The sequence below is a fragment of the Pseudomonas viridiflava genome, from assembly GCF_003702045.1.
GTDB lineage: Bacteria > Pseudomonadota > Gammaproteobacteria > Pseudomonadales > Pseudomonadaceae > Aquipseudomonas > Aquipseudomonas viridiflava_C.
The window spans coordinates 114,713-172,383 of the sequence record NZ_RBTP01000022.1 but is presented as its reverse complement, the minus strand read 5'-3'; the positions used below and the strand labels follow the sequence as shown (position 1 = coordinate 172,383).

At 59.5% G+C, this 57,671-nt stretch carries 46 protein-coding genes and 1 pseudogene (1 of these 47 cut by a window edge); 35 read left to right on the top strand and 12 right to left on the bottom strand.

Annotated features, from left to right (window positions below; translation table 11 throughout):
• Window positions 1-61: 61 nt before the first annotated feature.
• Both ALP40_RS08810 and ALP40_RS08805 read right to left on the bottom strand, forming a co-directional pair.
• Window positions 62-484 (bottom strand): annotated as a pseudogene (locus ALP40_RS08810) (murein L,D-transpeptidase family protein); the annotation flags it as partial.
• Between the two features lie 191 nt (window positions 485-675).
• Entirely contained in the window at window positions 676-1,227 is a 552-nt protein-coding gene (locus ALP40_RS08805; RefSeq protein ID WP_122207905.1) for an NUDIX hydrolase, read from the bottom strand.
• A 151-nt stretch (window positions 1,228-1,378) separates the two neighbouring features.
• On the opposite strand from ALP40_RS08805, the gene ALP40_RS08800 reads away from it, so the two are divergent.
• The 5 genes from ALP40_RS08800 (at window position 1,379) to purT (ending at window position 4,858) form a co-directional block, all read left to right on the top strand.
• Window positions 1,379-1,975: a CoA pyrophosphatase gene (locus tag ALP40_RS08800; protein WP_122207904.1), complete on the top strand. Its 597-nt coding sequence runs from the start codon at window positions 1,379-1,381 to the stop codon at window positions 1,973-1,975.
• Between the two features lie 57 nt (window positions 1,976-2,032).
• Window positions 2,033-2,560 carry a gamma carbonic anhydrase family protein gene (locus ALP40_RS08795; RefSeq protein WP_122207903.1) on the top strand — a complete coding sequence of 176 codons (528 nt, stop codon included), beginning with the start codon at window positions 2,033-2,035 and terminating at the stop codon, window positions 2,558-2,560.
• Complete coding sequence (locus ALP40_RS08790; RefSeq protein ID WP_122207902.1) at window positions 2,557-2,769, top strand: DUF1289 domain-containing protein; 213 nt, start codon at window positions 2,557-2,559, stop codon at window positions 2,767-2,769. Before ALP40_RS08795 ends, ALP40_RS08790 begins: the two co-directional genes overlap by 4 nt.
• A 336-nt stretch (window positions 2,770-3,105) precedes the next feature.
• The gene (locus ALP40_RS08785; RefSeq protein ID WP_122207901.1) at window positions 3,106-3,573 is read left to right on the top strand and encodes a VUT family protein; all 468 of its coding nucleotides are present in this window, start codon (window positions 3,106-3,108) and stop codon (window positions 3,571-3,573) included.
• Window positions 3,574-3,676: 103 nt separating this feature from the next.
• Entirely contained in the window at window positions 3,677-4,858 is a 1,182-nt protein-coding gene (gene purT / locus ALP40_RS08780) for a formate-dependent phosphoribosylglycinamide formyltransferase (RefSeq protein ID WP_122207900.1), read from the top strand.
• A gap of 122 nt (window positions 4,859-4,980) precedes the next feature.
• Here purT and ALP40_RS08775 read toward each other — a convergent pair whose 3' ends face one another.
• The 3 genes from ALP40_RS08775 to ALP40_RS08765 all read right to left on the bottom strand — a co-directional run bounded on the left by ALP40_RS08775 (window position 4,981) and on the right by ALP40_RS08765 (window position 8,667).
• On the bottom strand, window positions 4,981-6,300 hold the full coding sequence (locus ALP40_RS08775; RefSeq protein WP_122207899.1) for an MFS transporter: 1,320 nt from the start codon (window positions 6,298-6,300) through the stop codon (window positions 4,981-4,983).
• A 297-nt stretch (window positions 6,301-6,597) separates the two neighbouring features.
• On the bottom strand, window positions 6,598-7,842 hold the full coding sequence (locus ALP40_RS08770) for a transporter associated domain-containing protein (protein ID WP_122207898.1): 1,245 nt from the start codon (window positions 7,840-7,842) through the stop codon (window positions 6,598-6,600).
• Between the two features lie 12 nt (window positions 7,843-7,854).
• Window positions 7,855-8,667 carry an inner membrane protein YpjD gene (locus ALP40_RS08765; protein WP_122207897.1) on the bottom strand — a complete coding sequence of 271 codons (813 nt, stop codon included), beginning with the start codon at window positions 8,665-8,667 and terminating at the stop codon, window positions 7,855-7,857.
• A 213-nt stretch (window positions 8,668-8,880) separates the two neighbouring features.
• Here ALP40_RS08765 and ffh point away from each other — a divergent pair, with 213 nt between their 5' ends.
• The 11 genes from ffh (at window position 8,881) to ALP40_RS08710 (ending at window position 22,378) form a co-directional block, all read left to right on the top strand.
• Window positions 8,881-10,257: a signal recognition particle protein gene (ffh, locus tag ALP40_RS08760; protein WP_004878868.1), complete on the top strand. Its 1,377-nt coding sequence runs from the start codon at window positions 8,881-8,883 to the stop codon at window positions 10,255-10,257.
• Window positions 10,258-10,504: 247 nt separating this feature from the next.
• On the top strand, window positions 10,505-10,762 hold the full coding sequence (gene rpsP / locus ALP40_RS08755; RefSeq protein ID WP_004878869.1) for a 30S ribosomal protein S16: 258 nt from the start codon (window positions 10,505-10,507) through the stop codon (window positions 10,760-10,762).
• A 5-nt stretch (window positions 10,763-10,767) separates the two neighbouring features.
• Window positions 10,768-11,307, top strand: a complete 540-nt coding sequence (rimM, locus tag ALP40_RS08750; RefSeq protein ID WP_122207896.1) for a ribosome maturation factor RimM — start codon at window positions 10,768-10,770, stop codon at window positions 11,305-11,307.
• 5 nt (window positions 11,308-11,312) lie between these two features.
• Window positions 11,313-12,065 (top strand): tRNA (guanosine(37)-N1)-methyltransferase TrmD, encoded by a 753-nt coding sequence (gene trmD / locus ALP40_RS08745; protein WP_122207895.1) that lies wholly within the window; start codon window positions 11,313-11,315, stop codon window positions 12,063-12,065.
• A gap of 44 nt (window positions 12,066-12,109) precedes the next feature.
• A complete protein-coding gene (gene rplS / locus ALP40_RS08740) occupies window positions 12,110-12,460 on the top strand; it encodes a 50S ribosomal protein L19 (RefSeq protein WP_002552524.1) in 351 nt (116 codons plus the stop codon).
• Between the two features lie 102 nt (window positions 12,461-12,562).
• Window positions 12,563-13,459 carry a site-specific tyrosine recombinase XerD gene (xerD, locus tag ALP40_RS08735; RefSeq protein ID WP_122207927.1) on the top strand — a complete coding sequence of 299 codons (897 nt, stop codon included), beginning with the start codon at window positions 12,563-12,565 and terminating at the stop codon, window positions 13,457-13,459.
• A gap of 145 nt (window positions 13,460-13,604) precedes the next feature.
• Window positions 13,605-14,345: a bifunctional protein-disulfide isomerase/oxidoreductase DsbC gene (gene dsbC / locus ALP40_RS08730; protein ID WP_122207894.1), complete on the top strand. Its 741-nt coding sequence runs from the start codon at window positions 13,605-13,607 to the stop codon at window positions 14,343-14,345.
• 135 nt (window positions 14,346-14,480) lie between these two features.
• Window positions 14,481-15,785: a homoserine dehydrogenase gene (locus ALP40_RS08725; RefSeq protein WP_122207893.1), complete on the top strand. Its 1,305-nt coding sequence runs from the start codon at window positions 14,481-14,483 to the stop codon at window positions 15,783-15,785.
• A 63-nt stretch (window positions 15,786-15,848) separates the two neighbouring features.
• Window positions 15,849-17,258: a threonine synthase gene (gene thrC, locus ALP40_RS08720; RefSeq protein ID WP_122207892.1), complete on the top strand. Its 1,410-nt coding sequence runs from the start codon at window positions 15,849-15,851 to the stop codon at window positions 17,256-17,258.
• A 152-nt stretch (window positions 17,259-17,410) separates the two neighbouring features.
• Window positions 17,411-21,028: an ATP-binding protein gene (locus ALP40_RS08715; RefSeq protein WP_183136021.1), complete on the top strand. Its 3,618-nt coding sequence runs from the start codon at window positions 17,411-17,413 to the stop codon at window positions 21,026-21,028.
• A gap of 120 nt (window positions 21,029-21,148) precedes the next feature.
• Window positions 21,149-22,378 (top strand): EAL domain-containing protein, encoded by a 1,230-nt coding sequence (locus tag ALP40_RS08710; protein ID WP_122207891.1) that lies wholly within the window; start codon window positions 21,149-21,151, stop codon window positions 22,376-22,378.
• A gap of 9 nt (window positions 22,379-22,387) precedes the next feature.
• Here the strand turns inward: ALP40_RS08710 and ALP40_RS08705 are convergent, their stop codons facing one another.
• Window positions 22,388-23,050 carry a response regulator transcription factor gene (locus ALP40_RS08705; RefSeq protein ID WP_122207890.1) on the bottom strand — a complete coding sequence of 221 codons (663 nt, stop codon included), beginning with the start codon at window positions 23,048-23,050 and terminating at the stop codon, window positions 22,388-22,390.
• A gap of 334 nt (window positions 23,051-23,384) precedes the next feature.
• Between ALP40_RS08705 and ALP40_RS08700 the strand changes: the two genes are divergently transcribed.
• Entirely contained in the window at window positions 23,385-23,681 is a 297-nt protein-coding gene (locus tag ALP40_RS08700; RefSeq protein ID WP_122207889.1) for a DUF3509 domain-containing protein, read from the top strand.
• 112 nt (window positions 23,682-23,793) lie between these two features.
• Here the strand turns inward: ALP40_RS08700 and ALP40_RS08695 are convergent, their stop codons facing one another.
• Window positions 23,794-24,672, bottom strand: a complete 879-nt coding sequence (locus ALP40_RS08695; RefSeq protein WP_122207888.1) for a TIGR02285 family protein — start codon at window positions 24,670-24,672, stop codon at window positions 23,794-23,796.
• 253 nt (window positions 24,673-24,925) lie between these two features.
• On the opposite strand from ALP40_RS08695, the gene ALP40_RS08690 reads away from it, so the two are divergent.
• The 3 genes from ALP40_RS08690 to ALP40_RS08680 all read left to right on the top strand — a co-directional run bounded on the left by ALP40_RS08690 (window position 24,926) and on the right by ALP40_RS08680 (window position 28,462).
• Complete coding sequence (locus ALP40_RS08690; protein ID WP_122207887.1) at window positions 24,926-25,468, top strand: YaeQ family protein; 543 nt, start codon at window positions 24,926-24,928, stop codon at window positions 25,466-25,468.
• Window positions 25,469-25,530: 62 nt separating this feature from the next.
• Window positions 25,531-27,246 carry a single-stranded-DNA-specific exonuclease RecJ gene (gene recJ, locus ALP40_RS08685; RefSeq protein ID WP_122207886.1) on the top strand — a complete coding sequence of 572 codons (1,716 nt, stop codon included), beginning with the start codon at window positions 25,531-25,533 and terminating at the stop codon, window positions 27,244-27,246.
• Between the two features lie 109 nt (window positions 27,247-27,355).
• The gene (locus ALP40_RS08680) at window positions 27,356-28,462 is read left to right on the top strand and encodes an NADH:flavin oxidoreductase/NADH oxidase (RefSeq protein WP_122207885.1); all 1,107 of its coding nucleotides are present in this window, start codon (window positions 27,356-27,358) and stop codon (window positions 28,460-28,462) included.
• Window positions 28,463-28,614: 152 nt separating this feature from the next.
• Here ALP40_RS08680 and ALP40_RS08675 read toward each other — a convergent pair whose 3' ends face one another.
• Window positions 28,615-30,714 (bottom strand): response regulator, encoded by a 2,100-nt coding sequence (locus ALP40_RS08675; RefSeq protein WP_122207925.1) that lies wholly within the window; start codon window positions 30,712-30,714, stop codon window positions 28,615-28,617.
• Between the two features lie 288 nt (window positions 30,715-31,002).
• Between ALP40_RS08675 and ALP40_RS08670 the strand changes: the two genes are divergently transcribed.
• On the top strand, window positions 31,003-31,743 hold the full coding sequence (locus ALP40_RS08670) for a tellurite resistance TerB family protein (protein WP_122207884.1): 741 nt from the start codon (window positions 31,003-31,005) through the stop codon (window positions 31,741-31,743).
• 48 nt (window positions 31,744-31,791) lie between these two features.
• Here ALP40_RS08670 and ALP40_RS08665 read toward each other — a convergent pair whose 3' ends face one another.
• Entirely contained in the window at window positions 31,792-37,752 is a 5,961-nt protein-coding gene (locus ALP40_RS08665) for an NEL-type E3 ubiquitin ligase domain-containing protein (RefSeq protein WP_122207883.1), read from the bottom strand.
• Between the two features lie 369 nt (window positions 37,753-38,121).
• Here ALP40_RS08665 and ALP40_RS08660 point away from each other — a divergent pair, with 369 nt between their 5' ends.
• The 13 genes from ALP40_RS08660 to ALP40_RS08600 all read left to right on the top strand — a co-directional run bounded on the left by ALP40_RS08660 (window position 38,122) and on the right by ALP40_RS08600 (window position 53,257).
• Complete coding sequence (locus ALP40_RS08660) at window positions 38,122-39,744, top strand: methyl-accepting chemotaxis protein (protein ID WP_122207882.1); 1,623 nt, start codon at window positions 38,122-38,124, stop codon at window positions 39,742-39,744.
• 9 nt (window positions 39,745-39,753) lie between these two features.
• On the top strand, window positions 39,754-40,290 hold the full coding sequence (locus ALP40_RS08655) for a chemotaxis protein CheW (protein WP_122207881.1): 537 nt from the start codon (window positions 39,754-39,756) through the stop codon (window positions 40,288-40,290).
• Window positions 40,287-41,570 carry a protein-glutamate O-methyltransferase CheR gene (locus tag ALP40_RS08650; RefSeq protein WP_122207880.1) on the top strand — a complete coding sequence of 428 codons (1,284 nt, stop codon included), beginning with the start codon at window positions 40,287-40,289 and terminating at the stop codon, window positions 41,568-41,570. Before ALP40_RS08655 ends, ALP40_RS08650 begins: the two co-directional genes overlap by 4 nt.
• Window positions 41,570-42,259, top strand: coding sequence for a chemotaxis protein CheW (locus ALP40_RS08645; protein WP_122207879.1), 690 nt, complete (start codon window positions 41,570-41,572; stop codon window positions 42,257-42,259). The genes ALP40_RS08650 and ALP40_RS08645 overlap by 1 nt, the downstream gene beginning before the upstream one ends.
• Window positions 42,256-44,607, top strand: coding sequence for a hybrid sensor histidine kinase/response regulator (locus tag ALP40_RS08640; RefSeq protein ID WP_122207878.1), 2,352 nt, complete (start codon window positions 42,256-42,258; stop codon window positions 44,605-44,607). Before ALP40_RS08645 ends, ALP40_RS08640 begins: the two co-directional genes overlap by 4 nt.
• On the top strand, window positions 44,604-45,611 hold the full coding sequence (locus ALP40_RS08635; protein ID WP_122207877.1) for a chemotaxis response regulator protein-glutamate methylesterase: 1,008 nt from the start codon (window positions 44,604-44,606) through the stop codon (window positions 45,609-45,611). Before ALP40_RS08640 ends, ALP40_RS08635 begins: the two co-directional genes overlap by 4 nt.
• A 48-nt stretch (window positions 45,612-45,659) precedes the next feature.
• A complete protein-coding gene (locus ALP40_RS08630) occupies window positions 45,660-46,664 on the top strand; it encodes a PleD family two-component system response regulator (RefSeq protein ID WP_122207876.1) in 1,005 nt (334 codons plus the stop codon).
• Between the two features lie 156 nt (window positions 46,665-46,820).
• A protein-coding gene (gene prfB, locus ALP40_RS08625; protein WP_122207875.1) for a peptide chain release factor 2 occupies window positions 46,821-47,916 on the top strand; the annotation gives its coding sequence in 2 pieces (ribosomal slippage) (window positions 46,821-46,892 and window positions 46,894-47,916; 1,095 coding nt in all).
• 123 nt (window positions 47,917-48,039) lie between these two features.
• On the top strand, window positions 48,040-49,542 hold the full coding sequence (lysS, locus tag ALP40_RS08620; protein WP_122207874.1) for a lysine--tRNA ligase: 1,503 nt from the start codon (window positions 48,040-48,042) through the stop codon (window positions 49,540-49,542).
• A gap of 78 nt (window positions 49,543-49,620) precedes the next feature.
• Window positions 49,621-50,346: a TetR/AcrR family transcriptional regulator gene (locus ALP40_RS08615; RefSeq protein ID WP_122207873.1), complete on the top strand. Its 726-nt coding sequence runs from the start codon at window positions 49,621-49,623 to the stop codon at window positions 50,344-50,346.
• Window positions 50,347-50,550: 204 nt separating this feature from the next.
• Complete coding sequence (locus tag ALP40_RS08610) at window positions 50,551-51,828, top strand: flavohemoglobin expression-modulating QEGLA motif protein (RefSeq protein ID WP_122207872.1); 1,278 nt, start codon at window positions 50,551-50,553, stop codon at window positions 51,826-51,828.
• Window positions 51,829-52,028: 200 nt separating this feature from the next.
• Window positions 52,029-52,931: an alpha/beta hydrolase gene (locus ALP40_RS08605; RefSeq protein ID WP_122207871.1), complete on the top strand. Its 903-nt coding sequence runs from the start codon at window positions 52,029-52,031 to the stop codon at window positions 52,929-52,931.
• Entirely contained in the window at window positions 52,928-53,257 is a 330-nt protein-coding gene (locus ALP40_RS08600; protein ID WP_122207870.1) for a hypothetical protein, read from the top strand. The genes ALP40_RS08605 and ALP40_RS08600 overlap by 4 nt, the downstream gene beginning before the upstream one ends.
• A 91-nt stretch (window positions 53,258-53,348) precedes the next feature.
• On the opposite strand, the gene ALP40_RS08595 is transcribed toward ALP40_RS08600, so the two are convergent.
• The 3 genes from ALP40_RS08595 to ALP40_RS08585 form a co-directional block, all read right to left on the bottom strand.
• Window positions 53,349-54,131, bottom strand: a complete 783-nt coding sequence (locus ALP40_RS08595) for an OmpA family protein (RefSeq protein ID WP_122207869.1) — start codon at window positions 54,129-54,131, stop codon at window positions 53,349-53,351.
• Between the two features lie 60 nt (window positions 54,132-54,191).
• The gene (locus tag ALP40_RS08590) at window positions 54,192-54,605 is read right to left on the bottom strand and encodes a DUF4398 domain-containing protein (RefSeq protein WP_122207868.1); all 414 of its coding nucleotides are present in this window, start codon (window positions 54,603-54,605) and stop codon (window positions 54,192-54,194) included.
• A gap of 253 nt (window positions 54,606-54,858) precedes the next feature.
• Window positions 54,859-55,218 carry a pilin assembly protein gene (locus tag ALP40_RS08585; RefSeq protein WP_122207867.1) on the bottom strand — a complete coding sequence of 120 codons (360 nt, stop codon included), beginning with the start codon at window positions 55,216-55,218 and terminating at the stop codon, window positions 54,859-54,861.
• Window positions 55,219-55,455: 237 nt separating this feature from the next.
• Here ALP40_RS08585 and ppc point away from each other — a divergent pair, with 237 nt between their 5' ends.
• On the top strand, window positions 55,456-57,671 hold the 5' portion of the coding sequence (gene ppc, locus ALP40_RS08580) for a phosphoenolpyruvate carboxylase (protein WP_122207866.1). Its footprint extends 421 nt past the window's final position; 2,216 of the gene's 2,637 nt are visible here — the first part of the coding sequence; it begins with the start codon at window positions 55,456-55,458; the stop codon falls past the right edge of the window.

Here is a 57,671-nt window from a genome sequence, read left to right as displayed (position 1 = left end):
CCACCGTGGTAACGCCTCTCAGGACGCTCCGCATCCGGTTCCGAGGCGATAGCTGATATGGCTAAGGCCTGATCTCGATCATCGTGCCGTCTTTCACCAGATCCCATATCTCGCGCATGTCGTTGTTCTTCAGCGCGATGCAACCGTTGGTCCAGTCCAGGGTGTGGAAATACCATTCCGGGTACTCTTCATCCACTGGCGTGCCGTGAATCATGATCATGCTGCCCGGTTTCACCCCTTCACGACGTGCGCGTGCCGCATCGGAGATGTTCGGGTAGGAGATGTGCATCGACAGGTTGTAGTTGCCGCTTGGCTGGCGCCAGTCGAGCCAGTAGAAACCTTCGGGTGTGCGCTGGTCGCCTTCCTGAAGCTTGGTGCCCTTGGGGTTCTTGCCCAGTGAAATGCGATAGGTCTTCAGCGCTTCGCCGCCACTGATCAATTGCAACTGACGCACCGATTTGAGCACCAGCACCTTGTCGATTTTCTTGTCGGCAATGCTTTCGGTGTTGATCACCTTATTGTTGATGATCTTCTGTTCACTGCCCTTGGGCACGATGGTCTGAGTGAAAGCAGCCTGGGACAGCGGGACGAACAACATGCAGACGAAAGCGAGCAACCAGCGCATTACCATTTCCCTGAGAGCTCACTAGAGCCAATCTCGATTGCGAAGCTGAATTAAGAAACCTGCATTGGGCGGGACGGGGGGAGTGCACTGGTATGAACCGGGTAAACCTGCCGACGCCGATCCGCGAAGAAGCATTCTAGGGTACGCCTGACCGTCATGAAAGCCAGTTCGTGCCACGGAATGTCGGCTTCTTCGAATAATTGCACTTCAAGGCTCTCGATACCGGCAGCAAAATCTTCCGTGGCCATTTCTGCGCGGTAGAACACATGCACCTGATTGATGTGCGGCACGTCGATTATCGAATACAGATGCAGTTCACTCAGGGTCGCGCAGGCTTCTTCGACCGTTTCGCGCCGTGCGGCCTGTTCGATGGTTTCGCCGTTTTCCATGAAGCCGGCGGGCAGCGTCCAGAACCCCCGGCGAGGTTCAATGGCGCGACGACACAGCAGCACCTTGTCGCCCAGCGTCACCAGGCAGCCAGCGACGATGTTGGGGTTCTGATAATGGATGGTGTGGCACTGCTCGCAGACATACCTCAGGCGACTGTCGCCTTCAGGGATGCGCTGGATAACGGGATTGCCACACTGGCTGCAAAAATTCATGGTGTCGGTCGTTAGTGAATGCAGGCGCTATCTTGGCCCGTCCCGTCGTCGATGAGCAAGGGTCTATGTGGGACGACTTGTCCTACAAGGGGGTTGGGCGCATCGCTGCTTTGGTGCATGATGCCAGACAAGCAACAGATCGAGATTTCCCATGCTGGATGAGCTACTTCGCCGTGTAGTCAGTCATACGCCAGAGACCCTTGAGACGGATCGCGCCTTCCCCGAGGCCGCAGTGCTGGTGCCTGTCACGCGCAGTGACGAGCCGGAGTTGATCCTGACGCTGCGCGCCAGTGGGCTTTCAACGCATGGCGGCGAAGTTGCTTTCCCAGGTGGGCGCAGAGACCCTGAAGATCCGGACCTTGTTTTCACGGCGCTGCGCGAGGCTGAGGAGGAAATTGGCTTGCCGCCGGGGCTGGTGGAAATCGTTGGTCCGTTGAGCCCGCTTATTTCCAAGCACGGCATCAAGGTCACGCCCTACGTGGGCGTAATCCCCGATTTTGTCGAGTACCGGCCCAACGATGGCGAGATCGCTGCCGTGTTCAGTGTGCCGCTGGAGTTCTTTCGTCAGGACACCCGTGAACACACCCATCGCATTGATTACGAAGGCCGCAGTTGGTACGTCCCGAGCTATCGTTATGGCGAGTACAAGATCTGGGGGCTGACCGCGATCATGATTGTCGAATTGGTCAACGTGATGTACGGCACGGGCATCAGCCTGCACCATCCGCCCGAACGATCGGCACGCTGAGCGCACTGTCATTCTAGAGAGCCCTGCCCATTAGCACGGCCAGCCTGAGGAAATCTTATGAAATACCGCTTGGCAGACGCCCGTGTCCACACCGACTCGCAAAGCTGGGTTGCGCCCAATGCGGTCTTGATTGGCAAGGTCAGGCTGGAAGCAGGGTCCAGCGTCTGGTTCAACGCCGTGCTGCGCGGCGACAACGAGCTGATTCATATTGGTGAGAACAGCAACGTGCAGGACGGGACGGTCATGCACACCGACATGGGCTCGCCGCTTAACATCGGCAAAGGCGTGACCATAGGGCATAACGCCATGCTGCATGGCTGCAGCGTTGACGATTACAGCCTGATCGGCATCAATGCGGTTATTCTCAATGGGGCGAAGATCGGGAAATACTGCATCATTGGCGCCAACTCGCTGATTGGCGAAGGCAAAGTCATCCCTGATGGGTCGCTGGTAATGGGCTCACCTGGCAAAGTGGTTCGCGAATTGACTGATGTGCAAAAAAAGATGCTGGAAGCTGGCGCTGCGCACTACGTGCACAACGCCCAGCGTTATGCACGTGACCTGGCGGTGCAGGAACAGTCATGAGTAGTGAGTCGATCGTTGAAAAGCCGGTTCGGTCCCCATGCGTCAGCATTTGCGCACTGGACGAGGATGACGTCTGTACCGGCTGCCAGCGCACCGTCAGCGAAATTACTCGCTGGAGTCGCATGAGCAATGACGAGCGTCGCGTTGTGCTGGGTCTGTGCGATGACCGGGCCAGGGCCAGCGGGATGATGTGGACGGTGAAGGGGTGAAATAGTACGGGTAGACGCACCTGCTGGAAGACCCGTTGCGTTCTGGCGCCATACGTAGGAACGTGCTTGTCCGCAGCCTGCCTGGAACCGGCAGCAAGACCTCCAGCTGCGGTGCTTCAGACCAAACCCAGGGCCGCTGCGTGCTCCATTGCTGCCGTTGTAATCCCCGAAAGCTCCATGCCCTGCGGGTAGAAGCATGCTCGAAACCTTAGGTGTGTGATGTGCCCTCCAGCGGATCCGCTTCTTATCATGAGCCTGCAGCGCTACTACCGCTCCCACCCCAGCTTTCCCTGCTGCTACCATAACCCCCCCATTTTTCCAGGCAGCCGTACCGCCATGCTTTTTCTGATTGCCTACATCGGCAGCGTCGTGCTGATCAACTTCGCGTTTTCCAGTGCGCCGCATCTGGACATCATCTGGTCGGCTTGGGGCGGGCTGGTGTTTGTGCTGCGCGACATGGTGCAGATTCGTTTCGGCCACGGCGCGATTCTCGCCATGCTGGCTGCGCTGGTGCTGTCCTATGTCACCAGCGATCCCACCATTGCGCTTGCCAGCGCCACGGCGTTCGCGGTGTCCGAGTGCATCGACTGGCTGGTGTTCAGCATTACAAAGCGTCCGCTGCGCGACCGTTTGTGGATCAGCTCGGCGCTGAGTATCCCGCTGGACACCTTCATCTTCTTCGGCATGATCGACGCCCTGACAACCCCCGTGATTCTGACCGCGTTGCTCTCCAAGTTTGCCGGTGTGACCGCCGTCTGGATGATCATGGCCTGGCGTGCGAGCAATAACGCTTGTCCGGGTTGAGCCCCCATTTGCCGGGGCTTCATGGTAAATTGCGCGCCTTTCTCCACAGCGGTCGCTCGCACACGGCGGGCTGACCTCGATATCTGCTCCACGAGGACCTGAGATGACTCAAATCGGAACTCCACTGTCGCCCACCGCGACGCGTGTACTCTTCTGCGGCAGCGGCGAGCTGGGCAAGGAAGTCGTGATCGAGCTGCAACGCCTGGGCGTCGAAGTGATCGCTGTTGACCGTTATGCGAACGCGCCCGCCATGCAGGTGGCTCACCGCAGCCACGTGGTCAACATGCTCGATGGTGATGCCTTGCGCGCGATTATCGAGGCAGAAAAGCCACACTTCATCGTTCCGGAAATCGAAGCCATCGCCACCGCCACGCTGGTCGAACTGGAGGCCGAAGGCTTCACTGTCATTCCGACCGCCCGCGCTGCCCAATTGACCATGAACCGTGAAGGCATCCGTCGTCTGGCTGCCGAAGAGTTGAAGCTGCCAACCTCGCCTTACCACTTTGCCGACACCTTCGAGGCGTACAGCAAAGCGGTCGAGGATCTGGGTTTTCCGTGCGTGGTGAAGCCGGTCATGAGTTCGTCGGGCAAGGGCCAAAGCCTGCTCAAGAGCAACGATGACGTCCAGAAGGCTTGGGATTACGCTCAAGAAGGCGGCCGTGCCGGTAAAGGCCGGGTCATCGTCGAGGGCTTCATAGACTTCGATTACGAAATCACCCTGCTGACCGTGCGCCATGTGGGCGGCACAACATTCTGCGCACCGGTTGGCCATCGTCAGGAGAAAGGCGATTACCAGGAATCCTGGCAGCCACAGGCCATGAGCCCGGCAGCGCTGGCAGAGTCCGAGCGCGTGGCCAAGGCTGTGACCGAGGCATTGGGTGGTCGCGGGATATTTGGCGTCGAGCTGTTCATCAAGGGCGATCAAGTGTGGTTCAGCGAAGTCTCGCCACGTCCGCATGACACCGGTCTGGTGACGCTGATTTCTCAGGATCTGTCGCAATTCGCCTTGCACGCCCGCGCCATTCTGGGCCTGCCGGTTCCGCTGATTCGCCAGTTTGGCCCATCGGCGTCGGCGGTTATTCTGGTTGAAGGTCAGTCGACCCAAACCGCGTTCTCCAACCTTGGTGCCGCTCTGGCTGAGCCGGACACTGCCTTGCGTCTGTTCGGTAAGCCCGAAGTCAATGGCCAGCGTCGCATGGGTGTTGCCCTGGCGCGTGACGAGTCCATCGAAACCGCCCGGGCCAAAGCCACCCGCGCCTCCCAGGCGGTCAAAGTCCAGTTGTAAGAAAGCGCAAGTCCAGCGCTCCTGTGGGCGCGGGCTTGCTTGCGGAGGCCAGGTAACAGACGCCATTACGTTAGCGAATGTACCGGCCTATCGTGAGCAAGCTCACTCCCGCAGTGTTGCGCTCACGCGACTCTATTCAAATCCTCGTTGCGCGTCTCTTTCAGGCACAGCACCGCCAGCACGCTGATCAGCGCCGCAGCCGACACATATCCGCCCACCCAGCTCAAGCCGCCCATCGCTACCAGTTTCTGCGCGAAGAAGGGGGCAACCGAAGCACCGACGATTCCCCCCAGGTTATAGGCGGCCGATGCGCCGGTATAACGCACTTGCGTAGGAAACAGCTCAGGCAGCAATGCGCCCATCGGTGCAAAGGTGATGCCCATCAGGAACAGCTCGATACACAGGAACAAAGCCACTCCCCACGTCGTGCCGTGGGTCAGCAGCGGCTCCATTGCGAAACCCGATAGAATCGCCAGCACGCCACCGACCAGCAAGACCGGCTTGCGTCCGTAACGATCACTCGCCAGCGCCGCCAGTGGCGTGGCTGCCGCCATGAATAGGACAGCAAAGCACAGCAGCCCCAGAAAGGTTTCTCGCGTGTAGCCCAGCGTCGACACGCCATAGCTCAGTGAAAATACGGTCGAGATATAGAACAGCGCATAGCACACCACCATCGACGCAGCGCCCAGCAGCATGGGTTTCCAGTGATCGCGGAAGGTTTCGACGATCGGCATTCTCACCCGCTCATGGCGCGCCATTGCCTTGGCGAAAACCGGGGTTTCTTCCAGTTTCAGGCGCACATACAGCCCTACCATGACCAGCAAGGCGCTAAGCAGAAACGGAATTCGCCATCCCCAGGCGCGGAACTGATCATCGCTCAGCGTCATGGCCAGTGTCAGGAACAGGCCGTTGGCCGCCAGAAAGCCAATGGAGGGGCCTAACTGCGGGAACATGCCAAACCAGGCGCGCTTGCCTTTGGGTGCGTTCTCGGTCGCCAGCAGCGCAGCGCCACCCCATTCACCTCCCAGTCCGAGCCCCTGTCCGAATCGCAGCACGCAGAGCAGGATCGGTGCCCATGCGCCTATGGTTGCGTAGCCGGGCAACACGCCAATCAACGTGGTGCAGATGCCCATCAGCAGCAGCGAGGCAACGAGTGTCGATTTACGGCCGATGCGGTCGCCAAAGTGGCCGAACAGCGCCGAGCCCAGCGGGCGTGCCAGGAAGGCGATGCCGAAGGTCAGAAAAGACGACAGCATCTGTGCGGTGCCGGATGTCTGGGGAAAAAACACCGGGCCGATCACCAGCGCTGCGGCGGTGGCATAGACGTAAAAATCGTAGAACTCGATAGCGGTGCCTATGAAACTGGCCGTCGCGACGCGGGTCGCAGAGTTCGCTGGCGGTGCTTGGGCGACGTCTTCATGAGCGGTAGAGGTGCTGGTCATGCGGTTATCCCCGACGGTCGTCCTGCCTGTCCGCATGGCCTGCGTGACGGCAAGTCTTCGTTATTGTGGTGGTTACGTCATTACGGCGCAGCGCTGAGCAGCTTAGCCCGGTAGGGCGGGAGGGCAATGGCGGCACTCATGGGTAAGAATGCGCGCCAAAAAGACTGAGGCGTTCAGGCTACAGGCCACTCGTCTTGCGTGCGGGTAGCACAACGAGGGTCGGGCTGGATAAGCGTCTCGATTATAGGAAGCGGATCGGCTCAGAAACAAGTGCTTACAGAGCGCCGGGGTCGATCCTTACTTGAACACCAGTGTCGGTGCGTTCTGCCACATGGCGACGCGAGTGACGCGGTTGTCTTCGGTTTCCAGAATTTCCAGTCGGTATGGGCCGATCTTCAGGCAGACCGGCGCTTCAGGAATGGTTTCCAGTGCTTCCGTCACCAGGCCGTTCAGGGTTTTCGGACCGTCCGACGGCAGGTGCCAGCCCAGGCTCTTGTTGAGGTCGCGGATGGAGGCGGCGCCTTCTACCTCAAGACGTCCGTCTTCCTGGCGTTTCACATGCGGATTGTCGAGCGCCTGTTCGCTTTCGAACTCGCCGACGATTTCTTCCAGAATGTCCTCAAGCGTCACAATGCCCAGCACTTCGCCGTACTCATCGACCACCACGCCCAAGCGACGTTGCTGCTTGTGGAAGTTGAGCAGTTGCAGTTGCAGGGGGGTGCTTTCAGGCACGAAGTAGGGTTCGTAGCAGACCGACAGCAATTGCTCCTTTGTCAGCGTGCCTTTGGGCAGCAAATGGCTGATGTCCCGGGTGTTGATCACGCCCTGCACCTGATTGATGTCGTTGTGAAACACCGGCAGTCGCGTATGGCGGGAAATGATCAGGCGCTCGATGATCAGCTCGATAGAGTCGTCGAGGTTCACCCCGTCCACTTCGCTGCGCGGAATCAGGATGTCATTGACGGTAATGCTTTCCAGCGCATGGATACCCGACAGTACGTTGGCGCGTGGGTAATGTTCCTGAACACCATCGTGGCGTGCGGATTTTTGCGCTTCTTCATCGAACACCCGACCAGGATCCTGAACGTTGCCTTTGAGGAACGGGCGCAGCAGGGTTTTGGCGATGACATTAAACACCCAGGTCAGCGGCCAGACGATTTTCATCGGTATGCGCAGAATCCCGTTACCCAGGTGCAATGTCGAAACGGGGTAGCGTCCAGCCAGGCGGCGGGGCATGAACTCTGCAAACACCAGCATTACACCAGCCGTGCCCAGCCACGCCACGGTCGGGCCGTTGTAGAACCAATAATCGGCGGCGATCAGCGTGGCGATGACGGTGATCAACACCTTGATCAGCGTGTTGCTGAGGATCAGGTTATTGAGATTGAAGGCCAGTTCAGGAAAGGCCTTGTCGCCAGGACGGCTGCCGGCGCGCAGAATCTTGAGCTGCTGGTGGGCGGTTTCAACGGCTGTAAACAGCCCGGACCAGAGTATCAATAGCGCCAGAACGCCAAGCAGCGGGGCGATGGGCAGGTTATCCATGATCGTCGCCCGTCAGATATGCAGGATGAATTCGCGTACCAGCTTGCTGCCGAAATAGGCCAGCATCAGCAGCCAGAAGCCACCCAGCGTCCAGCGGATGGCTTTGTGTCCGCGCCAGCCGAGACGGGTGCGGCCCCACAGCAGCACACTGAACACGATCCAGGCCAGGCAGGCCAGCAACGTCTTGTGCGCCAAATGCTGAGCGAACAGGTTCTCGACAAACAGCCACCCGGAAATCAACGAAAGCGACAGCAGCGTCCAGCCCGCCCACAGAAAACCGAACAGCAGGCTTTCCATTGTTTGCAGGGGTGGGAAATTCTTGATCAGCCCCATTGGCTGCTTATGCTTGAGCTGGTAGTCCTGCAGCAACAGCAGCAGAGACTGAAAGGCGGCGATGGTGAACATCCCGTAGGCCAGCAGCGACAACAGGATGTGACTGAGGATGCCCGGCTCTTCCTCGATCGGTTGCACGGTGCCGCTGGGGGCGAACTGAGCGAGCAGGACAGTGACCATTCCCAAGGGAAACAGCAGCACCAGCAGGTTTTCCACGGGGATGCGTGTTGTGGCGATCAAGGTCACCACGATGACTGAGGCGGCGATCAGGCTGGCAGAATTGAAAAAGTCCAGGCCAAGGCCGGCAGGGCGCGCCAGTTGCGAGAAAAGGCCGATAGCGTGGGCAATGACGGCCAGCGTGCCGAGCAGGCAGAGCAGCCGCTTGTCGGGGCGGGTGGTCTGACTCAGGCGAAGACCCTGATAGACGGTCGCAGCGGCGTAAAGACTGGCGGCGGCGAGGCTTGGGAGCAGGCTGGGTGGCAAAGGGGACATAGATCCTGATGGACGGGCCTGAAAAGACGCTGAGTTTGGCATAGAACCGGCAAATCACGAAAGACCAGAGAAGCAGTCTGCGTGGTGTCCGTGCAGCGGAGTCTTCGCTATAATCCGCCACCTGCTAAAGCCGCAGGCTTGCCGAGCGCCATTTCTGCGCCACGGGCCGGGCTGCACCAACCGGGGTTCGACGAGAGCCTGAAAGGATCGCGCATGTTTGAAAATCTGACAGACCGCCTCTCGCAGACGCTTCGCCATGTAACTGGCAAGGCCAAGCTGAACGAGGACAATATCAAGGACACCCTGCGCGAAGTGCGTATGGCCTTGCTCGAAGCCGACGTCGCGTTGCCAGTGGTGAAGGACTTCGTCAACAACGTCAAGGAACGTGCAGTCGGCACCGAAGTGTCGCGCAGCCTGACGCCGGGCCAGGCGTTCGTGAAGATCGTTCAGGCCGAACTCGAAAGCCTCATGGGCGCTGCCAACGAGGACCTGGTCCTCAACGTCACGCCGCCAGCCGTCGTCCTGATGGCCGGTCTGCAGGGTGCGGGCAAGACCACCACGGCCGGCAAGCTGGCGCGCTTCCTTAAAGAGCGCAAGAAGAAAACCGTGATGGTGGTGTCGGTCGACGTGTACCGTCCCGCCGCCATCAAGCAGCTTGAAACCCTGGCCAACGACATCGGCGTGACCTTCTTTGCGTCCGACATCAGCCAGAAGCCTGTGGACATTGCGCAGGCCGCTATTAAAGAAGCGAAGCTGAAGTTCATCGACGTGGTGATCGTCGACACCGCTGGCCGTCTGCACATCGACGCCGAAATGATGGGCGAGATCCAGTCGCTGCACGCGGCGGTCAAGCCGGCCGAGACGCTGTTCGTCGTCGACGCCATGACCGGCCAGGATGCGGCCAATACCGCCAAGGCCTTCGGCGATGCGCTGCCATTGACCGGCGTGATCCTCACCAAGGTCGACGGTGACGCGCGTGGTGGTGCTGCACTGTCGGTGCGTGCCATCACCGGCAAGCCGATCAAGTTCATCGGTATGGGCGAAAAGAGCGACGCGCTCGAGCCGTTCCACCCTGACCGTATCGCATCGCGCATCCTGGGCATGGGCGACGTGCTCAGCCTGATCGAGCAGGCCGAACAGACCCTCGACAAGGACAAGGCCGACAAACTGGCCAAGAAACTGAAGAAGGGCAAGGGCTTCGACCTCGAAGACTTCCGTGATCAGTTGCAACAGATGAAGAACATGGGCGGCCTTGGCGGCCTGATGGACAAGCTGCCGAGCATCGGTGGCGTCAATCTGTCGCAAATGGGCAATGCCCAGGGCGCAGCGGAGAAACAGTTCAAGCAGATGGAAGCCATCATCAACTCGATGACCCCGGCCGAGCGTCGCGATCCCGATCTGATCAGTGGCTCGCGCAAGCGCCGCATTTCGATGGGGTCAGGGACTCAGGTTCAGGACATCGGGCGTCTGATCAAGCAGCACAAGCAGATGCAGAAGATGATGAAGAAGTTCTCCGCCAAGGGCGGAATGGCAAAAATGATGCGCGGCATGGGTGGAATGTTCCCCGGCGGCGGCATGCCAAAGATGTGATTGTGTCGCGCGCGTGGTGTCTTGCGCGCGTCCCGCATGGGGGGGAAACCCCGCTCAGCCCGCGTTTTGCGGGCTTCTACCCGCTGTCACACCGACAGCGCTCCGGCAAATCTGAACCGCACGCCTATAGGCGCCGGAAAAAGACATTTGCAAAAGTCGGGATATTCCTTAGAATATGCGGCCTTTCGGGCACCTATGCCCGCTGTGCATCTTAGATTTGCAGCACCGACTACAGGAACGATGTTCAATGCTAACCATCCGTCTTGCCCTTGGCGGCTCCAAAAAGCGCCCGTTTTACCACTTGACCGTAACCGACAGCCGCAACGCTCGTGACGGTTCCCACAAGGAACAAATTGGTTTCTTCAACCCGGTTGCCCGTGGTCAGGAAATCCGTTTGTCCGTTAACGAAGAGCGCGTCAACTACTGGTTGAGCGTAGGTGCACAAACTTCTGAGCGCGTTGCACAGCTGCTCAAAGAGCACAACAAGGCAAAGGCTGCGGCCTGAGTCTTATGAACGCGACGCCTGCACCTGCCGACGATCTGATCGTCATTGGCAAGATTTACTCAGTTCATGGCGTTCGCGGCGAAGTGAAGGTTTTTTCCTTTACTGATCCGATTGGAAACCTGTTGGACTACAAAACCTGGACGCTTCGGCGCGAAGGCAGCGTTGATAAGCAGGTTGAGCTGGTCAGCGGACGCTTGCAGAGCAAGTTTCTGGTCGCAAAGCTCAAAGGTCTCGACGATCGCGAAGAAGCCCGTCTTCTTTCCGGTTACGAAATCTGCGTGCCGCGTAACCTGTTCCCTGATCTGGACGATGGCGAGTACTACTGGTACCAGCTTGAAGGCCTCAAGGTCATTGACCAACTCGGGCAATTGCTCGGGAAGATCGATCACCTGCTCGAAACCGGTTCGAACGATGTAATGGTTGTAAAGCCCTGCGCGGGCAGCCTGGATGATCGTGAGCGCCTGTTGCCCTATACAGAGCAATGCGTGTTGGCAGTCGACCTGGGTGCTGGCGAGATGAAGGTGGATTGGGATGCGGACTTCTGAATGCCATGGCTAGCCTACGCATAGAAGTCATCAGTTTGTTTCCCGAGATGTTTTCCGCCATCAGCGAATACGGCATTACCAGCCGTGCGGTGAAACAGGGGCTCTTGCAGCTGACCTGTTGGAATCCGCGGGATTACACCTCTGATCGCCATCACACTGTGGATGATCGCCCATTTGGCGGTGGTCCGGGCATGGTGATGAAGATCAAGCCCCTCGAAGATGCTCTGGTTCAGGCCAGGCAAGCGGCAGGGGGTGCGGCGAAGGTGATTTACCTGTCGCCACAAGGCCGCAAGCTGGATCAGTCTGCGGTACGCGAACTGGCGCAGGAGGAAGCGATTATCCTCATCGCCGGTCGTTATGAAGGCATTGACGAGCGCTTTATTGAGGCTCATGTCGATGAAGAGTGGTCGATTGGTGACTATGTTCTTTCCGGTGGCGAGCTACCGGCGATGGTCCTGATTGACGCGGTTACGCGACTGCTGCCTGGAGCTTTAGGGCATGTGGACTCCGCGGAGGAAGATTCCTTCACGGACGGTCTGCTGGATTGCCCGCATTACACCCGACCTGAGGTGTATGCGGATCAGCGTGTTCCCGACGTGTTGCTAAGTGGCAATCACGCGCACATCCGGCGTTGGCGTTTACAGCAGTCCCTCGGGCGGACCTATGAACGACGCGCTGATCTTCTGGAAAGCCGCTCGCTTTCTGGAGAAGAGAAGAAGCTGCTGGCGGAATACATCCGCGAGCGGGACGATAGTTAACGTATCGATGGTCGATCCAGACGGATTACCTTAGGAGCACCAGCATGACTAACAAAATCATTCTTGCCCTCGAAGCAGAGCAGATGACCAAAGAGATCCCTACCTTTGCCCCGGGCGACACCATTGTCGTTCAGGTGAAAGTGAAGGAAGGCGACCGCGCTCGTCTGCAGGCCTTTGAAGGCGTTGTAATTGCCAAGCGTAACCGTGGCGTGAACAGTGCTTTCACTGTTCGTAAAATCTCCAACGGTGTTGGCGTTGAGCGTACTTTCCAGACCTACAGCCCGCAAATCGACAGCATGGCTGTGAAACGTCGCGGTGACGTTCGCAAGGCCAAACTGTACTACCTGCGTGACCTGTCCGGTAAAGCAGCTCGCATCAAAGAAAAACTGTCCTGATACCGTTTTTCGATGCATAAAAAAAGCAGCCTTCGGGCTGCTTTTTTGTTGTCTGGTGTTTAATGATCCACCTTTACGTATCCGCACAAATTTCGAGTGACCATGCCTGCGATCGACCACCCGCTTATCGACCAGTTTCTAGATGCCCTCTGGCTTGAAAAGGGCCTGTCCGATAACACGCGCGACGCCTATCGCAGCGACCTTGCCCTGTTCCACGGCTGGCTGCAGGAGCGCGGTATCGATCTACCCAGTGCCGGGCGTGAGGCGATTCTCGATCACCTGGCATGGCGCGTGGATCAGGCCTACAAACCTCGCTCTACCGCGCGCTTCCTGTCAGGTGCCCGTGGCTTCTATCGTTACCTGCTGCGTGAAAAATTGATCGCGGTCGATCCTACTCTGCAAATCGACATGCCACAGCTGGGCAAGCCTTTGCCCAAATCGTTGTCCGAGGCCGACGTTGAAGCGTTACTGGCCGCCCCTGACCTGAGTGAGCCTATTGGCGAGCGTGATCGCGCCATGCTTGAGGTGCTGTATGCGTGTGGTTTACGGGTAACCGAATTGATCAGCCTGACCTTGGAGCAGGTCAATCTGCGGCAGGGCGTGTTGCGTGTGATGGGCAAGGGCAGCAAGGAGCGTCTTGTGCCTATGGGAGAGGAAGCCATTGTCTGGGTCGAGCGCTACATGCGCGGTGCCCGCGACGAGTTGCTGGGCGGCCGGCCCAGCGATGTACTGTTCCCCAGCCAGCGAGGCGAGCAGATGACCCGACAGACGTTCTGGCATCGTATCAAGCATCAGGCGACCGTTGCCGGTATCGGTAAATCCCTGTCGCCACATACCCTTAGGCATGCGTTCGCCACTCATTTGCTCAACCACGGGGCCGATCTTCGCGTGGTACAGATGCTCTTGGGCCACAGCGATCTCTCCACCACACAGATTTACACCCATGTAGCCCGTGCACGGCTGCAGGAAATGCATGCCAGGCACCATCCTCGCGGATAGTTTCGGTTGCAAATTACCCTGCGTCTGGCGGTCGTCCGGGTCGGTGTTACAGGGCTTATGTGATAGGCTTTGCCGGTTTCGCAGAACCAGACCGAGTGTCATTGTTTGCGCAGTGTTCCGTCTGTCCGCCGTCATAGGAGTTTTCATGCGCTTGCCCCAGATTTTTGTTGCTGCCGTCGTTGCACTGGCCGGCACGTTCAGTACCTTTGCCCAAGCCGATGCAACCGCTGATCAGGCTATCCGCAAGACCCTTGATACGCTTCAGCTTGAGCTGCCGGTCGAAAGCATCGCGCCAAGCCCGCTGAATGGCCTGTACGAGGTCAAGCTCAAAGGCGGCCGCGTTCTGTACGCCAGTGCAGACGGCCAGTTCGTGGTTCAGGGCTACCTGTTCCAGGTCCAGAACGGCAAACCGGTCAACCTCACCGAGAAGACCGAGCGTCTGGCCATTTCCAAAACGATCAATGCCATTCCGGCCAACGAGATGGTGATTTACCCGGCGGTGGGTGAAACCAAATCGCACATCACTGTGTTCACGGACACCACCTGCCCCTATTGCCACAAGCTGCACGAAGAAGTGGGCGAGTTGAACAAGATGGGCGTCGAAGTTCGCTATCTGGCGTTCCCGCGTCAGGGTCTGGGCTCGCCGGGTGACCAGCAGCTGCAGGCGGTCTGGTGCTCCAAAGACCGTAAAGGCGCGATGGACCGCATGGTCGATGGCAAGGACATCAAGGCCGCCAAGTGCGACAACCCGGTCACCAGGCAGTACGAACTCGGCCAGTCAATAGGTGTAAATGGTACGCCGGCAATTGTTTTAGCCGATGGTCAGGTAATTCCGGGCTACCAGCCTGCCGCTCAGGTTGCCAAACTGGCACTTGGCGCCAAGTAATTTCGAGTCGGCGCGCAAGCCCTGCACGCTGACGCGGCGGCCTTGCCGTCGTCTCGCTAACCTCTGGTCGCGTGGAGACACGCGCCTGTTTTCCACGGTCGATTCAGGATCGGCCGTTTTTCGGGGAGTTCATCAGTGAAACCGGTCAAAGTAGGCATATGTGGGCTGGGTACTGTCGGTGGCGGTACTTTCAACGTACTCACGCGTAACGCCGAGGAGATTGCCCGCCGTGCCGGGCGCGGAATCGAGGTTGCGCAGATCGCGGTTCGTACACCAAACCCCAACTGCCAGATTGCCGGTACGCCTACGACCAGCGATGTGTTCGCCGTCGCGAGCAATCCTGAAATCGATATCATCGTCGAACTGATCGGCGGCTACACCATTGCCCGTGATCTGGTCCTCAAGGCCATCGAAAACGGCAAGCACGTGGTCACCGCCAACAAGGCCCTGATCGCCGTTCACGGCAACGAGATCTTTGCCAAGGCTCGCGAGAAGGGTGTCATCGTTGCCTTCGAAGCCGCCGTTGCCGGCGGCATCCCGGTTATCAAGGCGATTCGTGAAGGCCTCTCGGCCAACCGCATCAACTGGGTGGCTGGCATCATCAACGGCACCGGCAATTTCATTCTCACCGAGATGCGCGAGAAAGGTCGTACCTTCCCCGACGTGCTCGCTGAGGCTCAAGCGCTGGGCTACGCCGAAGCCGACCCGACGTTTGACGTGGAGGGCATCGACGCTGCGCACAAGCTGACGATCCTGGCGTCCATTGCGTTCGGCATCCCGTTGCAGTTCGACAAGGCCTACACCGAAGGCATTACCAAACTCACCACGGCGGACGTGAACTACGCCGAAGCGCTGGGCTATCGCATCAAACACCTGGGCGTTGCCCGCAGTACTGCGCAGGGAATCGAACTGCGCGTCCACCCGACGCTGATCCCGGCCGACCGCCTGATCGCCAACGTCAATGGCGTGATGAATGCGGTGATGGTCAATGGGGATGCGTCGGGGTCGACACTGTTCTACGGCGCAGGTGCCGGCATGGAGCCGACGGCTTCCTCGGTCGTCGCCGACCTAGTGGATGTCGTGCGTGCCATGACGTCCGACCCCGAAAACCGTGTGCCGCATCTGGCCTTCCAGCCCGATTCGTTGTCGGCTCACCCGATCCTGCCGATTGAAGCATGCGAGAGCGCGTATTACCTGCGCATCCAGGCCAAGGATCACCCAGGGGTACTGGCGCAAGTGGCGAGCATTTTGTCCGAGCGTGGCATCAATATCGAATCGATCATGCAGAAAGAAGTCGAAGAACATGACGGTCTGGTGCCGATGATTCTGCTGACGCACCGCGTGATCGAGCAGCGTATCAACGACGCCATTGAAGCGCTGGAAGCCTTGCAGGACGTGGTAGGCCCGGTCGTTCGTATCCGTGTTGAACATCTGAATTAACTCAAGCTGCGAGCCTGCTGCTACAGACGGCAGGCTTGTAGCTCAAACCAAAGGTTTGATGCCATGCGCTATATCAGTACTCGCGGCCAAGCGCCTGCTCTGAATTTCGAAGACGTCCTGCTGGCCGGGCTGGCCACAGATGGCGGCTTGTATGTGCCGGAAAACCTGCCGCGCTTCACGCAGGAAGAAATCGCTTCCTGGGCAGGTCTGCCATACCACGAACTGGCGTTCCGGGTGATGCGTCCTTTCGTGACGGGCAGCATCCCGGATGCCGATTTCAAACAGATTCTTGAAGAAACTTACGGCGTGTTCTCCCACAGCGCCATTGCACCGCTGCGTCAGTTGAACGGTAATGAGTGGGTGCTGGAGCTGTTTCACGGCCCGACGCTGGCCTTCAAGGATTTCGCGCTGCAACTGCTCGGACGTCTGCTGGATTACGTGCTGGCCAAACGTGGCGAGCGTGTGGTCATCATCGGCGCTACCTCCGGTGATACCGGTTCTGCCGCCATTGAAGGCTGCCGTCGCTGCGACAACGTGGACATCTTTATCCTGCACCCGAACAACCGCGTGTCGGACGTCCAGCGCCGTCAGATGACCACGATCTTCGGGGACAACATCCACAACATCGCCGTAGAAGGCAATTTTGACGACTGCCAGGAGATGGTCAAGGCCAGCTTCGCCGATCAGAGCTTTCTCAAAGGCACGCGTCTGGTTGCAGTCAACTCGATCAACTGGGCGCGGATCATGGCCCAGATCGTTTACTACTTCCATGCGTCGCTGCAACTGGGCGGTCCGGCACGTTCGGTGTCGTTCTCCGTACCGACCGGCAACTTCGGCGACATCTTCGCCGGTTACCTGGCCCGCAACATGGGGCTGCCGATCAATCAGTTGATCGTCGCCACCAACCGCAACGACATCTTGCACCGCTTCATGAGCGGCAATCAGTACGTCAAGGAAACCCTGCACGCCACGCTGTCGCCGTCGATGGACATCATGGTGTCGTCGAACTTCGAGCGCCTGCTGTTCGACATGCATGGTCGCAACGGTTCGGCCATTGCCGGTCTGATGAACAACTTCAAGCAAGGCGGCGGCTTCAGCGTCGACGAAGAACGCTGGACCGAGACGCGCAAGCTGTTCGATTCGTTGGCCGTTACTGACGAACAGACCTGTGAAACCATCACCGACGTCTACGCCAAAACCGGCGAGCTTCTGGATCCGCACACTGCGATTGGCGTCAGAGCCGCGCGTGAATGCCGCCGCAGCCTGGATACACCGATGGTGATTCTGGGGACCGCTCACCCGGTCAAATTCCCTGAAGCGGTTGAAAAAGCCGGTGTAGGAAAAGCGCTAGAGCTGCCTGCACATTTGTCTGATTTGTTCGAGCGTGACGAACGCTGCACAGTCCTGCCAAACGACCTGAAAGCCATACAGGCTTTCGTCAGCCAGCACGGCAACCGCGGAAAACCGCTCTGACGGAATCGTCGTGTAACAACTTTAGGCCCGCCCCTCGGCGGGCCTTCTTGTTTCTACGTGCCAAACTTCAGGAGTTTTCAGCCCATACAGATGAGTCAGTCGTTGTGAAGCAAGCACGTATGCAAGGCATTGTCAGGGTGACAGGCAAGGTGATGGGTGATTGGGTCTGGTACGCGATACTGTCTGTGCTGATGCTTGTTATCGCTCAGTCAGCCAAGGCTGCGCAGAGCCTGCCCTTCAACCTGGCCGCCCCCTTTCTGGCCACTCAGGATCTGCCTCTGAATGCATCGGACCGGCAATGGCTCGAGCAGCGCAAAAATATTAGAGTCGGCATCGCCATTGCCGACTACGAACCTATCGATATCACCAGTGACCGCAATCGCTACCAAGGCATCAGTGCCGATTACCTGGGGCTGGTCGGCGACCAGTTGAATGTGTCGATGCAGGTCAAGGGGTTTGCCCAGCGTGAAGAGGCCATCGAGGCACTGCGCAAGGGCGATATCGATGTCCTGACCAGTGCCAACGGGTTCGAGCGGGGCGTCAAAGGGCTCGCTTTCTCAACGGAGTACATGCCTGATCGTTCCGTCGTTGTGGGGCGCGGAAACGATGTCAGTCCCTCGTTGAGCCTGGCCGACAAAAGAGTTGTACTGCTGGACGGCTACGCGGACCTCGGCGTTGTGCATCGTATCTATCCGAACAGCGAAATCGTCATCGCCCCCAACCTCTACAGCGCGCTCGAAGCCTTGAGTCAGGGAGAGGCGGACGTGTTCATCGGTAACGAAGTCATTGTCCGCTCCTACATCGCGTTGCGCCCTTACCTTGGCCTGCAGATCAAGTTTGAAAGTGCATTGCCGCCCGTTGGCTTCGCGTTTGCGGTGCGCGAGCAGGAACAGCGGCTGCTCGGGCTTATCGACCGTGCCCTGGCCAGCATCGAACCGTCGGTTTTCCGCGAAGTGATCGGTCGCTGGACGGTAGGGTTGGGAGCGGATCTGGCCGGGCAGCGTATCAGCCTCACAGGTGCCGAACGACGCTGGATCGTCAAGCATCCCAGCGTGACGGTATCGACCACCCAGCACCCGCCCTATATCTACAAGGACAAGAACGGTCATTGGGTGGGGCTCAATGTTGATGTGTTGGCGCGTATCTCGCGTATGACGGGGCTGCAATTCATTCACCGTGAAGTGGCTTCCACGCAGCAGAGCATCGAAGCGCTGCGCGCCGGTATGGCGGACATGAACACCACGCTGGCCGAGAACCCGGAACGTCGCCGCTTTCTGGATTTCACCTATTCCTTTGGCGGCAACAGTTGGGTGTTCGTGGTGCGTTCTGGTAGCCCCGCTGACGTTTCACTCGCCAGCCTGGAAGGCCAGGTGCTTGCCTTGCCCGCCCGCCACGCCCTTGAAGATCAGATCAGGCGCGAATACCCGTTGATCCAGCTCAAACTCACCAACACCTATGAGCAGGCCCGGGCAATGGTGGAAAGCGGTGTAGCCGATGCAACTATCCAGAATGAGGCAGGTGCCTACCTGTATCCGGCAGGGCAACTGAAGGTCGCCCGCAGCGTGGATGGGAAATGGTCACCGGACCGTTTCTCGGTGATCAAGTCACAGCCTGAACTGCTTGGCATTCTCAACAAGGCACTTGAAGAGTTTCCGGTCGCCGAGTTGCGTTCCATTCGGGTCAAGTGGCTGGGTTCCACGTTGCCTCAACCTTCGCTCTGGAACCGTATACCGCAATGGGTTTTCTGGGTGGTGGTCGTGGCAGTGCTGGTCGGTTTGGTGTCGCTGGTCTGGAGCGGCAGATTGAAGGCGCAGATTCGTCAGCGTCTCCAGGTGGAGCGACAGCTAAGCGACCAATTGGCGTTCAAGCGGGCGCTGCTCGATGGCATTCCAAATCCCATCTATGTGCGCGACCTCAAGGGGCGTCTGATTTCCTGCAACCGAAGTTACGAGGACAGTTTCAATGTCAGTTTCGAGCAGATGAATGGCCGACGTCTGACGGACGTTGACCTGATTCCTCGCTCGGTGGCCGAACAGATGCAAGCCGATTACGTAAGACTGCTGGATGACCATCAGCCGATCTTTGCCGACCGCATGATGGAACTGCATGGCAAGCGCGTCGATGCCTGGCAATGGACAGTGCCCTTCTTCGGGGCCGACGGACAGTTGCAGGGCCTGCTCGGCGGCTGGATCGATATCACCGAACGCAAGCGCCTGGAACAGCAACTTGAAGAGGCATTGCGCAAGGCCGATCAGGCCAACGAGGCCAAGAGCGCTTTTCTGGCCGCCATGAGCCATGAGATTCGTACGCCGATGGGCGCGATCATCGGTTTGCTGGAGCTTGAGTGCGCGCAGGCTTTACGCCTTGGCCAGCAGCCTTCCGAGGCGTTAAAGGTGGCGCATCGCTCGGCTCAGGAACTGGTGGTACTGGTGGGTGACAGCCTCGATCTGGCCAGGATTGAAGCCGGTGGCATGCAGCTTTCGCTGGCGGTGACGTCTTTGCAGGGCTTCTTTGAGGGAATCGTTCAGCTGTTTGCCGCTCAGGCCCAGGCAAAGGGCCTTTCCCTTCGTCTGGACGTTGCCGAAGAGGTGAAAGGCGATTATTGGCTGGATCCCATGAGGTTGCGTCAGGTGCTGCATAACCTGGTGGGTAACGCGCTGAAGTTCACTCGTCACGGTTCGGTGGTAGTGACCGTGCAGGCAAGCGAGGCATCTTCTTCATGTGAAGCCGATGAATCGGAGCGTCTGTGTATCTGCGTGCAGGACAGTGGCGTAGGTATCGAGCCCGAGCGTCAGCAGCAGGTGTTCCAGCCGTTTACCCAGGCCAGTGACGACACCGCCTCCCGTTACGGTGGTACAGGGCTGGGCCTGAGTATTTCCCGGCAGTTGGTCGAGCTGATGAAAGGTGATATCAGCCTGCACAGCGAGCCGGGGAAGGGCACGCGAATAGCCATCGACCTGCCATTGGCCCGCGTCGAACATACCGGTGCGCCGCAGCCCGGGCAAGACGCTCACGGCGTCATTTCTGATCAGCAAAACCTTTACGTGCTGGTGGTTGATGATCTTTCCGCCAACCGCATGGTGCTGACCCGGCAGCTTGAATTTCTGGGGCATCAGGTCGTGTCTGTGGCGGACGGCGAGAGCGCTTTGCAGGTGTGGCGAGAGGATGAATTCGACGCGGTCATCACCGATTGTAATATGCCCGGTATCAGTGGCTACGCCCTTACACAAGCCATCCGGCGTATCGAGGCTCAAGAGATGCGCCAACGGTGTCCGGTCATCGGCTGCACCGCCAGTGCCCTGATTGATGAAGGCCCGCGCTGTGAACAGTCGGGGATGGACGGGCTGCTGGTAAAACCCTTGTCGCTGGAGCGCCTGTCGGATGAACTGGCGAAATGGGTACGCGAGCCAACGTTCGATGTCCATACATTGCAGCGCATGACCCAGGCCAACGAACAGCAGATGCAGCGTTTGCTGAGCGAACTCTGGAAAAATCTTCTGCACGAACACACCGCCCTTGAAGCTTCCGTTCATGCCCGCGACTGGAACGTGCTGGGCGCCTCCCTGCATCGTCTCAAGGGGGCCGCGAGCCTCGTCAACGCGTTGCCGCTGGCCAGGGCATGTATGGCGCTGGAAGAGAGTGTCAGTCGCGAGGCCGACGCCGAGACGCTTGAGCGCTGGCCCGCGCTGGAAGTCGCCATCGGGCATTTGCGTGCGGACATCGAAGTGCGTCTGGTGACCGTCCCGCAGCGCTCATCCACGTCTGGCTGAGCGGCCGTGCGCAAACCGCACACGTCGATCTGGACGTTTTAGGACTCGTCCTATGGGGCGCACCTCGCAAAGTGCCTAGAGTAGGGTCTTCCCTGGCCGTATGGCTTCTACCCGGTAGGCATGACTGTGCGTTCACTCAAGGTTCTGGTTCTGGAAGATCATCCCTTTCAACTGATGGCGCTGCATCAGATGCTCAACGCCAATCAGATTTTCGATGTAAGAACGGCGGAAAGTGTGGCGGCGGCTCGGGAGTCTCTGAACAGCCGTGGCGCTGTCGATATCGCGATCTGCGATCTGCAGATGGAAGGGCCGGACGGTCTTGAACTGATCCGGTATCTGGCGTCTGAGAAGATGGCCAACGCGCTGATCATACTCAGCAGTACCACGACCTGTGTGCTGGAGGGGGTGGCGCGTCTGGCTGCTGCGCAGGGGCTTGAAGTGCTGGGCTGCCTGCCCAAGCCCGCTTCCGCTGCCGCCTTGCGTGAGTTGTTCGACGCCTATGAACCACAGGTTCTGCGGGTCGAAGAGTCGGCACTAGAGCGCCAGTCTTCGGATACCTTGAGTGCTCATGAACTCTTTGTCGACGCCCAAAACCCTGCCAGTTGCGCGACGCAGTGGATAACCTGGTTCCAGCCCAAAGTTGGCCTCGACGGCACTGTGCTGGGTGCCGAAGCCCTGGTGCGCTGGCAGCACCCCACGCTCGGGCTGCTAGCGCCGGGTCTTTTCATGGACATGGTTCAGGCCGAAGGCCTGATCGAGACGTTGACCTGGCGCGTGCTGGATCAGGCGTTGGCGTTTTCGGCGGGCATGGCAAGGCGACAGGGACAGGCGATGCCGGTGTCGGTGAACATCGCTCCGCAGATGCTTCAGCACGTCGAGTTTGCCGAGCAAGTCATGCAGGCGCTGGCGCGTCATGAGCTGCCTGCCAGTGTACTGACCCTGGAAATCCTTGAGCAGGACACGGATGGAGCGCAGAGCTGGCAAATGGAAGGCCTGTTACGCCTGTGCATGCAGGGCTGCACCTTGTCGATCGACGACTTTGGCATGGGGGCGTCGAACATCGAGCGGCTGTTGCAGTTGCCGTTCAGCGAGCTGAAGATTCCAGCGCCGTTCGTACGGGGGATGGGAGAGGACTCCCGCAAATCCGCTGTGGTCGCCGGTGCAATGGTCATGGCGCAACGCTTGTCCATGACGGTAGTGATCGAAGGGGTCGAGACGCTGGATGACTTTCACAGCCTGCTCACGCTGGGAGCGCCCTCGATTCAAGGGTATTTCATCGCTCGTCCGATGCCCGCCGCAGATTTTGCCAGATGGCTGGCCGAACGCAGTCCAACCGCAGAAACTTTTTAGGCAATCCGCTTACGACAGGCCATGCTCCTGCACGTAGATAAACAGTGCCGCATCGTTGGCCAGGCCCAGCTTGCGCATGGCGCTGACTTTCTGCGCACTGACCGTCTGCTTGCTGCGATTGAGCTGTGTCGCGATCCGGCCCACCGCATGACCGGCGGAAAACAGACGCAACACTTCCATTTCACGGGGCGATAACTGTTCGAGCGGCAGCGGCGTGTCAGGCCCCTGGTGCTGAGCGTCCTGCAACACCCTGCGCACCGAATCGGCTAGAAAAACACGTTTGCGGCGTACGTTTTCGATGGCGGTGGGCAGTTCTCCGGCGACGCTGGCTTTGCTCAGCAACCCCTGCACATTGAGGTCCAGCATGGACTGAAACAGTCCGGCGTTGCTCAACATGGTCACCACCACCACTGGTAAATCGGGGAAGTCGCGCCGGATGCGTTGCAGCAGGCGCAGGCCGTCGTTCTGTTGCTCCACGGGCATCATGAAGTCGGTGACCAGCACATCACAGGCGTGCCTGTTGAGCGCCATGAGCAACTCGTCGGGATTGCTGGCCTGGGCCACGACCACCGCAGCGTGGTCCTGCTCAAGCACCACGCGCAATCCAATCAGGAAAATGGGATGGTCATCAGCCACGATGATGCGCAACGGGTGATCAGTGGACGCGCTCAAGGCAAGGCTCCGTCGGAAGGTGGCTCATGGTATTTCATCTGAAGGCAGTGTTTATGAACGGTGCGTCAACGACTGAGATTTGTCGGAAATTGAGCGTATTTTTGCTGAAAAATCCTACAGTCTGATCGCAATTCGACGAGTTTGATGGCTGTCGTTTTCAAACGATGCGCCCGACAGATTAGTTTTGTCTCGGGTTTTTTCCCTGTCACATTCCACTGGCATGCTCAAATTCAGAAAACGTCGCAATGACTGCGACGGCAGAAAAGAACTTTCTGCTATCGCCGACGGTCATTGATTAGCACCTTTGCATTCAAACTGTTGAGTGGTGATCTAGATGGAAAATATCAGCTTACTGCTAAGCGAAGCGCTGGCTCCTTACAAGGCGTCTATTGGCCAGGCTGGCGCACGTGGCGAACGTCTTGTGACGTTGAAAGATGCAACCGGTGCCTGCGTGATTTCACGCGTATTCACTGCTGATCAGTTGAGCGATAAGCGCCAACTGACGGATGTAGTCGATGGGCTTCACCGGGATCTGATGGTCGCTGAAGGCAGGATCGAGCCGTGCGTGATCGCCGCGATGCGCAACGCCGCCCTGAGCCGGACGTTCGTGGGAACACCCGCGTTCGCTTAGTGGTTTACCGTTTACCTGACAACGCGCACCTTACGTAGCGACGCAAAACGACGGTTTTACAGCCAGTTCCACCCCGGGCAGGTGTGCACGGCTCGGGGTTTGTCTCACATTCTTACTGCTTGTCGAAAATGACCTTCACGTCGCTCAGGTAGCTCTGTTGCTGCTCAGAGTCCAGCCATCGCGCGTAAAACCCCATCAGTGCGCTCTCGCGCAGCGTGCGCATCTCGCGATTGATGAGCTGCATGGCATGTTTGCCTTCAGGCGTGTCGCTGCAGCCGATATAGGCCAGTTGATACAGCGGGTTGTCGGCGATCGGCAGAAACACTAGCTCCTGCGGGTCAATGCCTTGTTGCATCGCTTGATAACGCACTTCGAACCAGAAACCGAGCAAACCGTCCAACCGCCCGGCACGCGCCATCTGCAACAGGCTGCCGACGGCGTCACTGCCATAATGCAAGCTCAGTGTCTGCTCATCGCTTTCATCAAGCGTCTTGTCGATCAATCCCCCGTAACTGCGTTCTGCAACCACGCCCAGTTTGACGGTCTCGCTGGCCATCAGCGCCTGAAGATTGATTTGGCCCTGCGAGATAAAAGGTTCGAACCTGCCCAAGTGTTCCTTGCGCACGATAAGGCCGCTGCTGAACAGGACGAAGATCGGGATGGAATAAATGATGGTTCTGGCACGTTCCTGCGTCCACAGCATGGTCGGATCACAGCTCAGCGCAGCCCCGTCGTTGAGCATCTGCATGGCTCTGGCCCTGTTCACATGCATCAGCACGTGATCGTATTCCGGCATTCTGGCCGTCAAGATAGGCATGAGTTGATCGATGGCACCCTGGCCCTGCATCGTGCCTGCAAAAAGGGTCGAGGGCGGCAGGTCGCGCAGCAACCAGGTCAACGTTTCCCGCGCCTGACTTGCGTTGGGCACAGCGAACCAGAGGAGCGCCAGCAACAGGTGGGGCATTGCGCGATACGGGGCACGAAGCGTCATTCGTCTGTCCTTTGCTCGAAGATGTCGTAGGCCGATGGTGTTCAAAGACAGGTTTTTGAGTCGCACTGCGACGTCGACGTCACATATTGCTGCGGTCTGGCGTTAATGAGGCTATCCGATTTTGCTTATCCGGCAAGTGGACGGGCTGACTCGGTTGCAGTCGCCAGGCCAGCTCATACTCGAGCCGATTCGTTCAAGGGCCTCTGCATCGGTTAGACTTGGCGCCTTTCCTCCAGACTCTAGAAGCCCGTTCATGGCCCAGCCGTCCACGACCTACAAATTCGAACTGAACCTGACCGATCTTGACCGGGGCGTTTACGAAACCGTCAAGCAGACTATCGCCCGTCACCCTTCCGAAACCGAAGAACGCATGACCGTGCGTCTGCTGGCGTATGCCTTCTGGTACAACGAGCAGCTTTCGTTCGGTCGCGGCCTGTCTGATGTAGACGAACCGGCGCTGTGGGAAAAAAGCCTGGATGATCGTGTGCTGCACTGGATCGAAGTGGGCCAGCCCGACGCCGACCGCCTGACGTGGTGCTCGCGCCGCACTGAGCGCACCAGCCTGCTTGCCTATGGCAGCCTGCGCGTATGGGAAGGCAAGGTCATCCCCGCGATCAAGAACCTGAAGAACGTGAACATCGCGGCGGTGCCGCAGGAAATTCTGGAAGTGCTTGCCAAAGATATGCCACGCGTCATCAAGTGGGACGTGATGATCAGCGAGGGCACGGTGTTCGTCACCGACGACCGTGGCCAGCATGAAGTCCAGTTGCAGTGGCTGACCGGCGAACGTGGCTAAGCCCCGTTCGGCATAGCCCGAATCATGATCACCGATACACACTAGAGAATCAGCTGACCCGCATGCGCATCGAACCTCGTCTGTTGCCTGACACCCTGCCTTTTCTGGGCGATCTTCCACCGCTGCTCACTCGTCTCTACGCGGCGAGGGGGGTGGCCAGTGAAGCCGAGCTGGACAAGGGGCTGGCGCGGTTGATCCCGTATCAGCAACTCAAGGGCATCGACGCCGCCGTGGACCTGCTGGTGACCGCATTGCGTGAGCGCCAGCGCATGCTGATCGTCGGCGACTTCGATGCCGACGGCGCAACCGCAACCACGGTCGGTGTACTGGGGTTGCGCCTGCTGGGCGCCGAACATGTCGATTACCTGGTCCCGAACCGTTTCGAGTATGGCTATGGCTTGACGCCGGAAATCGTCGAAGTTGCGCTGCAGCGCAAGCCGCAGTTGTTGATCACGGTGGACAACGGGATCTCCAGCGTCGAGGGCGTGGCGACGGCCAAGGCAGCGGGCTTGCAGGTGCTGGTGACCGATCACCATTTGCCTGGGCACGAACTGCCGGCGGCGGATGCCATCGTCAACCCGAATCAGCCAGGCTGCACGTTCCCCAGTAAATCACTGGCGGGGGTCGGGGTTATTTTCTATGTGTTGATGGCGCTGCGTGCCCGCTTGCGTGAAACCGGCTGGTTCGAAAGCGCTCAACGTGTTCAGCCCAATCTGGGCGAACTGCTGGATCTGGTGGCGCTGGGCAGCGTGGCTGACGTGGTGCCACTGGATGCCAACAACCGCATTCTGGTGCATCAAGGCCTGATGCGTATTCGCGCCGGTCGCGCGCGTCCCGGCTTGCGTGCGATTCTTGAAGTGGCCCGGCGCGAGCCTTCGCGCATCACCTCCACCGACCTGGGCTTCATTCTCGGTCCGCGCCTGAACGCGGCGGGCCGGCTGGATGACATGAGCCTGGGGATCGAATGCCTGCTGTGCGAAGACCCAACCCTGGCGCGGGAAATGGCGGTGCAACTGGACGAGTTGAACCAGGACCGCAAATCCATCGAGCAGGGCATGCAGCGTGAGGCGCTGGCTCAGCTCAAGGACTTGCCCGTGGAATCCATGCCGTTCGGCCTGTGTCTGTTCGAGCCGGATTGGCACCAGGGGGTGATCGGCATCCTTGCCTCTCGCATGAAAGAGCGCTATCACCGCCCAACCATCGCGTTCGCCAGCGCAGGGGAGGGGGTGCTCAAGGGGTCGGCTCGTTCGGTACCCGGCTTCCATATTCGTGACGCGCTGGACGCTGTGGCGGCGGCTCATCCGACGCTGATCAGCAAGTTCGGAGGGCACGCGATGGCGGCGGGGCTTTCGTTGCCTGAAGAAAACTTCCCGGCGTTCGCCGAAGCGTTCGATCAGGAAGTACGGCGTCAGCTCGACGAGCAGGACCTGACCGGACGTTTACTGTCGGACGGCCCGCTGGCGGCAGAGGAGTTTCACCTTGAGCTGGCCCGCGCGCTGCGTAATGCCGGTCCCTGGGGGCAGCACTTCCCCGAGCCGTTGTTTCATGGTGTGTTCCAGTTGGTGGAGCAGCGTGTGGTGGGTGAGCGGCATTTGAAGATGGTGCTCAAGACCGAATGCGGCAGCGTGAAGCTGGACGGTATTGCCTTCAGCGTAGACCGTGACATCTGGCCCAACCCTACTATTCGGTGGGTCGAACTGGCTTACAAGCTAGATCTCAATGAGTTCCGTGGCAATGAAACCGTGCAGTTGATGGTGGTACACCTCGCGCCACGTTGAGAATAAGCAGGAACCCGTCAGGCTCTTGGGTTGTCGACTAGGCTCTGTCCAGTAAAACCGCTCACCAAAACGAGCCTGGACACCCGAATTTTCAACATGAGAGGTCGCCATGAGCCTGTTGCTTGAGCCTTATACCCTACGCCAGTTGACCCTGCGCAACCGGATCGCCGTATCGCCCATGTGCCAATACTCCAGTGTCGATGGCCTGGCCAATGACTGGCATCTGGTCCACTTGGGAAGCCGTGCGGTAGGCGGCGCCGGCTTGGTGCTTACAGAGGCGATGGCCGTGACCCCGGAGGGCCGCATCACGCCTGAAGACCTCGGCCTGTGGAACGACGAACAGATCGAACCGCTGCAACGCATCACGCGCTTCATTACCGCGCAGGGTGCAGTGGCGGGCGTTCAACTGGCGCACGCCGGGCGCAAGGCCAGCACCTGGCGCCCTTGGCTGGGCAAGCATGGCAGCATCCCGGCAAGCGAAGGGGGATGGACCCCGGTCGGTCCGTCGGCGATCGCCTTCGACCCGCAGCACACCGTGCCGGTCCAGTTGAGCGAGTCGCAGATTCAAGAACTGATCAAAGCGTTTGTCGACGCGGCACGCCGTTCGCTCACCGCGGGTTTCAAGGTGGTGGAAATTCACGCGGCGCATGGTTATTTGCTTCATCAGTTCCTGTCACCCCTGAGCAATCAGCGCACCGATCAATATGGCGGTTCGTTTGAAAACCGCATTCGCCTGACGCTGCAAGTGACTGAAGCGGTCCGCTCCATCTGGCCTGAAGAACTGCCTTTGTTCGTGCGGGTGTCCGCGACCGACTGGGTGGAAGATGGCTGGAACCCCGACGAGACGGTAGAACTGGCACGTCGCCTCAAAGACCTGGGTGCGGATTTGATCGACGTATCGTCAGGTGGCACGGCTGCGAGTGCCGAAATTCCGGTCGGCCCCGGCTATCAGACACGCTTTGCCGAGCGTGTGCGCAAGGAGTCCGGCATCGCCACTGGCACGGTTGGCATGATCACGGACCCTGCGCAGGCAGAACACATTCTGCGTACCGGCCAAGCCGATATCATCCTGTTGGCCCGAGAACTGTTGCGTGATCCTTATTGGCCGTTGCACGCCGACGATGATCTGGGCGGTCGCCTCGCCACCTGGCCCGCGCAATATCAACGCGCGACTCATCGGGACCAACCGATTCACGAGTCCGATTTGCGCGACTGAAGACACCTCTTGCGTGGGCTTGGTCTGCATCGATGTGAGAGGCGGCTTGCCAGCGAGGCGGTTTTTCAGGCGCTATCTTTGCGACTGAGATGACGCCATCGCGGGCAAGCGCTTCTACGGTTCTGTTACACGGTCAGCGGCAGATCCGACCGTTATAGCCGCTCATTGGCGCTGTCCAGCAGCTCTGTCACCCTCGCGGTCAGCGCTGCGATGGCGAAGGGTTTGGGCAGCACGTACATGCCCGGCTCTAGCGTGTCATGTTCCAGCGCCGCGTTTTCGGCATAACCGGTCACGAACAAAATCTTCAGGTCGGGACGCACCGCTCTGGCCGCATCGGCGACCTGCCGGCCATTCATCCCGCCGGGCAGGCCGACATCGGTTATCAACAGATCTATGGCCGCTTTGGATTGCAGGATGACCAATGCCGTGGAGCCCTGATCGGCTTGCAGCACGACATAGTCCAACTCTTCCAGCACCTCGCTTATCAGCAATCGCACAGCGGGTTCGTCATCGACGACCAGCACCGTTTCGCCGCCGGCCTTCTGTGTCGGCACGGCTGGAAGAGCGACATCCTGTTCAAGGACTTCCGCGTCGCCTTCGAACATGGGCAATAGAATACTCAGCGTCGAGCCTTGGCCCACTTGAGAGGAGATATTCACGCCACCGCCTGACTGGCGGGCGAATCCGTAAATCATGGAGAGTCCGAGCCCGGTTCCCATCCCGATGGGCTTGGTTGTGAAAAACGGATCGAATGCCCGCCCCATGATCTCTTTCGCCATACCGGTGCCGGTGTCGCTGACCGTCAGCTCAACGTAGCGCCCCGCAGGCAATTCATGGGTCGCCGCCGTCGTGGCGTCCAGAAAGCGATTGCTCGTCTGGATCAATAATTGCCCGCCATCCGGCATGGCGTCTTTGGCGTTGATGCACAGGTTAAGCAGCGAATTTTCCAGTTGATGGGGGTCCACCATCGTGGACCACAGCCCCGGCTGAGCCCGCACGTGCATATCGATGGCAGGACCCACAGTGCGTCTGATGAGCTCGTCCATGCCTGCAACGAGTCGGTCGACATTGGTTGCCTTTGGGGCGAGTGTCTGGCGGCGTGAAAAAGCCAATAGGCGATGAGTCAACGAGGCTGCTCGTCTGGAACCCTCCAGCGCCGAGCCGATGTAACGATCCAGCTCTGCAAAACGGCCCTGTTTAACGCGGGCCTGCAACAGCTCCATGTTGCCGGTGACACCCATCAGCAGGTTGTTGAAGTCGTGGGCCAGGCCGCCGGTCAGTTGTCCGACCGCTTCCATCTTCTGCGACTGACGCAAGGCTTCTTCTGTAACGCGCAGTGCCTCAATGCGTTGTTTCTCATCGGTCAGGTGTTTGCCCAATGCGAAGATCACACCGTTGCTCGGCGCGGCTGTCCAGCCGAACCAGTGATACGTCCCGTCCACATGCCGATAGCGGTTTTCGAACAGCGGCAAGACGTGATTGACCGTATGCAGCAAGGCGTTCTGGGTGTCGGCCACGTCGTCCGGGTGAAGCAGGTCCATGATCGATGTGCCGACCAATTCTCGCTCGCTGCGTCCCAGCAGGTTGGTCCAGGCAGGGTTGACCCGCAGGAAGATGCCGCTGAAATCGAGCATCGCCAGCGGGTCGGGCGATATGTTCCAAAAGGTATCGAGCTCCAGCGTGCGCTGTTCCAGTTTGGCGGTTTGCTGCTTTTCCAACTGAATCAACTCTTCGATCAGAGCCAGCCGTTTATCCTCACTGGCCTTCAGGGCCCTTTGGTCAAGGACATGCCGGGTGGTTTCGTTGGTGGCGCAGAACATGCCCACGGTCACCCCATGCTCGTCGATCAGGGGCGAGAACGAGAATGACCACCAGGTCTGTTCGACCTCGCCGAAGCGAGCCATCGTCAACGGCATGTCCTTCCAGCGGCCGGCCTGGCCGTTCATCGCCTGTTGGACCAAAGGCAATACCTGGTCCCACACATCTGCCCACAACTCGTGCATCAAGGCACCGATTGCATAAGGTTTGCGCGGGCCGAGGATTGGCGCGTAGGCATCGTTGTGAAAAAAGATCATCTCCGGCCCCCACAGCAGGTACATCGACTCCGGGCTGTTGAGGATCAGATTGAGTGCGTTCTTCAGCGACACAGGCCACTCGGACAAGGCACCCAGCGGTGTCAGGCTCCAATCCCTGGACCTGATGGTTTCGGCTGCCTCACTGCAGCCAGCAGGGAAGCCAACGTGTGATATCACTTCAGGCAAACTCCCGATGGGCTGCAAGGTGTTCCTGCAAAATTCATAGGTAGTGATCGAGCTGATGCTCTTTTCCAGCTGAAAGGTCGCTATTGTCGTCTGTTTACGTCTACATGAATGGACTATTTCGAGCTGACAGGGTTGCACTGGCTGTCCAGAAACCTTCTGCGCCCTGCGACCCTGATTCGCTCATCTGCAACATCTGGAAGCACACCCGCCATCGGCGTACGGTCACTTCTGCTTAACCTGCGGGTCAATCATCCATCTGACTAACCTGTGGAGGTTCCTGTGAATACGCGTGGTTTACTCGATCAGTTGCTCAAGTCTGGCCAGAACATGTTGCAGGACAAGGTGAACGGCAAGTCTGGCAAGTCGTCTTCGAGCAGTGATTCATTGATGAACGGCCTGGGCAGTTTGCTTGGCGGTAATAAAGGCAGTGGTCAAAGCGGTCTGGGCGGCCTGCTGTCCGGGGCTGGCGGCGGCGCCTTGGCGGCCGGTGCCATGAGCCTGCTCAAAGGCAAGCGCTCGCGAGGCATGGGTGGCAAGGCGCTCACCTATGGCGGCCTGGCGGCCTTGGGTGTGATTGCTTACAAGGCGTACAACAATTGGCAGGCGAGCCAGGGTGTGGCGGGACAACGCGAGCCGCAGACCATCGACCGCTTGCCTGAATCGGAAGCCGAGCTCCACAGTCAGGCGATTCTGCGGGCGCTGGTGGCTGCCGCCAAGGCCGATGGTCATGTCGACGAGCGCGAACGCGAGCTGATCGAGGGTGAGTTCAACAAGCTGAGTCCCGACCAGACCCTGCAAAGCTGGCTGCATGCCGAACTGAACAAACCCCTCGACCCTGCCGAGGTGGCGCGAGCTGCGACAACCCCGGAAATGGCGGCGGAGATGTATATCGCCAGCGTCATGCTGGTCGATCAGGAGCACTTCATGGAACGCGCCTACCTTGACGAGCTAGCGCGGCAATTGAAGCTTGAACCCGGCCTCAAGGCCGAGCTTGAGACGCAGGTCCGGGACGCGCTTTAAGCCGACCGATGGACGCCTGACCGCTCGGCGGTCAGGCGTCCCGCCACGTCACGGATGCTCCAGGCTTTCAGCGTTGGTCAGCTCCCTGATCAGCGTCAGTTGCCGTTCCTTGACCAAGGACTCCAACTCCCTGATGCGCGCCTCATATTCCGGATGATCAAGACTGATCTGGCGACGCTCGAATTCGTCAGTCAACCGCGTCAGGTCGTTCTGATACGACCGTTCAAGCACTTCGAATCGGTCCGGCCAGGCTTCTCTCAGATAGCGGACCCAGTAATCCTGCTGCGCGGCGTAGCGCAAGAATGCCTCGCCCTGTTCCCCTGACTGGACACGCAGCAGCGCCTGATCGAACTCACCTGGTCGAATCGCGGCATGGGCTTCGAACAGCATGCTTTCCGGCGGCACCGGCAACTCCAATGCACTGGCCCAGTGGGTGCGATACGCCAATCTGACTTCCGCCTCGTCCCTGTTTCCGGCTTGCTCACGTGCGATTGCGTCCAGCTCTGAGAGCCGGAACAAGCGCCTGGTCAGACGATAAAGCTGAGCGCCGCGCTGCTCGGGAGCGACGTCTCGCAAGGACTGGCGAGTAAATACCAGCACTTCCATTTGATTGAACTCCAGCACGACACCGTCAGGGCACGTGTTGTGGTTGCGGAACAGCGTGAGGGGCTCTTCGGCAATGCCGTTGAGGGTCAGCCTGAGTTGTGGGTCCAGGCTGACCGCAGCGAGCACATTCCAGACGCGCTCCACCAGAGTGGAGCGGCTGGAAGGGTTGCGATAGTCGGCGGTATGGCGCAGCGAGCCGATCAGGTCCAGCAGATGACGCGCGTCTTCGCTGCCCTCCAGTTGCTCCCACATCTGGCGTCTGTCGATACTTCGTGGCTCGGCCTCGTCCAGCCAGGGGTCGACGGTGACCGGTTCCGGGGTCGGCGCAGGGCTGTCCGGGTCCGGTGTGGACGACAGGTATTCGGACAGTGACGAGTTTGAGCCCCAACGTGCCGCTCGGGTCATCGCAATCATTTCGGGCGGCAGGTCCATGTCGAAGCTGAACGAGCGTCCGTAACGCTCCGACCTCTGTGCCTGTTGCAGGGTGGCTGCGGAAAGCGGGTTGTTCAGCAGGCTGATTTCCGTGTGCGCGTGTGGGTTTTCGGGGTTGGCAAGGATAGCGTCCGGCAAATCGGTGATCAGGTTGCCTTCCAGCAGCAATGTTCTGAGCGGTGCCGGAATCAAATCATTGATCCAGACCGGCCATTCACTCAGCCCGACATTGTTTAGCGATAGCCAGTTCAAGCCGGTGCGGGTCAAGCCTGAAAGACTGTTTAGGTTGCCGATCCGGTTGTTGTCCAGTTCCAGCCGCTCGAGCGTGGGAATCCGGCTGAAGAAATCGATGTGGCCCTGATCGATCAACATGCCTTGATCGTTCAGGCTCAGCGTGCGCAGTGACCGGATTTCCAGCAGGGCCTGAGGCAGTTGCGTGAGCGGCGTGATGTGTCCGTCCATTTCAAGGCTGGTCAGTTCGCTCAACGGCAGCAGCAGTCGTTCGAGATCAGCGGGCGTTCCGGTGATTCTGCTCAGGTGCAGATACCGCACTTGACGATAGAAAAAGTCGGGGAGCCTGGGCGGGAAGTCGGCCAGCGCAATGTTGACCAGGCGCAGAGGCGTGTGTATTTGCCCAAGACTGAATGTGCGCCAGTGATCCATGATCAGCGTGCCGATGTGACGCCTGGCCTCAAGGGTTCGCTCAGTCGGGCCGCTCAATGAGTGAACGGCCTGGGCCCACTGCTCAAGCGCGGTCGTCAATACCGAGCCCATTTGCAACTGTTGCTCCAGCGCGGCCTGCACAGCAGGAGCAATGTCCATGAGGAACCTGAACGAGCGGTCGGGCGCAGCTTCGTTGATGCGCGCCCTGATCGTTGTAGGGCGAGACAGGTGGTTGCCCCGGATATCGATGAGCGTCTGCAGTCCAAGACCGGGCAGATTGTCCAGAAGGTGCTCCGGCAATTCGGTCAGTGTGTTGTGAGCCACCGAAAGCTCCTGAACGTGGCCGGGTATCAGTTCGTTCAGCCAGGCTGGCCAACCGTGCAAGCCGGTTCTCTCCAGCGTCAGACGTTCCAGGCGCAGCCAGCCCAGGTCCATAGGCAGCATCGCGCTCAGTCGGTTGCCGCTCAGGTCCAGCCTTCTGAGGTCGGGCAACTCCCGGAAGACATCCATTTGAGACTGGTCCAGAAAGATCCCCTGATTGACCAGTCCCAGCTCGGTAAGCCGAGGCAGTGCGCCTGCTACTTGTCGAGGCAGATTGATGAAGCCTGACGACTCGGGCGGCAAGAGGGTCGTTGGCTCGCTGGAGAGCAGCAATGATCGGGTGTTTGGAAAACGCTTGAGAAAACGCCCCAGCGCCTCACTGCTGCTCAGTTGCCGGGACAATGGCGTGTCGGCCGACACAGTCGGTTCGCTGCCGGAAGGCAGTCGGCTGTCGGCCGTGATGTTTTCCAGGTGCAGCCCGGTCACCCGGGAATGGATAAAGTCCGGCAGGTGTTCGGGAAAATCCGTCAGGGAAACCGAGGCCAGCCGCAACGGCTCAAAGGTGCGACCAATCTCGGGCATATTGTTGAGACGCCAATGCCGCCAGATCGCTGCGCTGATGCGCATCCGGCTGTCGACATGGGCCTGGGTCATGGGAGCAAAGTCCACAACCTCGTCGGTCCACCGGGTCATGCTGGCGCGCAATACGAGCTGCTCCTCCAGCAAGGCATTGAGCCGCTGATCAATGCTTCGGTTATTCCAGCCTGCGTGACGCAGACGGCTCAGAATCTCCTGAGCGAACGCGTCATCGAGTTCAAGCATTCGGATTTTGTCCAGCAGGCTTTCATCCGTCATGTGCCAGTCGGGATTGCCACGTCCGCTCAAGGTATAACCCAGACGACCGTCGGCCAGGCGCATGGGGGATCGGGAGCCGGGTTTGATCGCTTGCATGTTGAGCACCGGAGCCAGCGCCGGGCGCGCCAGCGGTTGCTGCTGAATCAGTCTTTCCAGTGCGTGCGACTGTCCGGTATTGGGAATGCCCAACTGCGTGCGCTGCGTGTCGGGCAGGGCATGGAGAATGGCGTTGTACAGATCGTCCAGACCATGCAAGTGCTGATCGTCGGCGTCGCGGGTCTGGTAACGATCGCCTTCCTTGATCAGCACTTTGCGAATCGGTGCCGCCTGCGGCCCTACGCTGTCGAGCAAGGGGCCGCCGAAAAAGCGTTCGTGAACCTCCAGCCTGATCTGCGCCGACCACCCCGGCAAGGTCTCAAGGCTGTGCAAAATCAGGCGGTCGGTGTCCGGATTTGACACCGACTTCAGGTACAGCCCTTCGTAGGCACGTGCCAGGCGTACCTGTTGCAGATAGACGTTCGCTTCTTCGCCTATGCGCAGGGGGACGCGCTGCTCATCGGCCAATTGACTCAATTCTTCCGGCGTCGCATGTCGGACCAGTTCTTCGATTATCCGATTCGGCAGCCCGGGGAATGCCTGCCTGATCGGCAGCCCGTTTTCGATGTCGGCGGTTTCCGAGGCGTGGTACTGATGCTCGAACAAACGGGCTCTGTCCGTGCGGGCGCGGTCAGCCAGCCTGGCTCGCAGGGTGGTCAATCTTGACGACACGCCCATCTGACCGGCTCCGAACTCTTCGTTCAGCAGCGTCATGGCCTCGGCGTTGCTTAAACCTTCCAGCGCCTGACGCAGCACATCGGGCCGATCAATGCGCACGCTCAGGGTGTCGGCAGGATCAATGGAGTGCGCGGGCGTGAAAGTGCGCAGCTGCGCGCCTTGGTTGTCCAGCAATTGCAATGCGCGCCGATCAGGCCAGCCGGGCTCCTGACTCAGGAGTTCAAGCTGAAGAAGCGGTGAAGCGTCGGGATCGTTGGCTTGCATGTGTTCGATGAAGCGGTCCAGCTCCTCATCCAGTTTGAAACGACGGGCTGTGTCTTCGAGCAGTGCAGGCGGGCGGTCCAGATCCTGAAGTGTCTGGCGCATCACCGATTCGGCGGTTCCGCTGACCTCCAGAATGCGTCTGGCGGCGAGGTCGGAAAACGTTTTGCTGGAATACCCCAGCCGTCGAAACAGCGTCAGGCCCTGAATCTCCAGAGGGCGATCAAGCGCGTGCAGCCATGTGCCCGCTGCGTTGTGTCGCAGGGGCGGCTGATAGCCCTCGGGACGTTCAGGGTGCTCCATCGCATAGCCACTGCCATCGGATGACGGGATGACGGAATAGGTTTTTCCGTCAATCGGCAGCCAGCGTTTGCCTTGATGGTGGTAAAGGCCGAGCGCATCAGGCTGCAAGCCATCGGGCAGCACGATGTCGTGGCTGAAGGGCGTCAGGTCCGGCTTCCAAAGCCGCGTGGCGCCGTTGGGCAGCTCCACGGCCTCCAGACTGGCGACGACATCGGGCACCTGCACGGCTGCCATGCCCGGTGCACTTGCACCTGCTGCACCCAGCGCGGTCATGAGTGCGATGTTCTCCACCACGTCGAACAGGTAGGCCACGGCTTGCTGCCGGTCGTCATGGGTCCAGCTTTCTACGCCTTCGTACACCTCGTGGACCAACTGGGCGGCCGTGACGGCCAGCATGACCTCGCCCAGCCCCGGCATAACGAATGCGGCGATGTTCAAGGCGTCGAACACTTTGTCCGTGAAGTACTGCACCCGCTCGGCAGAGGACTTCTGGTCCTGCTTCGCCGTCGGTACGCCATGAAACAACGCGTCATCTTTGAGTGCCGCGCATTTGCGCGCGTAAAGGTTGTCCAGCAAAGGGCCTGTCAGTCGCGTTTCGCGCAGGTCCAGCCGTGCGTTTTTATCGTCCTGGCGCTCCAGAATTCCGTTTTTATGGACCTTCGGGTGAAGGCGGTCGAACAGTTTTCCCAGCAGCGCGCCTTGATGACGCGCCGGGATAAAACGCTTGAAGAAACTCAGGTAGCCTTTGATGAACATCCGGTCACGCAGTGAGTTCAGAAACATCGCCACCGACTCATACTCCTTGAGCGGTGCAATGGGGTCGTCCGGTATGTAAACGACTATCTTCTCGACATGGTTTGCGCTTTCGCGGTCTTTGCCAAACACCACAATGCCGTTGAGTCCGACGTTCCAGAGCTGCAAGGTGCTGCACATCAAGGGCGAACCCTCAAGGCTGACCTCCTTTTTGTCCTCCAGTTGTTGCACTAACGCGTCATACATGGGTGGGCTGATCAGCTCTTTCATGAGCGCGATCAGCAACTGCAGTTTCATGGACGAGGCTTCCAGGGCCATGAAGTCAGCCTGTATCTGCTGCGCGGCCTCTTGCGCTGTCTTTCCGGCAAGCGGCGGTGGATTGAAGAGCGATTCAAGGTGCGTCTGGTACTGTCCACCCAAGTCCAGTTCCCGGCACAGCGCTGCGAAACCTGTGGGAGAGATGGACAAGGGCTGACCCGTGATGGCATTGCCCAGGATTTCGTACGAAGCGAACACCTGAGCCTGCATCCCGCTTCCGGCATCCATTGCACCTGGCGCGGTCTCCCAAGCCTCGAAATTCTGCAGCGCTGTCGTGAGCAACGGCTGTGTGGCAGCCCTCAATGCGACATTGGCCTGAGTCATCGGGTCCTTGGAGGCCGATTGGAAAGACGGGTCCACTGTGGCTCGTCTGGCATGGAGCAGCCAGGTATGAGTGACGTCCACTTCGAGCCCGAATCGCGCTTTTATCGCCGCTGTCAGCAATGGGCGAGCAAAGGTTTCCAGCGCAGGCAAGCGATCCAGGAGGCTAAGTACAGTCTGTTCTTTCTGGCGATGCTCGTCGTAAAGCCGTTGCAGCTCATTGACCTGTTCGGGGCTGGACGTGCGCGCCTTTGGTAGCCACGGCACCGAGCGGGTTGAGGCCGCGCGTATGGCGGCTCGGCATTCAGGGCTCGCCTGGATCAGCCATTGCGGTGCTTTGTCGTTTATCAATTGAGTGTGGGGGCCGGCCGGCATAGTTGCCGGCACGTGTTGATCAATCATTGAACTGCCTTGTCGTGAATGAATAGGCGGCGCAGCTTACTTTTGTGTTCCGGTCCCCAAGCCGTAACTATTTATGTGCGCACCGACCTACTTCTTCTTTACTTGGTTTTTCCAGCCTTTTGGTCTTTGCGACCTATTGTGATGTCGATGTCTGCCGATAGACACGTTGCGGGTAGTGTCAGTCGTTCGACATTTTTTTTGCGTGTTTGCCTACGTGTTATTACACGCAAATGAGTGTTTTGATTTCATTTTCGCATTGCCCGCGAATAGATGATCGGCTGGGCTATACTCACGCCGCTTGGGCCGTCTGTCGGTCCCCCGCGTCATGAACACGGCCGGATGCCGTTGTTGAACTCTTGAGGGCTGACTGTGAAGAACTGGACCTTGCGCCAACGAATTCTGGCGAGTTTTGCCGTCATCATTGCAATCATGCTGTTGATGGTGGTTGTGTCTTATTCCCGCCTGTTGTCGATCGAGTCCAGTGAAGAACAGGTTCGTCTCGATGCGCTGCCAGGTGTTTACTACAGCACCCTTGTGCGCAGTGCCTGGGGCGAGAGTTATATCCGCACGCTGGAGTTGATCGGCGAAGGTGAGGGGCGTGCCCTGACCAAGCAGGAGAAGGATCAGTTTCAGGGCTTCGACGATGCGTTGCAGTCTCAGATGGATGGTTATAAGAAGTCCATCTTCGATGACGCCGACAGAGCCCGCTTTGCGGTCTTCGAAAAACGCCGTGAAACCTATTCCCGGATGCTCGCCGAGGTCCATACCAAATATGAACGTGGCGACTATGCAGGTGCACGGGCAGAGTTTTACGGCGAGGCCAATCCGGTATGGACGGACGGGCGCAAGCAGCTCAACGAGTTGATCGTGGCCAACAAGCAACTGGCCGACCGTGCCACTGACAACATCGTCAATGCCGTGCTGGCCGCCAAGATCAGCATGATTTTTTCCTTGCTGATCGCTGTCATAGCGGCCGCGGCCTGCGGTTTGCTGCTGATGCGCTCGATCATTTCGCCGATGCAACTCATCGTCCGGATTCTGGAAACCATGCGCACGGGTGACCTGACGTCGCGTCTGAATCTGGCGCGCAAGGACGAGTTCAATGTAGTCGAAACCGGCTTCAACGATATGATGACCGAACTGACTGCACTGGTTTCGCAGGCGCAGCGTTCGTCCGTGCAGGTCACCACATCCGTGACCGAAATCGCCGCCACGTCGCGTCAGCAACAGGCGACTGCGACCGAAACCGCTGCGACCACCACTGAGATCGGCGCCACGTCGCGAGAAATCGCCGCGACGTCTCGCGACCTGGTGCGCACCATGACAGAGGTTACGTCTGCCGCCGATCAGGCCTCGGTTCTCGCCGGTTCCGGCCAGCAGGGTCTGGCCCGCATGGAAGACACCATGCATCAGGCCATGGGCGCGGCCAATCTGGTCAACGCCAAGCTGGCGATCCTCAACGAGAAGGCGGGCAACATCAATCAGGTGGTAGTGACCATCGTCAAGGTCGCCGACCAGACCAATCTGCTGTCGCTCAACGCCGCTATCGAAGCCGAGAAGGCCGGGGAGTACGGTCGTGGTTTCGCCGTGGTCGCGACTGAAGTGCGCCGCCTGGCCGATCAGACCGCCGTGGCCACTTACGACATCGAGCAGATGGTGCGCGAAATTCAGTCGGCCGTGTCTGCCGGTGTCATGGGCATGGACAAGTTCTCCGAAGAAGTGCGCCGTGGCATGTACGAAGTCACTCAGGTAGGCGAGCAGCTGTCGCAGATCATCCATCAGGTTCAGGCCCTGGCGCCGCGTGTGCTTATGGTCAACGAAGGCATGCAGGCACAAGCCACGGGTGCCGAGCAGATTAATCAGGCATTGGTGCAGTTGGCCGACGCCAGCAGCCAGACCGTCGACTCATTGCGTCAAGCCAGTTTCGCCATCGACGAGTTAAGTCAGGTGGCGGTCGGGCTGCGCGGTGGCGTTTCGCGATTCAAAGTCTGAGCACGGGCGATGATGGATCAGTCCCCCAGGCGTAACGTCACGTTGCCAGCGTCGAACAAGCTGTTCCTGCTGTTTTGCATCGGCGAGGATCGCTACGCGCTGGAGGCGACCGAGATTGCCGAGATCCTGCCGCGTGTAAAGCTCAAGGCAATCGCTCGAGCACCGCACTGGGTTGCGGGCATTTTTGCGCACCGGGGTGAAATCGTCCCGGTGATTGACATCAGTGCGTTGAATTGCGGCCAGCCCGCCAAACCGCGTACCAGCACCCGCATGGTGCTGGTGCATTATCGCTATGACGACAAGCACCCGGCCCAGTTGCTGGGCCTGATTCTGGAACAGGCCACCGAAACACTGCGTTGCCCGGCGTCCCAGTTCAAGGAATACGGGCTGGACAACCGCCTCTCTCCCTACCTTGGGCCGGTCCGCGAGGACGAGCAGGGTTTGCTGCAATGGATTCATGTTCAGGAACTGCTGAGCGAGCCGGTTCGTGAACTGCTTTATCCCGTGCCGCCACTGGATCTTGAATCGCTCGAGGACGCACCATGAGTGACGATTCGCGATTTTTCAGTTTCCTCAAGGAACGCATCGGGCTGGATGTGACCTCAGTCGGTGAGGCCATTATCGAGCGAGCCTTGCGTCATCGAGCGGCTTCGTCAAAGTGCAACGACAGCGATGCGTATTGGCATTTGCTGGTGACCTCGCCGGACGAGCAGCAGGCGCTGATCGAGGCAGTCATCGTTCCCGAAACCTGGTTTTTTCGCTATCCCGAGTCCTTCGCGACACTGGGCAAGCTGGCCCGCGAGCGGCTGGCCATACTGAATGGCGCACGCCCGTTACGCATCCTCAGCTTGCCGTGCTCGACAGGCGAGGAGCCTTATTCCATTGCAATGGCATTGATCGACGCCGGGATGGACCCCCGACAATTCAAGGTCGACGCCATCGATATCAGCCCTGTTTCGATTGCCCGTGCCAAGCACGGCGTGTACGGCAAGAACTCGTTCCGGGGCACTGACCTGAGTTTTCGTGACCGGTTCTTTACGGCCGTGGGCGAGGGTTTCGAGATTAACGATCATGTGCGCGGCTGTATCGACTTTCAGCCCGGCAATTTGCTGGATCCCAAACTGGCGACACAGGTGGCCTACGACATCGTGTTCTGCCGCAATCTGGTGATCTACTTTGATCGCACGACGCAGCAGCATGTGTTCAAAGTGCTCAAGCAACTGACGCGTGAAGATGGCGTGCTGTTCATCGGCCCGGCTGAAGGCAACCTGCTGGCAGGCATCGGCATGCGTTCGCTGGGTATCGCCCAGTCATTCGTCTTCCGTCACGCGCCCCGTAACACGCCCGTTCCGTCGGCTGCACCCGCTCCAGTCAACCATTCGCCACAACGTCCGTTGACCACCCCGCCAGCACGTCCAACTGCCCCAGCGTCCGCTTCTGCCTCGCGAAACGCAGCGGCCTTTGCGCCCGCCGTCAAACCGACAGCGACCACGGTCGCAAACAAGGACAGCGTCACGCTGCTGGGCACCATTGCGAGCCTCGCCAACGAAGGGAAAAGTGGCGAGGCGCGGGCGGCTTGCGAGCGTTACCTGCAACAGCACGAGCCTGAGGCACAGGTGTTCTACTGGCTGGGTTTGCTCAGCGAAGTGGAAGGACGTGTGGCCGAGGCCCAAGGGTTCTACCGCAAAGCGCTGTATCTTGAGCCGCAGCACCGCGAATCGCTGGCGCAACTGGCGGCAATCCTGGCCGCCCAGGGCGACAGCGCCGGAGCGCGCCGGTTGCAGGATCGCGCGGTACGCGGTGCGAATAGACAAGGAAGCAACTGATGACGGGCCCGTCCGGTTTTTCAAGCATTACCCACGACCAGGCCGCCGACATCGACGATTGCTGGAACCGTATCGGTGTTCACGGTGACCGCTCCTGCCCATTGCTGGAAGAGCACATTCACTGCCGCAACTGCGCCGTCTACTCGGCAGCGGCCACCCGGCTGCTCGACCGGTATTCGCTGGCGCAGGAACAGCATGAGCAGTTTCAGGGCTCGGTCCTGCAACGCGACATCAAGACGCGCTCGATTCTGGTCTTTCGCCTGGGCGAGGAATGGCTGGGGTTGGCGTCACGCTGCCTGTCTGAAGTGGCGCCTGCCCAGACGATTCACTCCTTGCCGCATCAGCGCTCGCGCGCGCTGTTGGGCGTGGCCAATGTACGCGGTGCGCTGGTGGCATGTATTTCACTGGTGGAGTTACTGGGGCTGGACAGCAACCCGGTGGCCGCTCAGTCTGCACGGTCGGTGCCGCGCATGCTGATCGTGGCGGCAGAAGGGGGGCCGGTCGTGGTGCCGGTGGATGAAGTCGATGGCATTCATGCCATTGACGAGCGCGAGCTGGAAGCGGCTTCGGCCTCCGGTACCCATGCCAATGCACGTTTCACCCGGGGGGTACTGCAGTGGAAGGACCGAAGCCTGCGTTGGCTTGATGAAGATCAGTTGTTGTCGGCGGTGCACCGGAGCCTTACATGACGCCAGATCAAATGCGTGACGCCTCGCTGTTCGAACTGTTCACGCTGGAAGCCGACGCACAGACGCAGGTCTTGAGCGCAGGCTTGTTGGCGCTGGAACGCAACCCGACCCAGGCCGATCAACTGGAAGCCTGCATGCGCGCCGCGCATTCGCTCAAGGGCGCGGCGAAGATCGTGGGTGTCGAGTTTGGCGTCAGCGTTGCGCACGTGATGGAGGACTGCCTGGTCAGCGCTCAGGAAGGACGATTGCTCCTGCAGCCCGACCACATCGACGCCCTGCTGTTCGGGACCGATCTGTTGATGCGCATCGCGACGCCGGGGGCCAACAGCGTCGTCCAGCCCGATATCGATGCGTACGTTGAACGCGTGAACACCCTGCTGGCCTCGGGTGCAGGCGCGGCGCGCACGGTCAGCGTGCCCATGCCGGATCCGTTGTTGGCCAGTGCCTTGCAACAACTTGAAGCCTCGGCAGCGGCTGAGTTACCGGTCGAGCCTTTGGCGGTTGACGTGCCTGTGCAGGCGCCCCCGGTTTCTGCCTTGGAGACCGAGCCGCAAGCACCAGCCCCAGCGCCGTTTCGCGAGCGACGAGTCAATGAAGGCAGCGAGCGCGTGCTTCGGGTCACGGCCGAGCGGCTCAACGGCTTGCTCGACATGTCGAGCAAATCCCTGGTCGAAACCCAGCGTCTCAAACCGTTGCTGGCCGGTATGCTGCGCCTCAAGCGTTTGCAGAGCAGCAGCGACCGCGCCCTCGAAGTACTGGGGGCCAGCTTCGGTGAAGGCGGTCTGAACGCCGATGCGCAGAAAGCCTTGGAAGACGCCCGCAATCTGTTGTCTCAGGCACAGCAGATGCTGGCGCAGCAGACTGCAGAGCTGGACGAATTCGGTTGGCAATCCGGTCAGCGAGCGCAGTTGCTGTATGACACTGCGCTGGCATGCCGGATGCGACCGTTTGCCGACGTGCTGGTCGGTCAGGCACGCATGGTGCGTGACCTGGGACGTGAGCTGGGCAAGCAGGTGCGCCTGCAAATCGAAGGTGAAAAAACCCAGGTTGACCGCGATGTGCTGGAAAAACTCGAGGCCCCGCTGACGCACCTGCTGCGCAATGCGGTGGATCATGGCATTGAGTCGCCGGAAACACGCCTCGCACAGGGCAAGGAACCTGAGGGGTTGATCCGCCTCCAGGCCTCCCATCAGGCCGGTCTGCTGGTCGTGGAGTTAAGTGACGACGGGGGAGGCGTGGACCTTGATCGTCTACGCCAAAGCATCGTGAAGCGCAACCTGTCGCCTGCCGATACCGCCGCACAACTGAGCGAAGAAGAGCTGCTCAGCTTCCTGTTTCTACCCGGTTTCAGCATGCGTGACAAAGTCACTCAAGTGTCCGGGCGCGGTGTGGGGCTTGATGCCGTGCAGCATATGGTTCGCCAAATGCACGGCAGCGTCGAGTTGCAGCAATGGGCGGGCGAGGGCAGCCGGTTCAGGATCGAGCTTCCATTGACCCTGTCGGTCGTGCGCAGCCTGGTGGTTGAGGTGGGTGGCGAAGCGTACGCCTTTCCGCTGGCGCATATCGAGCGCATGCGTGACCTGCAACCGGACGACATCGTGCAGCTCGAAGGGCGCCAGCATTTCTGGGACGAAGAGCGGCATGTCGGCCTGGTGTCGGCCAGTCAGCTCTTGCATCGGCCTTCATCGCAGGACGCTGGCGAGGCGCTCAAGGTTGTGGTGATTCGCGAGAGAGATGCCGTGTATGGCGTTGCGGTCGAGCGGTTCATCGGCGAGCGCACACTGGTGGTGATGCCGCTGGATGCGCGGCTGGGCAAGGTTCAGGACGTTTCGGCGGGGGCTTTGCTGGACGATGGCTCGGTGGTGCTGATCATCGATGTCGAAGACATGTTGCGTTCGGTCGAGAAGTTGCTCAACACTGGACGTCTTGAGCGTATCGACCGCCGTAATCGCCAGATCGACAGCGTCTCGCGCAAGCGCGTTCTGGTTGTCGATGACTCGCTGACGGTCCGCGAACTGGAGCGTAAGTTGCTGGTCAGCCGTGGCTATGAAGTGACGGTTGCCGTTGATGGCATGGACGGCTGGAATGCGTTGCGTGCCGAAGATTTCGACCTGCTCATTACCGATATCGACATGCCACGCATGGACGGTATCGAGCTGGTTACCCTGTTGCGTCGGGATACTCGACTGCAATCACTGCCTGTAATGGTGGTTTCCTACAAGGATCGTGAGGAAGATCGACGCCGCGGACTGGATGCGGGCGCCGATTATTATCTGGCCAAGGCCAGTTTCCATGATGATGCCTTGCTCGACGCTGTTGTCGAGCTGATAGGGGATGCGCAGGCATGAAGATCGCTATTGTCAATGACATGCCGATGGCTGTCGAAGCGCTGCGCCGAGCGCTGGCGTTCGAGCCGATGCATCAAGTGATATGGGTGGCGCCCAATGGCGCCGATGCCGTGCGCTGTTGTGCCGAACAGTTACCGGATCTGATCCTGATGGACTTGATCATGCCGGTCATGGACGGCGTCGAAGCGACTCGCCAGATCATGGCCAAGACGCCTTGTGCCATCGTCATCGTGACCGTGGACCGCGAGCAGAACGTGCGGCGTGTGTTCGAAGCGATGGGGCATGGTGCGTTGGACGTGGTCGACACGCCGTCCATTGGTGGCAGCAACCCGAAAGAGGCGGCCGCACCGCTGTTGCGCAAGATCCTTAACATCGAATGGCTGATGGGCCAGCGCAACAATCACGAGCGTACCGCCGCGCTACCCGTGCGTGATTCCGTGCGGCGCGACAGGTTGATCGCGATCGGTTCTTCTGCAGGCGGGCCAGCCGCGCTCGAGATCCTCTTCAAAGGGCTGCCCGCTAAGCTGTCAGCAGCTATTGTAGTGGTACAACATGTCGATCAAGTGTTTGCCGCAGGCATGGCCGATTGGCTGAGTTCGGTTTCAGGGCTGCCAGTGCAACTGGCGCGTGAGGGCGAGGTGCCGGAACAGGGCAAGATTCTGCTGGCAGGCACCAACCACCATATCCGCCTGCTCAAGAGCGGTACGCTGGCCTATACGGCTGACCCGGTGAATGAAATCTACAGGCCGTCTATCGATGTCTTTTTCGAAAGTGTGGCTCGCTATTGGAGTGGAGAGGCAGTGGGTGTGCTATTGACAGGGATGGGACGCGATGGCGCGCAGGGTCTGAAATTGCTGCGTGAGAGGGGCTTTCTGACCATCGCTCAGGATCAGGCGAGTTCGGCGGTGTACGGCATGCCCAAGGCCGCCGCCGCGATCAACGCGGCCGTTGAAATCAGGACCCTGACGTCCATTGCCCCGCGTCTTGCAGAGGTATTCGCTTAATGATTGTCCAGGTGAGCTCACCGAGGCTTGGTGACCAGGAGAAACTTCATGCATGATGTGCAGATGGACGACATCAAAACCCCGGACGAAAACTCTGCAATGGTGCTGCTGGTCGACGATCAAGCGATGATCGGCGAAGCGGTCAGGCGTGGCCTGGCCAACGAAAGCTCGATTGACTTCCACTTCTGCGCCGATCCGCATCAAGCCATCGCTCAAGCGGTGCAGATCAAGCCGACGGTCATTCTCCAGGATCTGGTGATGCCGGGTCTGGACGGCCTGACGCTGGTGCGTGAATACCGCAGCAATCCGCTGACGCGCGACATCCCCATCATCGTGCTGTCCACCAAGGAAGACCCCCTGATCAAAAGTGCCGCGTTCGCGGCAGGGGCCAACGATTACCTGGTCAAGCTGCCGGACAACATCGAACTGGTTGCCCGCATCCTCTATCACTCGCGTTCTTACCTGACCCTGTTGCAGCGTGACGAAGCCTACCGTGCGTTGCGCGTGAGCCAGCAGCAATTGCTCGATACCAATCTGGTGCTGCAACGCTTGATGAATTCGGACGGCCTGACCGGGCTGTCGAACCGTCGTCATTTCGACGAGTACCTTGAACTGGAATGGCGTCGCGCAACCCGCGAACAGACGCAATTGTCGTTACTGATGATCGATGTCGATTACTTCAAGCTCTACAACGACAGCTTCGGTCATCTTGAAGGCGACGAAGCGTTGCGCCAGGTCGCCAAGGCGATTCGCAACAGTTGCAGCCGACCTTCCGACTTGCCTGCCCGTTATGGCGGAGAAGAATTTGCGATGGTGCTGCCTAACACCTCGCCTGGCGGCGCACGCCTGATTGCGGAAAAGCTGCGTCAGAGTGTCGTGGGCATGAATATTCCCCACGTCGCGCCTGCCGAAGGCTCGCACCTGACCGTCAGCATCGGCGTGGCCACGATAGGTCCCCAAGTCGGCCTGCACAGTCGGCAATTGATTCTGGACGCCGACAAAGGGTTGTACGTGGCCAAGAACGGCGGGCGCAATCAGGTCGCAGTAGGCTGAGTCGGTACGTTAACGCGTGCACTGACCCGTACACGCCAATCATTTTCAGTCATCTTGAAATTGGCATCATAAGGCCCGCTTGACGGGCTGCTTTCACGGTACTCCCTGGGGTATACTCGTCGGCTTTGAAAATTTCGCCTGCGAGTGCTGCCTATCATGGAAATCAACCCGATCCTAAACAGCATCAAGGATTTGTCCGAGCGCTCCGAAACCATTCGGGGGTATCTTTGACTACGATCACAAACATGATCGTTTGACCGAAGTCAATCGCGAGCTCGAAGATCCAAACGTCTGGAACAACCCCGAATACGCACAGAACCTGGGCCGCGAACGTGCCTTGCTGGCGCAGATCGTCGACACGCTGGACGAAATGACGTCCGGTCTGGCCGATGCCAAAGACCTGCTGCTGATGTCCGCCGAGGAAGAAGACCAGGCTGCCGTGGATGACGTGGCGGCTGAAGTCGAGCGCCTGCGCGAGTCCTTGGAGAAGCTGGAATTCCGTCGCATGTTCAGCGGCGAGATGGACGAGAACAACGCTTACCTGGACATCCAGGCCGGCTCCGGCGGCACGGAAGCACAGGACTGGGCCAACATCCTGCTGCGCATGTACCTGCGCTGGGCTGACAAGCGCGGTTTCGACGCCACCATCATGGAACTGTCCGCCGGCGAAGTCGCCGGCATCAAGGGCGCGACTGTGCATATCAAGGGTGAATACGCCTTTGGCTGGTTGCGTACTGAAATCGGCGTGCACCGACTGGTGCGCAAGAGCCCGTTCGACTCCGGCAACCGTCGTCACACCTCCTTCTCGGCCGTGTTCGTGTCGCCGGAAATCGATGACAACATCGAAATCGACATCAACCCGTCGGACCTGCGTATCGACACCTACCGCTCCTCCGGTGCCGGTGGTCAGCACGTTAACACCACTGACTCGGCGGTGCGGATTACCCACGTTCCGACCAATACGGTGGTCAGTTGCCAGAACGAACGCTCCCAGCATGCGAACAAGGACACCGCCATGAAAATGCTGCGGGCCCGTTTGTATGAGCAGGAAGTGCAGAAGCGCAACGCGGCGTCCCAGGCGCTGGAAGACACCAAGTCCGACATCGGCTGGGGTCATCAGATCCGCTCGTACGTGCTGGATGCCTCGCGCATCAAGGACCTGCGCACGAACATCGAACGCAGCGACTGCGACAAGGTGCTCGATGGCGACCTCGACGAGTACCTGATCGCAAGCCTCAAGCAAGGCCTTTAAGGCACGCGCCGCAGGACCTGCGCCACGAGCGCGGTCCTGTGCAAGCGTCCGGGACGGCGATACGCCTGCCCCGCGAACCCGGATAAGCCGGGGCAACGAACCTGTGATGGAATATCTAAAGACATGAGCGACCAACAACTCGACCCGCAAGCCCTGCAACAGGAAGAAAACACCCTGATCGCCCTGCGCAAGGAAAAACTTGCCGCCGGCCGCGCCAAGGGTCAGGCCTTCCCGAATGACTTCCGCCGCGACAGCTACTGCAACGACCTGCAGAAACAGTACGTCGACAAGACCAAGGAAGATCTGGCTGCGGCAGCGATTCCGGTCAAGGTTGCCGGTCGTATCATGCTCAACCGTGGCTCGTTCATGGTGATTCAGGACATGACCGGTCGCATCCAGGTCTACGTCAACCGCAAGACGTTGCCTGAAGAAACCCTGGCCGAGGTCAAGACCTGGGACCTGGGCGACATCATCGCCGCCGAAGGCACCCTGGCCCGTTCCGGCAAGGGTGACCTGTACGTCGAGATGACCACCGTGCGCCTGCTGACCAAGTCGCTGCGTCCGCTGCCGGACAAGCACCACGGTCTGACCGACACCGAGCAGCGCTATCGCCAGCGCTACGTTGACCTGATCGTCAACGAAGACGTGCGTGAAACCTTCCGTGTGCGTTCGCAGGTCATCGCTCACATTCGCAGCTTTCTGATGAAACGCGACTTCCTTGAAGTCGAAACGCCCATGTTGCAGACCATTCCTGGCGGCGCGGCAGCCAAGCCGTTCGAAACCCACCACAACGCGCTGGACATGGAAATGTTCCTGCGCATCGCGCCTGAGCTGTACCTCAAGCGTCTGGTTGTGGGTGGCTTCGAGAAAGTCTTTGAGATCAACCGCAACTTCCGTAACGAAGGTGTCTCGACCCGGCATAACCCCGAGTTCACCATGCTTGAGTTCTATCAGGCGTACGCCGATTACGAAGACAACATGGATTTGACCGAGGAGCTGTTCCGCGAACTGGCTCAACTGGTGCTGGGCACCACCGACGTGCCGTATGGCGACAAGGTGTTCCACTTCGGCGAACCGTTTGTGCGTTTGTCGGTATTCGACTCGATCCTCAAGTACAACCCCGAGTTGACCGCTGCCGACCTGCAGGACATCGACAAGGCGCGCGCCATTGCCAAAAAGGCTGGCGCCAAGGTGCTGGGCTTCGAAGGCCTGGGCAAGCTGCAGGTGATGATTTTCGAAGAACTGGTCGAGCACAAGCTGGAGCAGCCGCATTTCATTACCCAGTACCCGTTCGAAGTTTCGCCGCTGGCGCGTCGTAACGACGACAACCCGAGCGTGACCGATCGTTTCGAACTGTTCATCGGTGGTCGTGAAATCGCCAACGCTTACTCCGAGCTCAATGACGCCGAAGATCAGGCCGAGCGCTTCCAGGCTCAGGTGGCTGACAAGGACGCCGGAGACGACGAAGCCATGCATTACGACGCCGATTTCGTACGTGCGCTGGAGTACGGCATGCCGCCAACGGCCGGGGAGGGCATCGGTATCGACCGACTGGTGATGTTGCTCACCAACTCACCGTCGATCCGGGATGTGATCCTGTTTCCGCACATGCGCCCGCAGGCGTAATGAAAAAAAAAGAAAGCCGCCTCGAATGGGCGGCTTTTTTTTGGGTCTTTTTCAGGACGATTTTATAAGGACTGTAGTGTGACGATTGCCAGAGAAGGGGCTGCCGGGGTAGCAAACGCGGTGGCCAAGAGTGTCAAGTATCAAGGGCGCAAGGCCAGTCGGGAGGGTAGCGAGCAGCGCAGGCAGGTGATTCTCGATGCGGCGATGCGCATCGTGGTGCGTGACGGCGTGCGTGCCGTGCGTCACCGGGCCGTGGCTGCCGAGGCAGGTGTTCCATTATCGGCGACCACTTACTATTTCAAAGATATCGACGATCTGCTGACCGATGCCTTCGCTCAGTACGTACAGCGCAGCGCTGTCTACCTCGCCAGGTTGTGGCAGAACACCGAAGTGATTCTGCGCGACATGATGGCACGCAGTTCCGGCAGCCCCAGCGACCGCTTCAGGCTGGCCGACGACATCGCAAAGATGGTCATGGAGTACATCCGCCACCAGCTAATGACCCGTCGTGACTATCTGATTGCCGAACACGCTTTCTATCACGAGGCGCTGATCAATCCGCGTCTGACTCCTCTGGTCATGGCCCACCAGGAAATTCTGTTGCAGGGCAGTTGCCAGTTTTTTCAAGTGATCGGCTCGCTGCAGCCCTATCAGGATGCTCAGGTGTTGACGGGGCTTATCCGGCGGATGGAATATCAGGGCCTGCTTCATGGCCCGTTGCGTCAGGCGGACGAAGAAATCCTCTGTATGCTCACCCGCCAGATGCGTCTGGTGCTGGGAACCCCGCAACCGGTTCGCAGGTGAAACTGCCTCGGTTCGGGGAGTCCCATTCAGCAGGGCACGCTCAACGGTCAGTCTGCGCAAAGGGCCTCCTGATGGCCAGCGCTCTTGAGCCGATGTTCGGAATGCCTTGACCGTTTCGCCAGCTATGATGTTTTTCTAGAGGTTGTGCGTTATCGACGCGCTGCCAGGTAGCAGGGCAATTGCCCACCAGCCAAGGAGTACCGGGTGGACGAGTACCAGCAGACTATTCGTGTGTTGTCGGATCGAATTGTGGCCGCGCAGACGCCGATTCGCGTACTGGATGCGGTGAAGTGGGATGACACGGTTCGCAAGGATTTCCTGGCAGCCAAGGGCAAAGCCCTGCCCGCAGTGGACCGTGCATATTACGAGAATCGGCCGTTGGGTTTCGATTCCAGTGCCCTCAAGCAGGAATTCCAGAACATCGAGCGTGACGTCACTCGCCAATTGGGTCAGTTCAACCCGGTCGGGCAGATCATGCGCCGCATGTGCCGGGAATACCGCATGGTGATCCGCATGCTCGAAGCGCGTGGTACACCCGATTTCGGGCTGATTTCCCAAGAACTGTATGGCGCGGCCTCCGATGCGTTTCACGCAGGCGATCCAACGTTGGCAGATCTGGGGCTGATGCTGTCCGATTACCTGAACAACATTGCCGGACGGGGCGATCTCAAGGACGAACCGAAGATTCTTACCGCCAAGGACGCCGTGGCCTTGCTGCAATCGCGTCTGAACCGGGTGTTTGGCGAGGCCGAGGAAACCATCCGGGTTTTCGAGTCTGACGGTATCGTGGCCGATGCGGCGGCAGGCGCCGATTACATCAAGATTCGCAGCGACGCGATGTTCAACGAACGTGACGTGCGCGCACTGGAAGTTCACGAAGGCCTGGTCCACGTGGGCACCACACTGAACGGGCAGAATCAGCCTATTTGCACCTTTCTGTCCAAAGGGCCGCCGTCTTCCACGGTGACCCAGGAAGGGCTGGCGATTCTGATGGAAGTCATCGCCTTTGCATCCTACCCCAGCCGCCTGCGCAAGCTGACCAACCGTACGCGTGCCATTCACATGGCCGAAGAGGGCGCAGACTTCCTCCAGGTGTTCGAGTTCTACCGTGAGCAGGGCTTCGGCATGCCGGAAAGCTACGGCAATGCCAGCCGCGTGTTTCGAGGCTCGGTGCCCAACGGACTGCCGTTCACCAAAGACCTGTCGTACCTGAAGGGCTTCATCATGGTTTACAACTACATTCAGTTGGCCGTGCGCAAGGGCAAGCTGGAACAGGTGCCTCTGCTGTTCTGCGGAAAGACCACGCTTGAGGACATGCGCACCCTTCGCCAACTGGTCGATGAAGGCCTGGTGGTCGCGCCCAAATACCTGCCCGAGCAGTTCCGCGACATGAACGCCCTGTCCGCCTGGATGTGCTTTTCCAACTTCCTCAACCACCTGAGCCTGGATCGTATCGAAGCGGATTACTCGAATATTCTCTGATAAGCCCATCACTTCCATGCTCCTGCGTGACACGCGAGTCTGTAGCAACCAGTGGACCGTGGGAGGCGGCTTGCCGTCGATGCGTTTTTTGAAGCGACCTGTCAGTGACTGAGCAGGCGCCATCGCCGGCAAGCCGCCTCCCACAGGTTTAATGATCTCCGCGCGATGGGCACCATTCTGACTCTCAAGGAACCCCTCATTTGAAATTGATCAGCATCCTTGCCTTGCTCCTCAGCCTTAGCGGCTGCAGTTCGATGCTGTTTTACCCGGAGCCGGGTCTGCCGTTCACGCCGGACAAGGCGCGTCTGGCCTACCGTGATGTCAATCTTTCGGCCGCAGACGGCACGCGCCTGCATGGCTGGTGGCTTCCGGCGAAAGAGGGCGTTCCGGTCAAAGGCACGGTCTTGCACCTGCATGGCAACGGCGGAAACATGTCTTGGCACCTGGGGGGGAGCTGGTGGCTGCCTGAGCAGGGTTATCAGGTGCTGATGCTCGATTACCGTGGTTATGGTCAATCGCAGGGCGAGCCAAGTCTGCCCGCTATTTATCAGGATATTCAGGCCGCTTTCGACTGGTTGAAAGCCGAACCTCAAGCTCAGGGCAAGCCATTGGTGGTGCTGGGGCAGAGCATCGGCGGTTCGCTGGCGGTGCATTACCTGTCGGAGCATCCCGAGGAGCGCTCCAGAATCAAGGCGCTGGTGCTCGACGGCGTACCGGCGAGCTATCGGGACGTTGCGCGTAATTCCCTCAGCAATTCATGGCTGACCCTGCCGCTCAGGACGCCGTTGTCCTGGTTCATTCCCGACGCTGACAGCGCGGTCAACGGTCTGCCCAAACTGGCCGGAACGCCGATGCTGATCTTTCACAGCATGGACGATACCCTCGTGCCACTGGTCAACGGGATCAGCGTCTACAAAGCCGCTCCACCTCCGCGCGTGCTGCAACTGACCCGTGGCGGGCACGTGCAGACCTTCGCCGATCCGCTCTGGCGTCAGGTGATGATGCGTTACCTGGAAGACCCGCAGCACTTCAATGGCCTGCGCCGCTTGGCCGAAGTGCCCAATTACCCGACGCCTGCAATACCAGTCGAGACGCCCGAATGACTGAGGCGCGTGACGTCAGAGGCATGATCCTCACGGGCATCGCAAGCATCATCGCAACGGTCGGCTGCCTCTGGTATTACGGTTACCTGCATTTCGCACGGCCTGAAGACGCGCTGCTGCTCAGTCAGTTCACGCTGCTCAAGACCGTACCGGGCGAGGACTACAAGGTTGCTGCAACGCCTGCGGCTGAAGTCGCGCAGTGCATTGATGGCGTGCTGGTGCTGTTCGATACGTCGCGCAAGGGGCTGTCCGGCGTGTTGGTCGACGAGCGCAAACAGACTGTGCGCTGCGTCGGGCAGCAGGCGCCGCAACGCATCCAGCCCTGAGACAGTCAATCACGCCGAGCACCGAATCGCAGGCATGAAAAAGCCCCGCCTGTATGCGCAGGCGGGGCTCTGGGTGCCGCTACTCAGTCGATTATTTCATCGAAGAGCGTGGAGCCACCGGCTGGTTGTCGTTGGAAATGGTCACTTCCACACGACGGTTCATCGCACGGCCCGAGTTGCTGGTGTTGTCAGCAACCGGGTATTCCTTGCCATAACCCATAGCAACGATGCGAGTCGGGTCCACGCCCATACGGGTCAGTGCCATGCGAACCGAATTGGCGCGGCGCTCGGACAACGACTGGTTGTAGGAAGCCGAACCGGTGCTGTCGGTGTAGCCTTCAACGATCACTTTGCGATCAGGGTTTTCCTGAAGGAAAGCGGCCAGTTTGCCGATGTCGCCCTGGGCGCCCGGCTTCAGCTCGGCCTTGTTGTAATCGAACAGTACGTCACCGAAGGTCACCAGAGTGCCGCGTTCGGTTTGCTTGGCGTTCAGGCTGTTCTTCAGCGCAGCGATCTGGGCGTCACGCGCTTCCAGACGGGCCTTGGCGCGGTCGGCAGAAGCGTTCTGCAGAGCGGCTTCGGAGTTGCGCAGGTTGATGGTCTGCTTGGCCAGCTCTACGCGCTGGTTGGTCAGGTAAGACAGTTGGTCAACTTTCTTGACGTCTGCGTCATCACGGAAAGCCTGTTCAGCCTTGGCCAGCCATTCGCTCGCGTCCTTGGTTTCCAGCGCGGCGACCTTGGTGGCGTCCGGGTTGGTCTGCAGGGCGGTGAAGTTGGTCCGCGCCTGTTCCAGATTAGGGTTAGGCTTGGTGGCACAGGCAGCCAAAGCAACGCTCATGGCCAACAGGGCAGGGATCATCAGTTGTTTACGCATAATTAGGGTCGTCCTTTAATCGATTACGAATGCATGAATACCAAAGGTTGATGGCGGTGCTTACTGCACCTGGCGCATGCCTTCGTCACGTAGTTCGTTGACGCCCTGACGAGCATCCTGCACGGCTTTGGCAGCCTTGGCAGCCTGAGATTTACGCTCTGCTACGCGGGCGTCCCACTCAGCCTGTTCGGCCAGCTTGCGCGCTTCGTCGTACTTCTTGTCCTGCATGGCGAGGTCTGCTTCTTTGAGCTTGTCTTGAGCCGACTTCATTTCCACCGCTGCGAATTCAGTACCGCCAGCGCTGACCGCGCTGTTGACGGCCGACTGAGACACCGCGTACTGCTCGGACGGCGGGTTACCCGCACAGCCTGCGAGGATGAAGGTGCTACCCAGCGCCAGCGCAGCGAGCTTCAGCCCGCGCAGGCCTTTGAACTTGGTTTTGGCAGTAAGGGTGTTCATGGTGATCAACTCCATTGTCTGACTCCGAACGTGGTTATCCATGACAGTTTTTATTCAGGCCGGGCATCAGGTCATGCAACCACCTGCTGCTCTTCAGCTTTCCTGTAATGGTTAATGGCTCGGACCTGCGGGGTTTTTGAATAGTTCAGATAAATATTTCGCGGTCAGGCGGGAGTCGTTGGTATGACGTACTCAATATGCTGGCCATATGAAGCGACCCCTCAGGCCCAGCCCTTTGCAGGCAAGGGCCGGGGCAGAGTCGGCTGTGTTACGCCTGGCCGGGCTCATCAATTTGCGTGTCCCCGTTATCAGACAGTTCATTCAGATAACGTTTTGACAGCGCCAGAAAGCGCGGCGTCGCGCCGATGTCTTCATACAGTGGATCACCTTCTTCATCGGTGGCCACGACGTGTGTGCCTTTTACATACGGAAAACTGGCCTCCAGTTCTTCCATTGCTGCGCCGATGAGTTCGCCGAGCAGTTCTTCGGGGTGATGTTTGGGGTACATCTCGCACAGTGCTGCCAATCGTGCGGCGGATTCGACGTCCAGATGAATCGCATAGCGGGTTTTGGTCAGGCGTCCCTTGGCATTGTTTTCCCAGTGCTGGGCAAGCTCGCGGATTTTCATGGTGACCTCTGTGGGTGGCTTGCGTGTGGCAAGTCTGTTCAAGGATGAGTCGTCGTGTGGCTCATGCATGAGATTAGCCGGTATGGCGTGTGTGACATGCACGGATAATTTCATGCACAAGGGTTTGTCGCTGAACACTGTTTTGATGCACTGTTGGCAAAGCGGATTTCAGTACGCCCGTTCAGTTCGGGCAAGCGATCAAGCAAAGAGCCCAAATAAAAACCGGGAGAGGGAACGATGGCCGATATCGATGCGCGACTGCGCGAAGACGTTCACCTGCTGGGTGAGCTGCTGGGCAATACGATTCGCGAACAACGCGGGGCCGATTTTCTCGACAAGATCGAACGGATTCGCAAAAGCGCCAAAGCAAGCAGGCGCGGTTCGGCTGAGGGAGCCGAGGCGCTCAGTTCAAGCGTCGACGGCCTTGAAGACGATGAGCTGCTGCCGGTGGCGCGTGCGTTCAACCAGTTCCTGAACCTGGCCAACATCGCCGAGCAGTATCAGTTGATGCACCGCCGCGAGGACTCACAGCCGCAACCTTTCGAATCCCGGGTGTTGCCTGAGTTGCTCGAAAAGCTCAAGGCCGAAGGTCATGCCCCTGACGCGCTGGCACGGCAACTGGGCAAGCTTGAGATCGAGCTGGTGCTTACCGCGCACCCGACTGAGGTCGCCCGGCGCACGCTGATTCAGAAATACGACGCCATCGCCGCGCAATTGGCGGCACTGGATCATCGCGATCTCAATAGCCTTGAGCGTGAGCAGATCACTGCACGCTTGCAGCGTTTGATCGCGGAAGCCTGGCACACCGAGGAAATCCGTCGCGTTCGGCCGACCCCCGTCGACGAGGCCAAGTGGGGCTTTGCCGTCATCGAACATTCGCTGTGGCACGCGATCCCCAACTACCTGCGCAAGGCCGATCTGGCGCTGCAAGCCGCAACCGGCCTGCACCTGCCGCTGGACGCCGCGCCGATCCGCTTTGCGTCCTGGATGGGGGGCGACCGTGACGGCAACCCGAACGTGACTGCCGCCGTCACCCGCGAGGTCCTGCTGCTGGCCCGCTGGATGGCCGCTGATTTGTACCTGCGCGATGTGGACAGCCTGGCGGCCGATCTGTCGATGCAACAGGCCAGCGATGCGCTGCGTGCCAGCGTAGGCGACAGCGCCGAGCCTTATCGCGCCGAACTCAAGCGCCTGCGCGAACGCCTGCGGGCGACCCGCAATTGGGCCAATGCGTCGCTGGCCGTCACTCAGCCTGCGCCAGAGGCGGTGCTGCATGACAATCGCGAGCTGATCGAACCCCTGATGCTGTGCTTCCAGTCGCTGCACGAATGCGGCATGGGCGTGATTGCCGATGGACCGCTGCTGGACTGCCTGCGCCGCGCAGTGACTTTTGGCCTGTTTCTGGTGCGTCTGGATGTGCGTCAGGATTCCAGCCGACATTGCGCAGCAATGACCGAGATTACCGACTACCTGGGGCTTGGGCGCTACGAGGAGTGGGACGAGCAGACCCGCATCGAATTCCTGTTGCGTGAACTGAACAACCGCCGTCCTTTATTGCCAGGCTATTTCAAGCCTGCGGCGGATACGGCGGAAGTGCTGGCGACCTGCAGGGAAGTGGCGGCAGCGCCAGCGGCCTCGCTGGGTTCGTACGTGATTTCGATGGCTGGCGCGGCGTCCGATGTGCTCGCCGTGCAACTGTTGCTTAAAGAGGCCGGTTTGCAACGGCCCATGCGCGTCGTGCCTCTGTTCGAGACGCTGGCCGACCTGGACAACGCCGGGCCGGTCATTGAAACGTTGCTGGGCCTGCCGGGCTATCGCTCGCGCCTGCACGGTCCTCAAGAAGTCATGATCGGCTATTCCGACTCGGCCAAGGATGCGGGCACGACCGCAGCGGCCTGGGCGCAATACCGGGCCCAGGAAAAGCTGGTGCAGATCTGCCGCGACCAGCAGGTCGAGCTGCTGCTGTTCCACGGCCGTGGTGGCACCGTTGGACGTGGCGGCGGTCCGGCTCACGCGGCGATTCTGTCCCAGCCGCCCGGCTCGGTGGCGGGGCGTTTCCGCACCACTGAGCAGGGCGAGATGATTCGCTTCAAGTTCGGTTTGCCGGACATCGCCGAACAGAACCTCAACCTGTATCTGGCTGCGGTGCTGGAAGCGACGCTGCTGCCGCCGCCGCTCCCTGAACCTGCCTGGCGCACGATGATGGACCAACTGGCCAGCGATGGCGTCAATGCCTACCGGGCAGTGGTCAGGGAGAATCCCGAGTTCGTCGAGTATTTCAGCCAGGCCACGCCCGAGCAGGAATTGGGTCGTCTGCCGCTGGGCAGTCGCCCCGCCAAGCGTCGCGCAGGCGGCGTCGAGAGCCTGCGTGCCATCCCGTGGATTTTCGCCTGGACCCAGACGCGGCTGATGCTGCCCGCCTGGCTGGGCTGGGAAGCGGCGCTGACCAAGGC

Bases quoted from the DNA above. Each gene is read 5' to 3' on its own strand.
- recJ (WP_122207886.1), top strand. From the start codon at position 25,531: ATGCGCATCGAACCTCGTCTGTTGCCTGACACCCTGCCTTTTCTGGGC.
- ALP40_RS08695 (WP_122207888.1), bottom strand. From the start codon at position 24,672: ATGACGCTTCGTGCCCCGTATCGCGCAATGCCCCACCTGTTGCTGGCG.
- rimM (WP_122207896.1), top strand. From the start codon at position 10,768: ATGAACGCGACGCCTGCACCTGCCGACGATCTGATCGTCATTGGCAAG.
- ALP40_RS08795 (WP_122207903.1), top strand. From the start codon at position 2,033: ATGAAATACCGCTTGGCAGACGCCCGTGTCCACACCGACTCGCAAAGC.
- ALP40_RS08785 (WP_122207901.1), top strand. From the start codon at position 3,106: ATGCTTTTTCTGATTGCCTACATCGGCAGCGTCGTGCTGATCAACTTC.
- rplS (WP_002552524.1), top strand. From the start codon at position 12,110: ATGACTAACAAAATCATTCTTGCCCTCGAAGCAGAGCAGATGACCAAA.
- ALP40_RS08630 (WP_122207876.1), top strand. From the start codon at position 45,660: ATGCATGATGTGCAGATGGACGACATCAAAACCCCGGACGAAAACTCT.
- ALP40_RS08790 (WP_122207902.1), top strand. From the start codon at position 2,557: ATGAGTAGTGAGTCGATCGTTGAAAAGCCGGTTCGGTCCCCATGCGTC.
- ALP40_RS08595 (WP_122207869.1), bottom strand. From the start codon at position 54,131: ATGCGTAAACAACTGATGATCCCTGCCCTGTTGGCCATGAGCGTTGCT.
- ALP40_RS08690 (WP_122207887.1), top strand. From the start codon at position 24,926: ATGGCCCAGCCGTCCACGACCTACAAATTCGAACTGAACCTGACCGAT.
- ALP40_RS08590 (WP_122207868.1), bottom strand. From the start codon at position 54,605: ATGGAGTTGATCACCATGAACACCCTTACTGCCAAAACCAAGTTCAAA.
- rpsP (WP_004878869.1), top strand. From the start codon at position 10,505: ATGCTAACCATCCGTCTTGCCCTTGGCGGCTCCAAAAAGCGCCCGTTT.
- ALP40_RS08680 (WP_122207885.1), top strand. From the start codon at position 27,356: ATGAGCCTGTTGCTTGAGCCTTATACCCTACGCCAGTTGACCCTGCGC.
- lysS (WP_122207874.1), top strand. From the start codon at position 48,040: ATGAGCGACCAACAACTCGACCCGCAAGCCCTGCAACAGGAAGAAAAC.
- ALP40_RS08765 (WP_122207897.1), bottom strand. From the start codon at position 8,667: ATGTCCCCTTTGCCACCCAGCCTGCTCCCAAGCCTCGCCGCCGCCAGT.
- ALP40_RS08710 (WP_122207891.1), top strand. From the start codon at position 21,149: ATGACTGTGCGTTCACTCAAGGTTCTGGTTCTGGAAGATCATCCCTTT.
- trmD (WP_122207895.1), top strand. From the start codon at position 11,313: ATGGCTAGCCTACGCATAGAAGTCATCAGTTTGTTTCCCGAGATGTTT.
- ALP40_RS08770 (WP_122207898.1), bottom strand. From the start codon at position 7,842: ATGGATAACCTGCCCATCGCCCCGCTGCTTGGCGTTCTGGCGCTATTG.
- ALP40_RS08650 (WP_122207880.1), top strand. From the start codon at position 40,287: ATGAGTGACGATTCGCGATTTTTCAGTTTCCTCAAGGAACGCATCGGG.
- ALP40_RS08635 (WP_122207877.1), top strand. From the start codon at position 44,604: ATGAAGATCGCTATTGTCAATGACATGCCGATGGCTGTCGAAGCGCTG.
- dsbC (WP_122207894.1), top strand. From the start codon at position 13,605: ATGCGCTTGCCCCAGATTTTTGTTGCTGCCGTCGTTGCACTGGCCGGC.
- ALP40_RS08700 (WP_122207889.1), top strand. From the start codon at position 23,385: ATGGAAAATATCAGCTTACTGCTAAGCGAAGCGCTGGCTCCTTACAAG.
- ALP40_RS08775 (WP_122207899.1), bottom strand. From the start codon at position 6,300: ATGACCAGCACCTCTACCGCTCATGAAGACGTCGCCCAAGCACCGCCA.
- ALP40_RS08585 (WP_122207867.1), bottom strand. From the start codon at position 55,218: ATGAAAATCCGCGAGCTTGCCCAGCACTGGGAAAACAATGCCAAGGGA.
- purT (WP_122207900.1), top strand. From the start codon at position 3,677: ATGACTCAAATCGGAACTCCACTGTCGCCCACCGCGACGCGTGTACTC.
- ALP40_RS08640 (WP_122207878.1), top strand. From the start codon at position 42,256: ATGACGCCAGATCAAATGCGTGACGCCTCGCTGTTCGAACTGTTCACG.
- ALP40_RS08715 (WP_183136021.1), top strand. From the start codon at position 17,411: ATGGGTGATTGGGTCTGGTACGCGATACTGTCTGTGCTGATGCTTGTT.
- ALP40_RS08645 (WP_122207879.1), top strand. From the start codon at position 41,570: ATGACGGGCCCGTCCGGTTTTTCAAGCATTACCCACGACCAGGCCGCC.
- ALP40_RS08800 (WP_122207904.1), top strand. From the start codon at position 1,379: ATGCTGGATGAGCTACTTCGCCGTGTAGTCAGTCATACGCCAGAGACC.
- ALP40_RS08600 (WP_122207870.1), top strand. From the start codon at position 52,928: ATGACTGAGGCGCGTGACGTCAGAGGCATGATCCTCACGGGCATCGCA.
- xerD (WP_122207927.1), top strand. From the start codon at position 12,563: ATGCCTGCGATCGACCACCCGCTTATCGACCAGTTTCTAGATGCCCTC.
- ALP40_RS08805 (WP_122207905.1), bottom strand. From the start codon at position 1,227: ATGAATTTTTGCAGCCAGTGTGGCAATCCCGTTATCCAGCGCATCCCT.
- ALP40_RS08655 (WP_122207881.1), top strand. From the start codon at position 39,754: ATGATGGATCAGTCCCCCAGGCGTAACGTCACGTTGCCAGCGTCGAAC.
- ALP40_RS08665 (WP_122207883.1), bottom strand. From the start codon at position 37,752: ATGATTGATCAACACGTGCCGGCAACTATGCCGGCCGGCCCCCACACT.
- ffh (WP_004878868.1), top strand. From the start codon at position 8,881: ATGTTTGAAAATCTGACAGACCGCCTCTCGCAGACGCTTCGCCATGTA.
- thrC (WP_122207892.1), top strand. From the start codon at position 15,849: ATGCGCTATATCAGTACTCGCGGCCAAGCGCCTGCTCTGAATTTCGAA.